Below are 56,348 nucleotides of genomic sequence, written 5' to 3' on the forward strand. Positions count from 1 at the left end.
GCGGCGGTCGTCCACGGCCCGCGCGGGCGCCTCGGCCGGGCGCCGGCCGGCAGCGCCCGCTTCCACCTGGCCCGCTGGCGGGTCGGCTTGGCCGTCGCCGGCGGCGAGCGCTCGCTGGAGCAGGCGCTGGCCGCCCGCCGGCCGCTGGTCCGCCGCGCGCCCGGAGCCTCGAGTCAGGACGCGCTCGACCGCGCCGCCGTCGCGCTCGGCCGGACGCTGCCGGACGGCCCGGTCGCGAACGACCACGCCAGCGCCGCGCTGCTGGCCGAGGCGACCGGCGGCAGCGCCGTCACCTACGAGCCGGCCGCCGTCGCCCGCGGGCTGCGGTTCCTGCCGCTCGAGGAGCACGCGGTCGAGCTGTGGGTGGCCGGCGAGCACCGCGGGCACCCCGCGATCGTCGCGCTGCTCGACGGGCTCGGCTCGCGGGCCTTCCGCGAGCGGGTCGCGTCGCGACCCGGCTACGACCTCCAGGACTGCGGCGCCGCGCGCGCCGCCTGACCGCCACCGGGATCCCGATGCGCCGACCGCTCGCCCTGCTGACCGCGATCGCCCTCGCCGCCCTGCCGCTGGCCGGCTGCGGCGGCGACGACGGGGGAGGGGGCGGCGGGAAGCCGAAGATCAAGGTCTCGGCCGCCGCCTCGCTGAAGCGGGCGCTGGAGGCCTACCAGGGCCGCTTCTCGGCCGCGGCGGTGGCGTTCTCCTTCGCCGGCTCCGACGAGCTGGCCGCGCAGATCGAGCAGGGGGTCCGGCCCGACGTCTTCGCCGCGGCCAACACCAAGCTGCCCGACGCGCTCTTCGCCAAGGGCCTGGTCGACCGTCCGGTCCGCTTCGCCACCAACCGGCTGGTCGTCGCGGTGCCGGCCGACGGGCGCTCCCGCGTGCGGAGCTTCGAGGACCTCGGCCGGGCCGGGGTGACGCTGGCGATCGGCTCGCCGACGGTTCCGGTCGGCTCGTACACCCGCACCGTCCTCGGCCGGCTGCCGGCCGCCCGCCGGCGGGCGATCGAGGCCAACGTCCGCTCGCAGGAGCCGGACGTGGCCGGCGTCGTCGGCAAGCTGACCCAGGGTGCGGTCGACGCCGGCGTCGTCTACCGCAGCGACGTCCGCGGCGCCGGCGGCCGGCTGCGCGAGATCGCGATCCCGGCGGCGCTGGAGCCGCAGGTGACCTACGGCGTCGCCGTCGTCCGCGGGGCCCCGCACCCGCGGCAGGCGCGGGCGTTCGTCGACGGGCTGGTCGGCCCGGACGGCCAGGCGGCGCTGCGGGCGGCGGGGCTCGGGCCGAAGCCGTGAGCGGGCGCGGCGCCGCGGGGGCGACGGGGTGAGCGCCCGTCGCATCGCCTTCGCCGGCGCCCTGGTCGCCGCGCTGACCGTCTGCGTCGCCTTCCTGACGATCCCGGTCGCGGCGATCTTCGTCCGCAGCTCGCCGGCGGCACTGGTCGACGGGCTCGGCGATCCGGCGGCCCGCGACGCGCTCTCCCTGAGCCTGCTCTGCACCACCCTGGCGGCGGCGATCATCGTCGTGGTCGGGACGCCGGCGGCCTGGCTGCTGGCCACCCGCCGCTTCCGCGGTCGGGCGCTGGTGGTGACCCTGGTCGAGCTGCCGCTGGTGCTGCCGCCGGCGGTCGCGGGGATCGGGCTGCTGGCCGCGTTCGGGCCGAAGGGCCTGCTCGGCGGGCCGCTCGGCGATCTGGGCCTGCAGCCGGTGCTGACCACCGGCGGGGTGGTCGTGGCGCTGGTCTTCGTCGCGGCGCCGTTCTACCTGCGCCAGGCCCAGGCGGCGTTCGAGGCGATCGACCGCGAGTGGCTGGACGCGTCGCGGACGCTCGGCGCGGGCGAGCTGCGGACCTGGCTGCGGGTGGCGATCCCGGTCGCCCGCGGCGGGCTGGTGACCGGGCTGGCGCTGGCCTGGGGGCGGGCGCTGGGCGAGTTCGGCGCGACGCTGATGTTCGCCGGCGCGTTCCGCGGGGTCACCCAGACGGTGCCGCTGGCGATCTACGAGCGGTTCGCCTCCGACTTCGACGCCGCGCTGGCGCTCTCGGCGGTGCTGGTCGCGGTCTCGGCCGCGGTGCTGCTGACGGTCAAGCTGCTGGGGCGGGACCCGGGCGGGGCCGAGCGGGAGGCGCTGCGGTGACCCTGGAGCTGGCCGTCCGCCACCCGCTGCGGTCGTTCGCGCTCGACGTCGAGCTGACGGTCGCGGACGGCGAGTGCCTGGCGCTGGCGGGGCCGTCGGGCGCCGGCAAGACGACGGTGCTGCGGATCGTCGCCGGCCTGCTGCGACCCGAGGCGGGGCGGGTCCGCTGCGGGGAGGACGTCTGGCTCGACCGCGAGCGGGGGGTGGCGCTGCCGCCCGAGCAGCGGGCCTGCGGCTACCTGTTCCAGCACTACGCGCTCTTCCCGCACCTCTCGGCGTGGCGCAACGTCGCCTATCCGCTGCGGGGCGGGGGACGGGCGGCGCGGCGGGCGGCGGCGCTGGAGGCGCTGGAGCGGTTCGGGGTGGCGGAGCTGGCCGACGCGCGGCCGCGCGAGCTGTCCGGCGGCGAGCGCCAGCGGGTGGCGCTGGCCCGGGCGCTGGTGCGGCGGCCGCGGGTGCTGCTGCTCGACGAGCCGCTGGCCGCGCTCGACGCCACCACCCGCGGCCGGGCGACGCGGACCCTGGCGACGCTGCTGCGCGAGCACCGGGTGCCGACGATCCTGGTCACCCACGACTTCGCCGAGGCGGCGACGCTGGCGACCACCGTGGCGATCGTCGACCGCGGCCGGATCGTCCAGCGGGGCGACGCGGCGACGGTGGCGGCGCGGCCGGCGACCCCGTTCGTGGCCGACCTGACCGGGGCGGTGGTGCTGACCGGCGTCGCCTCGGCGGGCGACCACGGCCTGACCCAGATCGCCCTCGACGGCGGGGGGACGGTCCTCAGCACCGATCCGGGGCGGGGCGCGGTGGCGGTCACCACCCAGCCCTGGGAGATCACCCTCCACCCGCCGGTGGCCGCCGACGCCGAGGGCTCGGCCCGCAACGCCCTGACCGCCACGGTGACCGCCATCACCCCGCTCGGCAACCGGGTCCGGGTCGGCCTCGACGCCGGCCAGCCGCTGGTGGCCGAGATCACCGCCGCCGCCCGCGACGGCCTCGGCCTGGCGGTCGGCCAGCGGGTGACGGCGGCCTGGAAGGCGTCGGCGACGCGGGTGCTGGCGGGGCCCTGAGGCGATCGGCGGGCCGCTTGGCGATTGGTATCGCCGGTGATACCGTCGAGCCATGGCCATGACCCTGCGACTGACCGACGACGAGGCGGAAGCGCTGCGCCTGCGGGCGGCGCACGAGGGCCGTTCGATGCAGGACGTCGCGCGGCAGGCGGTGCGGGAGTACGTCGACCGCCACAGCCGCACGGAGCTGCTCGACCAGGTGCTCGACGCCGAGCTGCCGCGCTACGCCGAGGCGCTCCACCGGCTCGGCCAGTGATCTACCTGACCCCGGCCGAGCTGCTGTACGTGGCCCGGCGCGCGATCGGCAGCGATCCGGTGGTCCGCGACCACGGCCTGATCGCCTCGGCGGCGGCGCGACCGGCGGCGACGGCGTTCGGCGAGGACGCCTATCCGGACCTCGAGCACAAGGCCGCCGCACTGCTGCAGTCGCTGGCCCGCAACCACCCGCTCGTCGACGGCAACAAGCGGCTGGCGCTGGCCGGCACGATCGCCTTCCTCGGCGTCAACGGCCGCCGGCTGACGCTGACCAACGACGAGGCCTACGACTTCGTGATCGAGGTCGCCACCGGCGCGCTCGACGACGTGGCCCGGATCGCCGACCGGCTCCGCGCCGGCTCCGCCCCAGCCTGACCCCTACCCCCGCCGCCACCCCTTCGACGCCAGCTCGCGGACCGGGAACTCGCCGATCACGCGCAGGCCGGGGGCGGCGTCGCGGAGCGGGCCGATCATGTTGACCACGGTCGCCGGGGTGGTCGAGAAGGAGTGGACGCCGTCGGGCGCGTCGAGGACGAAGCGCTGCTCGCTGCCGACGATCTGCCAGCGGTCGCCGTGGGGGACCGGGTCCTCGGGATCGACGAAGCCGAAGTGCTCGCGCAGCTCGATCAGGGGCCTGCCGCTCGCCATCGCCGTCGCCCGCTGCTCGACCACCGCCACCGTCCCCGGCGCCAGCACGGCGTGATCGCCTCGCCGCTCGTCGTCGGCGATCACGGCCACGCTCAGCGGCCGCTGGACCACGCCGTCGATCGGCAGGTCGAGCGCCGAGGCCAGCGCGTCGATGCTCTGGCGGAAGCCGACGTGGCCGTGGCGCGCCTCCTCCGGCTCGGCCGCGAACGCCTCGGGCGTCAACCCCAGCCCGAACCGCCGCAGCCGCGCCGGCCGGTGGATCCGGACGTCCATCGTGCGGCTGATCGCGATCGACGAGATCCGCTGGGTCGCCAGGCTCAGCACGGTCGGCAGGGTCTCCATCAGCAGCCCCGGGTTCGCGCCGACGCTCAGCAGGCTGGCCCCGCCGGCCCGCCCCGCCGCGTCCAGCCGCGCGCTCCACTCGGGGTGGCTGCGCCACGGGAACGTCAGCTCCTCGGCCGCCGTGATCACGTCGATCCCGCGCCCGAGCAGGTCGAGCGCCAGCGCCCCCACCTCCTCGACCCGCGACGTCGTCAGCAGCGCCACCACGTCGACCCCGGCGGCCGGCAACGCCGCCGCCACCGTCGCCCGCTCGCCGCCCTCCAGCTCGACCGTCGTCCCGTGCAGCGCCGGGTCGGCGTCGACCACGCCCGCCAGCACCAGATCGCGCCGCCGCGCCACCCCCGCCGCCACCGACCGCCCGAGCACGCCCAGGCCGACCACCGCCACCCGCACCGGTCCGCCCCGCGGCGCCCGCGACGGCGACCAGCCGGCGGCTTCGGGGACGGACGGGACCAGGGACGGGGACGACGCGGCACTCGGCATGCGCCGATCCTCATCGCCGCCCGACCGTCCAGCAATTGGCCCGGCCGTCGAAGCGCGCGCGGCCGTTGCTGCCCGCGCCCAGGCCCCGCCGCCGGCGGTTGCGCCACGGCCCAACCCCACCCGAGCGGTTGCATCGCCAGGCCAATTGAGCGACCCCCGGCCGCGGGCCTACCGTCGCCACGGCATGTTCATCACCGAGCTCCTCAGCCGCGCCGCGTGGCGGTGGCCCACCCGCACCGCCGTCCTCGACGACGAGGGCGCGCTGACCTTCGCCCAGCTGCGGGACGAGGTCTTCCGCCTGGCCAACGCGCTGCGCGGGCTCGGGCTGACCGCCGGCGAGCGGGTCCTCGACCTCCAGGCCAACGCCGTCGCCTACGTCGTCACCGACCTGGCGATCCCGAGCGCCGGCCTGGTGCGGGTGCCGCTCAACGCCCGCCTCGCGCTCCAGGACCTGGAGCACATCGCCCGCGACGCCGGCGCCCGCGCGATCGTCTACGGCCCCGAGCACCGCGAGCTGGCCGGCGAGCTGGTCGAGCGGGTGCCCGGGGTCGAGATCCGGATCGGCACCGGCGACGGCGAGCTCGGCCGGCGGCTCGGCGACCTGATCGCCGCCGGCGCCGCGACCCGCCCCGGCCACCGCGCGCAGGCCGGCGACCTGGTCAGCCTCAACTACTCCTCCGGCACCACCGGCCGCCCGAAGGGCTGCATGCGGACCGCCCGCAACCGCTACATCAGCGCCCAGGACGTGCTGCTGTCGCTCTTCGAGCAGGGCTTCGGGCCCGACGACGCCTACCTCCACGCCGGCCCGATCACCCACGCCTCCGGGCTGCTGGTGCTGCCCGCGATCGCCGCCGGCGCGACCCAGCGGATCCTCCGCCGCTTCGACCCCGAGCGGGTGCTCGCCGCGCTCGCCTCCGGCGACGCCACCGCCACCGTGCTCGTGCCGACGATGCTGGAGCGGGTGATGGCCGTCGCCGAGGCCCAGCCCGCGCCGCCCGCCTTCGACCGGCTCAACGCGGTGATCTACGCCGGCTCGCCGATGGCCCCGGCCCGGGTCCGCGTCGCCCGTGAGCTGTTCCACGGCAACCTGCTCCAGTTCTACGGCCTGGTCGAGGCGATCCCGCCGCTGACCGTGCTCGACCGCGCCGCCCACGCCGACGACGAGCTGCTCGGCTCGGCCGGCCGCCCCGCGCTCGGGGTCCAGGTCGACGTGGTCGACGACGACGGCCGCCGCGTGGCCCCCGGCGAGGTCGGCGAGGTGGCCGTCTCCGGCGACCACGTGATGGCCGGCTACTGGGGCAACCGCGGCGCCGACGGCAAGACCCTGCGCGGCGGCACGCTCCGCACCGGCGACATGGGCCGGCAGGACGAGCGCGGCTACGTCCACCTGATCGACCGCCGGGGCGACATGATCATCACCGGCGGCTACAACGTGTACCCCCGGGAGATCGAGGACGTGCTGCGCAGCGCGGCCGGCGTCGCCGACGTCGCCGTCGTCGGCGTGCCCCACGCCGACTGGGGCCAGGCGGTGACGGCCTACGTCGTCCCGCGGCCCGGCGCCGAGCTGACCGCCGAGCGGCTGCGGGCGCTCTGCGGCGAGCGGCTGGCCTCGTTCAAGAAGCCCAAGGACCTGCACTTCGTGGACGAGCTGCCGAAGACCGCGATCGGCAAGATCGACCGCAAGGCGCTGCGCTCGGGGGCGATCCGGTGACCGCGGCCGCCGGCTGGCGGACCCGCTCCGGGATCGCCCTCGACCCGGTCTACGACCCGGCCGCGCTGGCCGCCCGCGGAGCGGCCCCGACCGAGCCGCCGGGCACGCCGCCCTTCACCCGCGGGATCGACCCCGACGGCTACCGCGAGCAGCCGTGGATCATCGGCCAGTACCTGGGCTTCGGCGACGCCGAGGACGCCAACGAGCGGCTGCGGCTGCTGCTGGCCGAGGGCCAGACCGGGTTCTCGATCGCGCTCGACCTGCCGACCCAGATGGGGCTCGACTCCGACCACCAGCTGGCCCACGGCGAGGTCGGCAAGGTCGGCGTCGCGATCGACTCGCTGGCCGACGTCGAGGCGCTGTTCGACGGCGTCCCGCTCGAGCAGGTGCGCCAGATCCGGACCACCGCCAACGCGATCGGACCGATCTGGCTGGCGCTGGTCGTGGCCCTCGCCCGCCGCCGCGGGATCGACCCGAACGCGATCCGGATCCTGATCCAGAACGACGTGCTGAAGGAGTACGTCGCCCGCGGCACCTACATCTACCCCGCGCGGCCGGCGGTCGAGCTGGTCGCCGACACGATCGAGCACTGCGCCCGCCACCTGCCGAACTGGACCCCGCTGGCGATGAGCGGGTACCACATCCGCGAGGCCGGAGCCGACGCCGCCCAGGAGCTGGCCTTCACCTTCGCCAACGGGATCGCCTACTGCCAGGCCGCCCAGCGGCGCGGGGTCGCGGTCGAGCGGTTCGCGCCCTCGCTCTTCACCTTCCTCTCCGCCGGCACCGACCTGCTGGAGGAGGTGGCCAAGTTCCGCGCCGCCCGCCGGGTCTGGGCGCGGATGGTGGCCGAGCGGCTGGGCTGCGACGACCCCGCCAGCCAGGCGCTGCGGATCTTCGGCTTCTCGGCCGGGTCGAGCCTGACCGCCCAGCAGCCGCTCAACAACGTGGTGCGGGTGACGGTGGCGGCGCTGGCGGCGGTCCTCGGCGGCGTCCAGACGCTCCACACCGCCAGCTTCGACGAGGCGCTGGCGACGCCGACCGAGCGGGCGGCGACGCTCGCCGTCCGCACCCAGCAGATCCTCCGCGACGAGGTCGGGGTGCGCGGCACCGCCGACCCGCTCGGCGGCTCGTGGGCGGTCGAGAGCCTGACCCACGAGATCGAGCGGCGGGTCTGGGCGATCGTCGAGCGGATCGACGAGCTGGGCGGGGCGATCCAGTGCGTCACCAGCGGCTGGTTCGCCGGCGAGCTGGCCGACGGCGCCTACGAGGACCAGCTGGCCGTCGAGCGCGGCGAGCGGACGGTGATCGGCGTCAACGCCCACCGCGACGAGGACGAGCGGGTCGACGCCGAGGTCTTCGCCGTCGACCCGGCCGCCGAGCGGCGGCAGGTGGCGCGGCTGACCGCGGTCCGCGAGCGGCGCTCGGCCGACGCGGTCGAGGCGGCGCTGGCGCGGCTGGAGGAGACCGCCCGCGGCGGCGGCAACGTGGTCGAGCCGACGATCGCCGCGGTCGAGGCCTACGCGACCGTGGGCGAGATCTGCGAGCGGCTGCGGCGGGTCCACGGCGGCTTCACGAGCAGGGAGGCAGCAGCATGAGCAGCGCGCAGCGGCGAATCGCGATCGTCGGCGGCGGGGCCGCCGGCATGAGCACCGCGGTCCACGCGGCCCGGCTGGGCGCCCACGTGACCGTGATCGAGCGCCAGCACCCCGGCGCCGGCTCGACCGGGCTCTCGGCGGGCGTCTTCACCACCACCTACGGCGATCCGCTCGACGTCGCGCTGCGGGTCGAGGCGGCGGCCGAGCTGGAGCGGCTGGCCGCGCGCGGCCTGCCGGTGATCGTCAACGGCTTCCTGCGGCTGGCCCACGCCGACGACGAGGCCGAGCGGTTCGCGCGGGCGGTCGACGAGCAGGCCCGCCAGGGCGTCCGCGGCGCCGCGCTGCTCGACCCCGCCGACGTCGGCGCCCGCTTCCCCGAGCTGCGCAGCGACGACGTGGTCGCCGCGCTCTGGGCGCCCGGGGACGCCTACACCGACGGCCACGTGCTCTGCTCGGTCTGGGCCGACGAGCTGCGCGAGCGCGGCGGGCGGATCGTCCGCGGCAGCCTCGACGGCTTCCAGCCCGGCGCGCCGCACCGGCTGCGGAGCGGCGGGGTGGAGCTGCTGGCCGACGTCGTCGTCAACGCCGCCGGGGCCTGGGCGCCGGCCGTCGGCGCCCGCCTCGGCCACCGGGTGCCGATGGTGATCGAGCGCCACCAGCTCTGCTTCGCCCACCTCGACCGCGACCTCGGCTACCGGATGCCGACGGTGATGGACTACGCCCAGGGCAGCGGCCGGCTGGGGGTCTACTTCCGCCACGAGGGCGAGCGGCGGCTGCTGGCCGGGCTGCACTCGAACGACATCGGGTTCGACGTGATCGACGATCCCGACGACTTCCGCCGCAGCTGCGACGAGCCGTTCATGGAGGAGATGGCCGCGCAGCTGCTCGACCGCCTGCCGGGGCTGGAGCTGGGGCTGGAGGAGGGCTACGCCGGCCTCTACCCCTACAGCCCCGACGGCCGCCCGATCGTCGGCCCCGTCCCCGGCGACCCGACCGTGATCGTCGCCACCGGCGGCGGCGGGGTCGGGGTCAACCTGGCCCCGCCGATCGGCCGCCTGGCCGCCGAGTGGGCCGTCCTCGGCGCCGCCGCCGGCGAGCACGCCGCGGCGCTGCTGCCCGACCGCTTCGTCCCCCAGGAGACCGCATGAGCGCGCCCGCGACCACCCGCTTCGACGAGGGCCTGAGCGCGGCCCCGGTCTTCCGCGACGACGACGGCGTCGCGCGGCTGCTCGGATCGTCGTGCCCGAGCTGCGGCACGGTCGCATTCCCGCGGCGCCACGTCTGCCTGGCCTGCGGCGGCGCGCCGCAGCCGCGCGAGCTGCGCGGGGCAGGGGTCGTCCACGCCTTCGCCGACGTCGCCAACCCGCCGCACGGCTTCGCGGCCGGCTACCGCTACCTGTGCGTCGACCTCGACGAGGGCGGCCGGGTGCTCGCCCCCGCGACCGGCGACGGGGTTGCGATCGCGGTCGGCGCGCGGGTCCAGGCGCGGGTGGCGCCGGTCCGCGACGACCACCAGGGCTTCCGGTTCGCGGAGGTCGTCGATGCGTGACGTCTACGTCGCCGGCGCCGCGATGACGCCGTTCGGGCGCTTCGCCGACCGCCGGATCGAGGACCTCGGCCGCGAGGCGATCGTCGGCGCGCTGGCCGACGCGCAGCTGCCGCCGGCGGCGGTCCAGGTGGCCTACGCCGGCCACGCCCGCACCGGTCGCCTGCACCAGCGCGAGAACGGCGTCGGCCAGCTCTGCTGCTGGTCGGCCGGGATCCGCGAGATCCCCGTCACCGGCGTCGGCAACTTCTGCGCCTCCGGCTCGACGGCGCTGCGCGAGGCCTGGATCGCGGTCGGCTCCGGGCTCTACGACGTCGCGCTGGCGGTCGGGGTCGAGCAGCTGTCGCGGCGGGCCGAGCGCGGCCAGCCGCTGACCTCGGACGGGATGGAGATGGAGGGCCGGCTGGGCTTCTCGCCGCCGGCCTACTTCGCGCTCTCGGCCCAGCGCTACATGGCGGCGACCGGCGCCGACCGCCGGACGCTGGCCCAGGTGGCGGTCAAGAACCGGGCCCACGCGGCCCACAACCCGCACGCCCAGTACCGCACGCCGATCACCGTCGAGGAGGTGCTGGCGGCGCCGTCGGTGGTCGACCCCTTCACCCGCCTCTGCTGCTGCCCGACCAGCGACGGCGCGGCGGCGGTGGTGCTGGTCTCCGACCGCGCGCGGTCGGCGATCGGCGGCCGGCCGGCGGTCCGGATCGCCTCGTCGAGCCTGGCCTCCGGCGGCTACCGCGACGAGGACCTGGCGACCTTCGCGATCGACCGCCGGGCGGCGCGGACGGCCTACGAGATGGCCGGGATCGGACCCGAGGACCTGGACGTGGCCGAGGTCCACGACGCCTTCACCTACACCGAGATCGCCCACTACGAGGATCTCGGCTTCTGCGCCCCGGGCGACGGCGCGCGGATGGTGGCCGACGGCGAGACGGCGCTCGGCGGACGGCTGCCGGTGTCGACCTCGGGCGGGCTGCTCTCGCGCGGGCACCCGCTCGGCGCGACCGGCGTGGCGCAGGCGCTGGAGATCACCCAGCAGCTGCGGGGCGAGGCCGGCGGCCGCCAGGTCGAGGGCGCGCGGGTCGGGCTGGCGCACTGCGTCGGCGGCTTCCTCGACAACGACGCCGCGGCCAGCGCCGTCCATTTGTTCGTCCGCGAGTAGCGGGCCGCTCAGGCCCCGTCGCCGTCGGCGCCGGGGCCCTCCAACGGCGCCTCGCCGAGGACCTCGAGCGCCTTCAGCGCCATCCACAGCTCGGTCAGGTCCTGCATCCGGTTGAGGCTGCGGCCGCTGATCTCCTCGATCCGCCGCAGCCGGTACGAGAGCGTGTGCTTGTGGACGAACAGCGCCTCGGCCGCCGGCGCCAGCCGCCGCTCGTGGGCGAAGAAGACCCGCAGCGACTGGACCATCGTGCTCGCGTGCTGGACGTCGTAGTCGAGCAGCGGGCCGAGCGTGCGGTGGGCCAGCTCGCGCAGCGCGTTGATGTCGCTCGGCATCCACTGGGTCGCCGAGTCGCCCTCGGCGAAGCGCACGATCCGGCCGGTCGGGCCGCCGATCGCCCGCTGCAGCGCCCAGCTCGCCTCCTTGCGGGCGGTCGCCCACTCGGCCAGGCCGGCCCGCGGCTGGCTGATGCCGACGTGCGCCGCCAGGTCGTGGACGGCGGGCGAGAGGTCGTCCGGCTCGGCCGGCACCACCAGCAGCAGGTCGTCCTGGGCCAGCAGCAGGTGCGGCGCGCCGAGGTCGCAGAGCCGGTGGTGGAGGGCGTCGTCCAGGCCTGGCTCGTGGGCCCGGATCGCGGCCACCACGATCGGGGTCTGGGAGCTGAAGCCCAGCTCGCCCATCCGCCGCTCGGCGTCGGCCGACTCCAGCCGCCCGGCCAGCAGCTCGGAGAGCGTCTCGGCCCCGCGCCGGCGGTCGGTCTCCCGGTCGCGCATCAGGTTCGCCAGCTCGAGCGCGGCGATCGTCGCCACGTGGCGGACGGCGCCGAGGCCGGCGGTCGGCTCGTCGCGCCGTTCGAGCGCGACCAGGAACGCGGGGGTGGTGCTGCGGACGGGGATCTGGACCGCGTAGCCGCCGGGGATCGAGGGCGTCCGGTCGGCGACCCCGAGCAGGTGCTCGACCAGGTGCCCGGGCAGCTCCGGCATCCCCGCCGGCAGCGGCCGCCCGGTCGCCGTGACCACGAACAGGCTGTAGCCGGTCAGGCCCTCCAGGTAGCGGAACAGCTCCAGCGCGGTGAACTCCTCGGCCGCCCGCGGACGGAGCCCGTCGAAGATCCGCACGTGGGTCAGCAGCCGCCGGTGGGCGGCGTCCTGGTTGGCCGCGGCGACGAACCGCGAGACGGCCAGGAACGGCGTCTCGCGCGCGACCCGCAGCAGCGGGAAGGCCAGCTCGTCGGCGCGCCGCTGCAGCTCGGGGGTCAGCGGCGGGTTGCGGACGCCGATCGCCAGCCCGGCGGCGCGGGCCTCGGCCAGCCGCGACAGGTAGTGGACCTGGCCGGCGGCCGAGGCGGGCAGGCTGAGCCCGTTGGTGATCAGCAGCTCGCCGCCGTCGAGCCAGGCGGCCGGATCCTCCAGGTCGGAGACGTGGGTCCACGACACCCGTCGCCCCAGGCCCTCGGCCCCGGCGACGAACGAGAGCCCCAGGTGGGGGGCCTCCAGCAGGTCCTCGACGGTCAGGGCGCCGTTGCCCGCGCGGGTCTCCTCGGACGTCACGGTGATCGCCATGCCCGATGGTACGCCGGTCGCGGGCCGCGGCGCATTGGTCGCCGCGCAGCATCCGGCGGCGGCGCTTTGGGTCGCGACAGCATCGGGCGCGCCGGGGCGCCCGCGTAGAGTCGCTGCCGTGCCGACCCCCGTCCCGCGCCCACCGCGTCCCGCCGCCCCGCGGCGGGTGGCGATCGTCGGCACCGGCCGCGCCGGCCGCGAGATCGTCCGCGCCTGCGCGCTGGCGCCCGACGTCGCGCTGGCCGCCGCCGTCGTCCACGACCGCGGCAAGCTCGGCCGCGACCTGGCCCAGATCGCCGGGCTCGACGCGGCGACCGGGGTGCTCGCGACCGACGACCTCGACGCGGTCCTGGCCGACCCGGCGATCGACGTGGTCCTGCACTCCGGGCTCGGCGACCCGGCGGCGGTCGCGGCGGTGCTCGGCCGCTGCGCCGACCACGGCAAGGACGCGGTCACCGTCTCCGGCCTGGTCCATCCCGGCCGCGCGCTGGGCGAGGACGGCGCCGCGGCGCTGGCCGCCCGCGCGATCGCCGGCGGCGCGCGGCTGGTCGGGACCGGCGTCAACCCCGGCTTCGTGCTCGACGCGCTGCCGGTGATGTGGGGCAGCATGGTCGCCGCGCCGACCGCGGTCCACGCCCAGCGGGTCTCGGAGATCCGCAGCTGGGGGCGGGGGATCCTGAGCGAGATCGGGCTCGGGCGGCCTGTCGACGAGGTGGTCGACGTCAGCCCGCTGTCGGTCGCCGAGTCGCTGGCGGTGGTCGTCGACGGGCTCGGGCTGGCGGTCGACGAGATCGCCGAGACGGTCGCTCCGATCCCCGCGATCGGCCGCCGCAGCCACGGCGACCTGGTGGTCGAGGCGGGCCGCTCGGCCGGCTTCCGGCGGATCGCCTCGGCGGTCCGCGACGGCCACGCGGTGGCCTCGATCGAGTGGATCGCGCTCTTCTGCATCGCCCCCGAGGACGGCGTCGAGGAGCGGGCGCGGCTGCGGATCGTCGGCGAGACCGAGGTCGAGGCCGACGCCCGCGGGACCTTCTTCGGCGATCCCTACCCGTCGACCGCGGCCCGCGCCGTCCACGCCGCGATCGCGCTGCGCGACCTGCCGCCGGGCCTCTACCGTCCCGACCAGCTGCCCGTCGGACGAGGAGGAAGGGCGCGATGACCGACTGGTCGCTGCGGGTCCGTTACCACGAGTGCGATCCCCAGGGCGTGGTCTTCAACGCCCACTACATGGCCTGGGCGGACATGGGCTCGATGGAGCTGTGGCGCGAGGGCTTCGGCGGCTACGAGCAGCTGGTCGAGGCCGGCTGGGAGGCGGTCGTGGTGGCCGCCGAGCTGCGCTTCCTGCGGCCGGCCCGCTTCGACGAGCAGCTGGCCGCGACGACGCTGGTGCAGGCGGTCGGCCGGACCTCGTTCGCGCTCGACACGACCTTCGCCCGCGACGGCGAGCGGCTGGCGGCGGTGCGGGTCCGCTACGTCTTCGTCGGCGCCGACCTGGCCACGCCGACGCCGCCGCCGGACGACGTCCGGGCCGGGCTGCTGGCGCGGATGGCCGCGCCCGGCGACGACCCGTTCGCGCGCTGACCGGGGCGGTTGGGTCGCGGGACAAGCGGGCGCCGGCGGCGTGGTCCGCGGCAGCAGTGCGGGCCGCGCGCCGCGGGCGCAGAATCGGGCCATGCACCGCGACGGCCCGTCCACCCTCGACCGCGGACTGGGGGTGACGGCCGGGCTCGACCCGGGCCGCGCCCGCGAGCTGGCCGCGCAGGCGGCGGCGCTCGGCTACCGGGCGCTGTGGGCGAACGACGAGCCGACCGCGCCGGGGCTGGAGACGCTGGCCCGGTTCGCGGACGGCGATCCGACGCTCGAGCTGGGCGTCGGCGTGCTGCCGCTCGACCGCCACCCGCCGGAGCGGATCGCCGCCGACGTCGAGCGGCTGGGGCTCGACCCGGCGCGGCTCTGGGTCGGGGTCGGATCGGGTCCGCTGCGGCCGCCGCTGGCGGTCGTCGAGGAGGCGGTCGGGCGGCTCCGCGAGCTGCTGCCGCCCGGCACCCGGATCGTGGTCGCGGCGATGCGCCCGCGGCTCTGCCGGCTGGGCGGGGCGCTCGCCGACGGCGTGCTGCTGAACTGGATGCCGCCGACCCGGGCGGCGCAGGCCCGCGAGCTGGTCCGCGAGGGCGCGGCCGAGGTGGGCCGGCCGGCGCCGCTGGTGGCGTCCTACGTGCGGACCGCGGTCGGTCCCGGCCACCTGGCGCGGCTGCAGGAGGAGGAGGGCCGCTACCGGCTGATCAACGAGGGCCACCGCCGCCACTTCGCCGGGCTCGGGCTGGCGCTCGGCCGGGTCGGGGTCGGCGGCGACGACGGCGCCGCGGTCCAGGCCGGTCTGGCGCCGTACCACGACGCGCTCGACCTGCCGATCGTGCGGGTGCTGGCCGACGACGACGAGGCCCAGGTGCGGGCGGTGGCGGCGGCCGCGGCGCCGACCGCGGCGGTCGCGCCGCGCTGAGCGGCGGCGGTGGGCCGGGCGTCTCAGGCGCTCGGCACCAGCCCGGTCGGGGCCAGCCCGGCCAGTCGCCGCAGCAGCGGAGCGACCGGGCGGCCGGCGTCCTCGCGCGCCTCCTTGCGGCCGACGGCGCCGCGCACCAGCTGGCCGGCCGCCCACCGCAGCGGCTCGGGCGGCATCCCCCGCGGCGGCCGCCGGACCAGCCCGCTGCGCGACCAGTCGTCGTCGCGGTCGAGCGCCAGCGCGGTCAGGATCCGCGCCCCGAGCAGGGTGGTGACGACGCCGTTGCCGGAGAACCCGGCGCCGCAGAGCACGCCCGGCGCCAGCGTGGTGAAGAACGGCAGCCCGTCGACGGTGCGGTCGATCGGCCCGCTCCAGGCGGCGGCCAGCGGCAGCGCGGCGAGCTGCGGATAGGTGCGGCGCAGCCGTTCGCCGACCAGCGCGGCGCGGCGCGGGTCGGGCCGCGGTGGCCGCGCGCCGCGGCCCAGCGCCAGGCCGCCCTTGCCGAAGACCAGCCGGTCGTCGACCGTCCGCCGGTGGTACTCGACCATCAGCCGCGAGTCGGAGACGGCCAGCCCGGTCGGGATCCCGGCGGCGTCGAGCGCGGCGGTCGCCGGCTCGCTGACGACGACGTCGCTGCCGACCACGGCCAGCGCCCGCCCCAGGCCCGGCAGCCCGACCGTCCAGGCGTTCAGGCACAGCACGACCCGGCCGGCGGCGATCCGCCCGCGCGGGGTGACGACGACCGGCCCGGCGCCGTCGCGGTCGAGCCGCGTCATCGGGGTCCGCTCGTGGATCCGGACGCCGCGCTCGATCGCCACCCGCCGCAGCCCGCGCGCCAGCGCCGCCGGCTGGAGGGTCGCCGCGACCGCCTCGTGGACCGCGGCCACGTAGCGCGGCGAGCCGGTGCGCGTGGCCGCCTCGGCGTCGGGCAACGCGGCGAAGGGCGTCTGGCCGTGGCGGGCGGCGACGGCGACGGTGCTCGCCCAGGCGTCGCGCTGGGCCTCGTTGCCGGCCGCCCACAGCCAGCCGCGGCGGCGGACGTCGGCGGCGATCGCGTGGTCGGCGCAGAAGCGCTCGATCTCGCCGACCGCCCGCTCCGACTCGTGGCAGAGCCGGAGCGCCTCCTCGGCCCCGCAGACCGCCTCGAGGCCGCCGACGTGGTGCCAGAGGGTCAGCGCGAAGCCGGCGTTGCGGCCGCTGGCGCCGTCGCCGCAGCGGTGGCGCTCGACCAGCGCCACCTCCAGCTCGGGCCGCTCCTCGCGCAGCCGCAGCGCGGTCCACAGCCCCAGGTAGCCGCCGCCGACGACGCAGACGTCGGCCCGCCGCTCGCCGACCAGCGGGGCGGCGTCGCGCCCGTCGCCGTCCTCGCCCGCCGTGGCCAGCCACCAGCACTGCTCCATGCCGGCAGTCTCGCGGCGGCGGTCGGCGAGCGCCCTTGGTCCGCGGGCCAACGCGCGGCGGGCGGTTTGCCGCGTGGGAGCATTGGTCGCGGTCCGGGGCGCGGCCAGGCTCCCCGCTCGGGAGGCGACCGCAGTGGGCGGCTGCCCGTGCCGAGAGGGAGAGCGCCGGATGAGCAGCGAGACAGGGACGGCGACGGAGGCCGGGGGCCTCGAACGGACGATGACGTGGCGCGACGCGTTCTCGCTCGCGGCCACGCTGCCGGGGTCGGCGCTGGCGATCATCGGCTACTCGACCGGGATCCTCGGCGCCTGGTCGGCGCTGGCGGTCTGGGGGATCGCGTCGCTGATCGCCTTCGTCCAGAACTTCCTCTACGCCGAGCTGGCCTCGGCCTTCCCGGACAAGGCCGGCGGGATCTCGCTCTACGCCCACGAGGTCTGGAAGCGCCACTGCTCGCCGATCGGCGCCGTCGCCTCGGTCGGCTACTGGGCCGGCTGGGCGTTCGCGCTCGCCTTCAACGGCCTCGCCGTCGGCAGCCTGGTCAAGGCCCAGTGGTTCGCCGACGCCGACTGGAGCTTCTCGACCGGCACCGTCGACGTCGGCCTCGAGCACCTGATCGCCGCCGGCGCGATCGTCGGCGTCTGGCTGCTGAACGTGCTCGGGATCCGGCTCGCGGTCCGCGTCAGCTACGCGATCAACCTGCTGGCGCTGGCCGTGCTGCTGATCGTGATCGTCCTCCCGGTGGTCACCGGCGACCTCGACCTCGGGCGGCTGAGCTGGGGGATCGACGACCAGGGCAGCTCGTGGCTGGTGGTCGGCGCCGTCTGGCTGTTCCTGGCCGGCTGGACCGTCTACGGGACGGAGATCGCCGCCACCTTCTCGCCCGAGTACCGCGACCCCCGCCGCGACACGCCGCGGGCGCTGATCAGCTCCGGCGCCTTCTCGCTGGTGATCTTCGCGCTGGTGCCGGTGGTGACCGCCGGCGTGGTCGGCGAGCGGGCGATGGCCGAGAACCCGGTCGGCTTCAACGTCGGGCTCTTCGAGCAGCTGCTCGGCGGGGCCGGCTGGATCGTCGTCGTGGTCCTCTGCCTGGCGCTCTTCAACCTGATGTCGGTGGCGACCGCCGACAGCGGGCGGGCGCTCTACGGGATGGCCCGCGACGGGCTGACCGTGCGCGGCCTCGACCGCCTGAACCGGCGGCGGATGCCGGCGCGGGCGATGACCGTCGGCCTGGTCCTCAACCTGGGGCTGGTGTTCTTCGTCGGCAACCAGCTGGGGATCGTCTTCGCCGCCAACCTCGGCTACATGCTGGCCGTCGTCGCGGCCACCAGCGGCTACGTGCTGCTGCGCCGCGAGCGCGACCAGCGGCCCCGCAGCTACCGGCTGCCGCGGCCGTGGACGGCGGTCGCCGCCGCCGTCGCGCTGCTCAACCTGGCGCTGCTGGTGACCGCCGCGCTGAACCCGGGACTGGCCGGCTACGGCGGGGTCAAGGAGGAGCTGATCGGGTTCGGCGTGCTGGCCGTCGGCGTGCTGCTGTTCGCGTACCGGCGGGTGGTCCAGGACGGCGCCGGCCTGCGGCTGCGCGAGCCCCCGACCGTCCCCGCCCCGTCCCCCGTCACCGCGACCGAAGGAGCCCCCGAATGAGTCCGTCGATCTCCGCCCTGCTGGCCCAGCTGGCCCCGCGCCCCGGCGACCGGGCGGCCAACCTCGCCGCCCTCGCCGCCGCGCTCGAGGCCCACCCCGAAGTCGAGCTGGCCGTCCTGCCCGAGCTGTTCCTGAGCGGCTACGGGCCGGACGCGGTCGCCGCTGCCGGCTGCGGCGCCGACGAGCTGACGCCGGTCCGCGAGCTGGCCGCCCGCCACGCCACGGCGGTCGTGGTGGGCTTCGCCGAGCGCGCCGACGGCGTGGTCTACGACGCGATGGCCTGCGTCGACCGCGACGGCGCGCTGGCCGGCGTCTACCGCAAGACCCACCTCTTCGACGGCGAGCGCGACGTCTTCGCGGCCGGCGACGAGCTGCTGCTGTGCGAGCTGGCCGGCCGCCGGGTCGGGATCCTCAACTGCATGGACATCGAGTTCCCGGAGCCGGCGCGGGCGCTGGCGCGGGCCGGGGCCGAGCTGCTGGTGACCGCCTCGGCCAACATGTCCCCCTACTGGGACTGCCACGACCTGCACGCGCGGGCACGGGCGCTCGACAACCGCCTGGCCCACCTGTACAGCAACCGCCCGGGGGCCGAGGCGGGGCTGCGGTTCGTCGGCGGCAGCCGCGCGATCACCTCCGACGGGGCGGTGGTCGCCGAGTGCGGTCGCGACGAGGACGAGCTGCTGGCGGTCGATCTCGACCTCGACCGCGGGGAGCCGCGGCTGGACTACGTGGCGCTGGCGCGGGGACCGCTGCCGGTGGCCAGCGGCCACGGCCGCAGCGCCTCGACGGCGGCGCCGAGCGCGAACGGCGTCGCGTCGTCGTAGGGCCGCCCGACCAGCTGGACGCCCGTCGGGACGCCGTTGCCGGCGACGCCCGACGGGACGGCCAGCACCGGGCAGGCGGCGAGCTGGTTGAAGGGCAGCGTCAGCGCGGCCTCCAGGTGGAAGCCGACCGTGCGGCCGTCGACCTCCGGCCCGCCCTCCGGGTAGCCCTCGCCGGCCCGGAAGCCGCGGGTGCCGAGGGTCGGGCAGAGCAGCGCGTGGTGGCGCTCCAGGACCGTCGCCAGCGGCCGGTGCAGCTGCGACTCCAGCGCCAGCCCGTCGAGCAGCGAGGCGCCGTCGGCGGTCGTCCGCGCCCAGTCGGCGAAGCGGCGGGCGTCGTCGGTCACCCGCTCGGGGTGGGCGGCGCAGAAGTCCGCGATCGCCGCCCCGAAGCCGTGGGCGAAGTGGATCGCCGCGGCCCGGATCACGGTCGCGCGCGGCAGCGCCAGGTCGACCTCCTCGACGATCGCCCCGGCCTCGCGCAGCACGTCGGCGACGGCCCGGGCGCCGGCCGCGACCTCGGGGTCGACGTCCCAGTCGCCGAGCCGCGGCGAGAACGCCACCCGCAGCCCGCGGACGGCCGGCCGCGGGATCCCCAGCACCACCTGCTCGCGGAGGCCGGCGAGGTCGTCGCCGTCGGGTCCGGCCAGCACGTCCTGGAGCAGCGCCGCGTCGGCCACCGTCCGCGCCAGCGGCCCGCCGTGGACGTAGCGGTCCAGGTGGTACGGCGCGACCACCGGCACCCGCCCGCGCGGCGGCTTGAAGCCGACGACGCCGCAGGCCGAGGCGGGGATCCGGATCGATCCCGCGGTGTCGGAGCCGGTCGCGAGGGTCGTCGTGCCGGCGGCCAGCGCGGCGCCCGACCCGCCCGAGGAGCCGCCCGGCGACCACTCGCGGCTCCACGGGTTGCGGGTCACGCCCCACAGCCGCGAGTGGGTGTACCCGGCCGCGGCCAGCTCCGGGGCGGTCGTGCGGGCGTGGACGATCGCGCCCGCGCCGAGCACTCGCCGGGCCAGCGCCGAGCTGCGCTCGGCGACCGCGTCGCGCAGCACCAGCGAGCCCTCGGTCAGCGGCTGGCCGGCGATCGGCTCGTCCTCCTTGACCGCCACCGGCAGGCCCTCCAGCGGCCCGGGCGCGGCGCTCCCGCGGCCGCGGTAGCGGCGCTCGGCCTCGCGCGCCCGGGCCCGTGCCGCGTCGTCGAAGCGGTGGCAGAGCGCGTTGACCGTCGGTTCGACCGCGTCGGCGCGGGCGAGCACGGCGTCGAGCAGCTCGACGGGGGAGAGATCGCGGCGGCGGAAGCGGTCGAGGGCCTCGGTGGCGGACAGCAGGTGGAGCGGGGTCATGGCGACGACCGATGATCGGGCGCACCGCCGCCGGCGACGTTTGGTGCGCGACCCAGAGCGCGGCCGGCGGTTCGTGGCCGGGCGGCATGGCGGGCCGCCGGGGCCGCGGCCCAGACTCCGCGCGTGAGCACGTCCGACCCCGTCCCGACCCTCCGACCCGGCGCCGACGCCGCGCCGCCGGTCGACGTCCTGCCGGGCGGGTTCGGCCGCTCGACCCTCGCCGTCGGGCCGTGGTCGCCGTCGGCGGTCCGCGGCGCCGGCTGCCGGGTCTGGGACCAGGACGGCCGCGAGCTGCTGGACGCCAACGGCAACTTCACGACGCTGGTGCTCGGCCACGCCGAGCCGGCGGTGGTCGCCGCGGCGGGCGAGGCGCTGGCCGCCGGCGCCTCGTTCGGCCTGCCGCACGCGGCCGAGCGCCGCCACGCCGAGCTGCTGCGCGAGCGGATCCCCGGCGTCGAGCAGGTCCGCTACGCCAACTCCGGCACCGAGGCGGTGATGCTGGCGCTGCGGATCGCCCGCGCCCACCGCGGCCGCGACGCGGTGCTGGTGGTCCGCGGCGCCTACCACGGGACCGCCGACCCGGTGCTGCCGGCCGGCGGCCCGCGCTCGTCGCGCGGGGTGCCGGCGGCGGTCCGCGAGCAGACGCTGGTGGTCGACGCCGACGACCTCGACGCGATCGCCGCCGCGGTCGAGCGCCACGGCGAGCGGCTGGCCGCGATCCTCGTCGACCTGCTGCCGAACCGCGCCGGCCTGCGCCCGATCGGCGACGAGGCGCTGGCGCTGCTGGAGCGGGCGCGGGCGGCGACCGGGGCGTTGCTGGTGGTCGACGAGGTGGTCAGCTTCCGGCTCGGCCCCGGCGGCCTGGCGCCGCTGCGGGGCGTCCGGCCCGACCTCGTCACGCTCGGCAAGGCGATCGGCGGCGGGCTCCCGGTCGGCGCGGTCGCCGGCCCGGCGGCGGTGATGGGCGAGCTCGACCCGCGGCGGCCGGACGGCCTCGAGCACGGCGGCACGATGACCGCCAACCCGGTCACGATGGCGGCCGGGATCGCCACCCTCGAACGCTTCGACGCGGCCGCGATCGCGCGCCTCGACCGGCTCGGCGAGCGCGCGCGGACGGCGCTGGCGGCGGCGATCGCGCCCCACGGCTGGAGCGTCCGTGGAGCCGGCTCGCTGCTGCGGCCGTTCGCGCCCGCGGGCGAGGACCAGCGCGCGCGGCAGCTGGCGGTCTGGTGGGCGGCCTACGAGCGCGGGGCGCTGCTGACCCCGAACGCGCTGCTGGCGCTCTCGACCCCGATGGACGAGGCGGTGGTCGACGCGCTGGTCGAGCGGGTCGCCGCCGCCGTCGCCGCGGTCGCTACGGTCGGCCCGTGCTGAGCGACCGTGACGCCGAGCCGGCCGGGGCCGCGCCGCACGCCGAGCTGGCGGGCGCGACGCTCGCCGATCTCGGCGCGCGGCTGGCCGCCGGCGCGCTCTCCTCGCGCGAGCTGGTCGACGGCTACCTCGACCGGATCCGGGCGCTCGACGACCTCGGCGCCTACGCCGTGGTCGACGACGAGCGGGCCCGCGAGCAGGCCGAGCGGCTCGACCGCGAGCGCCGCCGCGACGGTCCCCGCGGGCCGCTGCACGGGCTGCCGGTGGCGATCAAGGACAACGTCGAGGTCGCCGGGCTGCCGCTGGTCGCCGGCTCGGCGGCGCTGGCCGCGAGCGGCTGGCGGGCGCCGGCCGACGCGCCCGCGGTCGCGCGGCTGCGGGCGGCCGGGGCGATCGTGCTCGGCACCACCCGGATGCACGAGCTGGCCTTCGGCGCGACCACCACCGGCGGGCCGCTGGCGACGGTCCGCAACCCCCACGACCGCGAGCGGATCGCCGGCGGGTCGAGCGGCGGCAGCGCGGTGGCGGTCGCGGCCGGCCTCTGCGCGGCGGCGCTCGGCACCGACACCGGCGGCTCGATCCGGGTACCGGCGGCGCTCTGCGGCGTGGCCGGGCTGAAGCCGACCTTCGGCGCGGTGGCGACCGCCGGCGTGCTGCCGCTGGCCCGCGCGCTCGACACGGTCGGGCCGATCGCCGCCGCGGTCGCCGACCTGGAGCCGCTGCTGGAGACGCTGGCGGCGCGGTCGTTCCGGCCGCCGCCCGCGCGCGCCTGGCGGGTGGCGGTGGCGGCGCCGCGCGGCGACGAGCACCCGGCGGTGGTCGCGGCGGTCGAGCGGACCGCGGCGGCGCTGCGGGCCGCCGGGGCGACGGTCCGCCGGGTGGCGCCGGTCGCGACCGAGGAGGCCGCCGCCGCCGAGCTGGCGCTGGTGACCGTCGACGCCCACGCGGCGCTGGTCGCCGAGCTGGCGCGCCAGGGCGGCCCGCCGATCGACGAGGCGATCGGCCTGCTCGGCGCCGACGTCGCGCCCTACTACGCGGCCCAGCAGGCCGGCGGCGGGGTCACGGCGGAGGCCTACGCGGCGGCGCTGACCGCGGGCCGCGCGGCCGCCCGCCGGGCCTTCGCGGCGGCCCTCGCCGGGGTCGACGCGCTGCTGACGCCGACGGTCCCGATGCCGGCGGTTCCGCGGGCCGAGGACGGCTGGACGACGCTCGGCGGCGCGCCGGTCGCGACGGTCGCCGCGCTGCTGCGGGAGACGGTCGCGGTCAACGTCGCGGGCCTGCCGGCGGTGACGGTCCCCGCCGGCGCCGACGAGCGCGGGCTGCCGGTCGCCGTCCAGCTGATCGGCCGCCGCGGGGCCGACCGGCGGCTGCTGGCGCTGGCCGCCACCGTCGCCGGCTGACGGCGCTGCCCTCGCGACACAACCGCCGCCGGCGGGTTGGGAACCGGGACCAATTGCCGCGGCCCGGGCCCGCGGGCAGAGTGGCCGCGACCCCGTTTCCCCGCCTGCGAAGGAGCGCCTCCGGTGCCCGCCATCACCTACGCCACCGTCTACAGCGAGAGCGGCAGCGACGCCGACGGCCTCGCGTTCGAGGAGGCCCTGCGCGGCCTCCGCCAGCGCGATCCGCTGACCCTCGCCCACCGGATCGGCGGGGTCGAGGTCGGCGACGGCGTCCGCTTCGAGCGGACCGACCCGGTCGACCCGGCGCGGGTCGTGGCCAGTGCTCCAGCCGCCGATGCCGCGACCGTCGCCCGCGCCGTCGCCGCGGCCCGCGCCGCCCAGCCGGCGTGGGGCCGGCGCGACTACGTCGAGCGCGCCCGGCTGCTGCAGCGGGTCCGCGAGGCGATCGCCGACCAGCGGATCCCGCTCGCGGCGCTGGCCTCGCTGGAGACCGGCAAGACCCGCGCCGACGCGCTGGCCGAGGTCGACGAGTGCGTGGCGATCGTCGACCTCTTCGCCCGCCAGGCGGAGCAGTCGCACGGCTACGCGGTCCCGCACGTGGCGCCATCGGCCGGTTCGCGGGCCGAGGTGGTGCTGCGGCCGTTCGGCGTCTTCGGCGTGATCGCGCCCTTCAACTTCCCGCTGGCGATCCCGTTCGCGATGGTCGCCGCGGCGCTCGCGGCCGGCAACGCGGTGGTCTTCAAGCCGTCGGCCCTGACCCCCGCCTGCGGGGCCGCGTTCGTCGCCCTCTTCGACCGCCTGGAGCTGCCCGAGGGGCTGCTGAACCTGGTCCACGGCGACGGCGAGACCGGCGCCGCGCTGAGCGAGGCCGAGATCGACGGGCTGGCCTTCACCGGCTCGGCCGCGGTCGGCCTCGACCTGCTGGCGCGGCTGCACCGGCCGCCCTACGCGCGGCCGGTGATCGCCGAGATGGGCGGCAAGAACCCGGGGATCGTGACCGCCAGCGCCGACCTCGCCGTGGCCGCGAAGGCGGTCGCGCGGTCGGCCTTCGGGATGTCGGGCCAGAAGTGCAACGCCTGCTCGCGGGCGGTGGTGGTCGACGCGGTCCACGACGAGTTCGTCGAGCGGCTGCGGGCCGAGGCCGAGGCGCTGGTCGTCGGCGACCCGCTCGACCGCGCCGCCTTCACCGGCCCGGTCGTCGGCCGGCCGTCGGTCGAGCGCTTCTCGCGCGCGGTCGCGGCGGCCCGCGCCGACGGCCGGGTGGTGACCGGCGGCGGCACCGGCGAGGGCGGCCACTTCGTCGACCTGACCGTCGTCGACGGGCTGCCGGCCGGCCACGAGCTGACCCGCGAGGAGCTGTTCCTGCCGGTCCTGTCGGTGGTGCGGGTGCCCGACCTGGACGCCGCCCTGCGGGAAGCGAACGCGGTCCGCTACGGCCTGGCCGCCGGCGTCTTCAGCGAGGACGAGGGCGAGCGGGCGCGGTTCCTGGACGAGATCGAGGCCGGGATCGTCTTCGTCAACAACCCCGGTGGCGCGACCACCGGCGTCTGGCCCGGCAGCCAGACGATGTCGGGCTGGAAGGCGAGCGGCTCGACCGGGAAGGGCGGCTTCGGCCCCTGGTACCTGCAGCAGTTCTCGCGCGAGCAGAGCCGCACGGTCTTCGCGTGAGCAGCGCCGAGGCGACCCCGGCGGCGATCCGCGTGGTCGTCGCCAAGCCCGGGCTCGACGGCCACGACCGCGGGGCGAAGGTGATCGCCCGCGCGCTGCGCGACGCCGGGATGGAGGTGATCTACACCGGGCTCCACCAGACCCCGGAGCAGATCGTCGCGACCGTCGTCCAGGAGGACGCCCAGGCGGTCGGCCTCTCGATCCTCTCCGGCGCCCACATGACGCTGGTCCCGCGGGTGGTCGAGCTGCTGGCCGCCGAGGGCGCCGACGACGTGCTGGTCGCCGTCGGCGGCACGATCCCCGAGCGCGACGTGGCGCCGCTGCGGGCGCTCGGGGTCGACGCGGTCTTCGGTCCCGGGACCGCGGTCGCCGAGATCGTCGAGGTCGTGCGCGGCGGGGTCCGGCGGCGCTAGTACTCCCCGAGCGCCGGCGGCGCGCTGCGGTAGCTGGCCGGAGTGGCGGAGAGCCAGATCGGGTTGCGGACCAGCTCGACCGTCGAGCCGTCGGAGCGGGGCAGGGCGACCGTCGGGTCCATGCCGAGCGAGCGGGCCAGGTCGATCGCGCCGGCGATGTCGTTGACCTCGCCGGCCGGGACCCCGGCGTCGAGCAGCTCGCGGGCCCAGGCCGCCGGCGTGCGGTCGGCGAGCGCGGCCACCAGCGCCTCGCGCAGCCGCTCGCGGTTGGCCACCCGCGCGGTGTTGGTGGCGAAGTCGGGGTCCTCGGCCAGCCGCTCGAGCCCGCAGACACGGCAGAGGGCGGCGAACTGGCGGTCGTTGCCGCAGGCGATCACCAGCTCGCCGCCCTGGGCCGGGTACAGCTCGTAGGGCGAGATCGAGGGGTGGGCGTTGCCCATCCGCTGCGGGGTCGCGCCGCCGGCGGTCACCGCCGAGGCCTGGTTGACCAGCGCCGCCAGCAGCGAGGAGAGCAGGTCGACCTCGACCCGCTGGCCCTCGCCGGTCCGCTCGCGGTGGCGCAGCGCGGCGAGCACGCCGGTCGCCGCGAAGAGGCCGCAGATCACGTCGACCAGCGCGACGCCGACCTTCTGCGGCTCGCCGTCGGGGCTGCCGGTGACGCTCATCAGGCCCCCGACCGCCTGCACCAGCAGGTCGTAGCCGGGCATCGCGGCGCCGCCGCCGCGGCCGAAGCCGGTGATCGAGCAGTAGACGAGCCCCGGGTGCTCGGCGGCCAGCTGCGCGTAGCCCAGGCCCAGCCGCTCCATCACGCCGGGGCGGAAGTTCTCGACCACGGCGTCGGCGCTCGCCACCAGCGCCTTGGCCCGCGCCAGGTCGCGCGGATCGCGCAGGTCGAGCACCACGCTGCGCTTGTTGCGGTTGACCGAGAGGAAGTAGGTGGCGACCCCGTCGGCGTCGTGCGGCGGGCCCCAGGAGCGGGTGTCGTCGCCGCCCGGATCGCCCTCGCCCTTCGGCGGACGCTCGACCTTGATCACGGTCGCGCCGAGGTCGGCGAGGACCATCGTCGCCAGCGGCCCGGCGAGCACGCGGGAGAAGTCGAGGATCACCAGGTCGTCGAGCGCGGCCGGCATGATGATCGATTATAGATCTTCGAAGAAAATCGGGTACGGTTGGGACGAACGTGCGGACCGGCAGCCCGGAGGAGCGAGCGATGAGCACCACCACCGCGCAGGGAGCGACCCTGCTGATCGACGGCCAGTGGCGGGACGCGGCCGAGCATTACGAGCGGGTCGACCCGGCCGATCCGTCGCGCTCGACCGGCCGCTACGCCCGCGCGACCGCGGCCGACGTCGCCGACGCCTACGCCGCGGCCGCCCGCGCCCAGGCCGACTGGGCCGGCCGCGCCGCGACCGAGCGCGAGGCGATCCTGCGCCGCGCCGCCGAGCTGCTGGAGGAGCGCGTCGACGAGGCGACCGCGGCCCTGATCGGCGACATCGGCAAGGCCCACCGCGACGCCCGCGGCGAGGTCCTGCGCGGGGCGGCGATCCTCCGCTTCCACGCCGGCGCGGTGCTGCAGGCCTCGGGCGAGACCTACGACGGCGCCGATCCCGCGACGCTGCTGCTGACCCTCGCCGAGCCGGTCGGCGTGGTCGGCGCGATCACGCCCTGGAACTTCCCGGTCGCGATCCCGCTCTGGAAGATCGCCCCGGCGCTGGCCTACGGCAACGCGGTGGTCTGGAAGCCGGCCGAGGCGGCCTCCGGCTCGGCCGTGCTGCTGGCCCGGCTGCTGGCCGACGCCGGCCTGCCGGACGGCGTCCTCAACCTCGTCACCGGCTCCGGCCGTGAGCTGTCGGAGCCGCTGACCAAGGACCCGGCGCTGGCCGCGCTGACCTTCACCGGCTCGGTCGGGGTCGGCCTGCGGCTGCGGGCGGCGCTGGCCGACCGGACGACGAAGCTGCAGCTGGAGCTGGGCGGCAAGAACCCGGCGATCGTGCTCGCCGACGCCGACCTGCCGGACGCGATCGAGCAGATCGCCCGCGGCGCGATGCTCCAGACCGGCCAGCGCTGCACCGCCACCAGCCGGGTCTACGTCGAGCGCGGTATCCACGATGCGTTCGTCGCCGGGCTGGTCGAGCGGGTGCGGGCGTTCGCCGTCGGCGACCCCCGCGACCCGGCGACCGACATCGGCCCGCTGGCCTCGCAGGAGCAGCGCGAGACGGTCGGCGGCTACCTGGCCCTGGCCCGCGAGGGCGGTGCCACGATCGCCTGCGGCGGCGACCTGATCGGTGACGGCGACGGCGGCGCCTGGAAGGGCGAGGGTCGCGCCGACGGCGGCCACTGGGTCCAGCCGACGGTCCTCACCGACGTCGCCGACGACCACCCGCTGGTCCGGGAGGAGATCTTCGGCCCGGTCGTCTGCGTGACTCCGGTCGACGGCTTCGACGACGCCCTGGCCCGCGCCAACGACACCGAGTTCGGGCTCTCGTCGGCGGTCTTCACCCGCGACCTGGCGACGGCGCTGCGGTTCGCCCGCGGCACCCGCTCGGGGCTGGTCCACGTCAACCGCGAGACGGCCGGCGTCGAGCCGCACCTGCCCTTCGGCGGCGTCAAGGGCTCCAGCTCGATGAACCGCGAGCAGGGGATGGCCGCGCGCGAGTTCTTCACCGTCACGAAGACCGTCTACGTCCGTCCGCGCTGACCGCCGACGCTTGCGCCGACCGTCCTGAACGCCTAACCTTCGATCTTCGAAGATTTCTTGAGGAGCTCCCCGATGACCGCCAGCACGACCGCCCTGCCCGCTCTCCAGCCGACCGACTACCTGAACGTCGACGCGCTGCTGTCCGACGAGGAGCGGGCGATCCGCGACGCCGTTCGCGCCTTCGTCGGCGACAAGGTCGTTCCCGAGGTCGGCGACTGGTTCGAGCGGGGCACCGCGCCCAAGGAGCTGTTCCCGGAGCTGGGCAAGCTCGGCGTGCTCGGCATGCACCTGGAGGGCTACGGCTGCGCCGGCACCAGCGCGACCGCCTACGGCATCGCCTGCCTGGAGCTGGAGGCCGGCGACAGCGGCATCCGCTCGATGGTCTCGGTCCAGGGCTCGCTGGCGATGTTCGCGATCTGGCGCTGGGGCTCCGAGGAGCAGAAGCAGGAGTGGCTGCCGCGGATGGCCGCCGGCGAGGCGATCGGCTGCTTCGGCCTGACCGAGCCCGACTCCGGCTCCGACCCCGGCTCGATGCGGACCACCGCCCGCCGCGACGGCGACGACTGGATCCTCCACGGCCAGAAGATGTGGATCACCAACGGCACGATCGCCGACGTCGCCGTGGTCTGGGCCCGCTGCACCGACGACGACCGGATCCGCGGCTTCGTCGTCCCGACCGACACCCCCGGCTTCAGCGCGCCGGAGATCCACAAGAAGCTCTCGCTGCGGGCCTCGGTCACCAGCGAGCTGGTGATGGACGACGTCCGCCTGCCGGCCGACGCGGTGCTGCCCGAGGTCGCCTCGCTGCGCGGCCCGCTCTCGTGCCTCAACGAGGCCCGCTACGGGATCGTCTGGGGCGCGATCGGCGCCGCCCGCGCCTGCTTCGAGGCCGCGCTCGACTACGCCGGCAGCCGGATCCAGTTCGACAAGCCGATCGCCTCGTTCCAGATCCAGCAGCAGAAGCTGGCCAACATGGCGCTCGAGGTCAACCGCGGCACGCTGCTGGCGCTGCACCTGGGCCGGATGAAGGACGCCGGCACGCTGCGCTCGGAGCACGTCTCGATGGGCAAGCTCGGCAACGTCAACGCCGCGCTCGACGTCGCCCGCACCGCCCGCCAGGTGCTCGGCGGCAACGGCATCACGCTCGAGTACCCGGTGATCCGGCACATGAACAACCTCGAGTCGGTCGTCACCTACGAGGGCACGGCCGACGTCCACTCGCTGGTGATCGGCCACGCGCTGACCGGGATCCCGGCCTTCCGCTGATCGGCGCGATCGTCCGCCGCGGGACTTTCGGACTTCCGACGACCGGGGGGAACGTGTCGCCGTCACACGCTCCCCGGCCCGTCGGCGGGCGATGATCGAACCGACCCCTGCCTACCGAGGAGCCCCCGACAGATGAGCGAGACCACCCACCCCAGCCGGATCGGCGTCGTCGGCGGCGGCCAGATGGGCACCGGCATCGCCGAGGTCGCCGCGCGCAACGGCTGCGACGTCGTGATCGTCGAGGTCGACGACGCGCGGGCCACGGCGGCCCGCACGCGGATCGAGAGCTCGATCGCCCGCGGGGTCAAGCGCGGCAAGGTCAGCGAGGAGGACGCCGCCGCCGCGCTCGGACGGCTGCGGGCGACCGCCACCTTCGACGACCTGGCCGACCGCCAGCTGGTGGTCGAGGCCGTCGTCGAGCGCAAGGACGCGAAGATCGACGTCGTCCAGCGGCTGGCCGAGGTGGTCGAGGACCGCGACGCGATCCTGGCCTCGAACACCTCCTCGATCCCGATCGTCGAGCTGGGGGCGGCGGTCGGCGACCGCAGCGGCAACGTCCTCGGGCTGCACTTCTTCAACCCGGTGCCGGTGCTGTCGCTGGTCGAGGTCGTGCCCTCGCTGCTGACCGACCAGGCGGTCGTCGACCGCACCTGGCAGTTCGCGGTCGACGTGCTGAAGAAGGACCCGATCCGCGCCCCCGACCGGGCCGGGTTCACCGTCAACACGCTGCTGATCCCGTACCTGCTGTCGGCGATCCGGATGCTGGAGCAGGGCCTGGCCAGCGCCAAGGACATCGACGAGGGCATGGTCAAGGGCTGCGCCCATCCGATGGGTCCGCTGGCCCTGGCCGACCTGATCGGCCTCGACACGGTGATCGGGATCGCCGAGACGCTCTACGCCGAGCAGCGCGAGCAGCTGTTCGCGCCGCCGGCGCTGCTCCAGCGGCTGGTGGCCGCCGGGCGGCTGGGCCGCAAGACGGGCCACGGCCTCTACGACTACCAGTAGCCGGCGGCGGCCGGTCGACGCCGCCGTCCCGAATACCCTGCCTGCCAGATGACGCCGCCGACGATCCCCGGGACCACGCAGGAGCACGCCGTCGCGTGGCTGCGGCTGGCGATCGTCACCGGCGGCCTGCGGCCGGGGCAGCGGGTCAACCAGGAGGACGTCGCGGCCGAGATCGGGGTCTCGGTGGCGCCGGTCCGCGAGGCGCTGCGGGTGCTGGAGCAGGAGGGGCAGGTGACCTACCTGCCCCGCCGCGGCTACTTCGTGACCGAGCTGCGGATCGCCGACCTGGAGGAGATCTACGCCCTCCGCGGCCTGCTCGAGGAGCGGGCCGCCCGCCACGCGCTGCCGGGCCTCGACGGCGACGACCTGGTCCGGATCCGGGCGGCGGCGGCCGATTGCGTCAACGCCGCCGCGGCCGGCGACATCGCGGCCGAGCTGGAGGCCAACCGCCGCTTCCACTTCGGGCTGCTCGACGCGCCCGACCAGCCGCACACGCTGCGGGTGCTGGCGCTGCTCTGGGACCGGACCGAGGCCTACCGGGCGCTCTACTACAACGACCCGGCCGAGCGCGACCGCTCGGTCGACGCCCACGACCGGATCGTGGCGGCGATCGAGGCCCGCGACGGCGACCGGCTGGTGGCCGAGCTGCACGCGCACCGCGACCGCGCGCTCGAGGTCCTGCGCGGGATCCTTCGCGAGCCGCCGGCCGACGGCTGAGCGCGGTCCGCCAGAATGGCGGCGATGAGCGAGGAGCGGATCCGGGTCGAGGTGCGGCTGTTCGCGGCGCTGCGCGAGGCGGCCGGGGTCGACCGGGTGGCGGTGACGCTGCCGGTCGGCGCGACGGCGGGCGACGCGTGGGACGCGGTCTGGGCGGCGCGCGGGGTGGCGGCGCCGGCGGAGACCGACCAGGTGGCGCTGGCGGTCAACCGCGAGTACGCGGCGACGGCGACGCGGCTGGCGGACGGGGACGAGGTGGCGCTGATCCCGCCGGTCAGCGGCGGCGCGCCCGTGGTCGATCCCGATCCCGACCGGCACGTGGCGGTGCGGGCCGAGCCGCTGGACCAGGCGGGCCTGTACGCGCGGGTGGCGCGGCCGGCGGCGGGCGCGATCGTGACCTTCGCCGGGACCCCGCGCGACGTCCCGCAGCTGGACTACGAGGCCCACGAGCGGATGGCCGAGGAGCGGATGGCGGCGATCGTGGCCGAGGTCGCGGCCGCCCACGGGGTCTGCGCGATCGCGGCCGAGCACCGGGTCGGCGCGGTGCCGTGGCCGGAGGCGGCGGTGGTGGTGGCGGTCTCGGCCCCGCATCGCGGCGAGGCGTTCGCGGCGGCGCGTCAGGCGCTGGACCGGATCAAGGCCGAGGCGCCGATCTGGAAGCAGGAGGTCGCCGGCGAGCAGCGGACGTGGGTGGCGGGGACGCTGCCGACGGCCGAGCCGGTGGCGCCCGCCGAGCCGGCGCTCGACGACGCGGCCGCTGCGGCGCTGCACGCCGACGCGCCGGCCCCGCGCGAGCCGCTGGGACTGCTGCCGCACCTGCGCGAGGACGGCGGCGCGACGATGGTCGACGTCGGCGAGAAGCAGGTGACCGCGCGGCGGGCGGTGGCGGCGGCGCTGGTGACGATGAGCCCGGAGACGGCCGAGCTGGTCCGCCGCGGCGACCTGCCGAAGGGCGACGTGCTCGGGACGGCGCGGCTGGCGGGCACGATGGCGGCCAAGCGGGTGCCGGACCTGGTGCCGCTGGCCCATCCGCTGCCGCTGACGAAGGTCGACGTCCAGGCCCGGGTGGTGCCGGCGGCGGGCCAGGTCCGGATCGAGGCCGAGGCCCGCACGGTCGGCCGGACCGGGGTCGAGATCGAGGCGATGACCGCCGCCCTGATCGCCGCGGTCAACGTCTACGACATGGTCAAGGGCGTCGAGCGCGGCGTCGCCGTCGGCCCGGTCACGCTGGTCCACAAGAGCGGTGGCCGCAGCGGTGACTTCGACGGGCCGGCGCCGTGGGGTCCCGAGGAGGCCCCGGCGACCGGCCCCGCCGCCGGCCCCCGCGACGCCCCGCGGCCGCTCGATCCGCCGGTGCGGGCGGCGCTGCTGACCGTCAGCAGCTCGCGCGCCGACGGCCCGGCCGACGACCCGGGCAGCGTCGCCCTGCGGGAGCTGGCGGCGGCGCTCGGGGTCCAGGTCGCGGTCGCCGAGCGGGTCGCCGACGACCGCGAGGCGATCGCCGCCCGCCTGGTCGCCTTCGCCGACGAGCTAGCCGTCGACCTGGTCCTGACCGCCGGCGGCACCGGGATGACGGTCGACGACGTGACGCCCGAGGCGACGCTCCAGGCCTGCGAGCGGATCGCGCCCGGGATCGCCGAGGCGCTGCGGCTGGCCTCGCGCGAGCACACCCACGCCTGGCCACTCTCGCGCGCGGTCGCCGCGGTCCGCGGCCGGACGCTGGTGGTCAACCTGCCCGGGACCCCGAAGGCGGCGGCCGAGGCGCGGCCGGTCCTGGAGCCGATCCTGACCCACGCGATCCGGCTGCTGCGCCGCTGAGACGCGGGCCGCACAGGCCCGCGGATGAGAACGGGGACGCGCCGGAAGCGCGCCGACGCGGCGCGATCGGCGGCGGCGCGCCAGCGAACGAGCGGGGGAACGCCAGCGTCCGCCAAAGTTCGGGTACCCGTACTACAGTGCCCCGGCCCTCGATCCGGAGCCCCTGTCGTGACGTTCGCCCACACCTCGCTGCTCGGCGCCGTCGCCGGCGGCACGATCTTCCTCGGCCTGCCGCTGGGACGCGCCCCGCGGGTCGCGCCGGCCCTCCGCGTCGGCCTCTCGATGCTGGCCGCCGGGATCCTGGCCTTCATCTTCATGGACGTCGGCGCCGGGGCGCTCGAGCTGCTGGAGGCGCGGCTCGACGCGTTCAAGGACGACGGCGCCTCGCTGTGGCCGGTGATCGGGCTCTTCGCGCTGCTGGCGGTCGGGGTCCTGGCCGGCACCGGCGGCATCGCCACCCTCCAGCGCTGGCGGGGGCGCCGGCCCTCGCTGCCGCCGCTCGCGGGCGCGCAGCCGGTGGCGCGGGCCGAGGCCGGCGCGGCGGCGACGGCGCCCGAGCCGGGACGGGCGGCGGCCGAGCGGCAGGCGCTGGCGACCGCGATGACGATCGCCGTCGCGATCGGGATCCACAACTTCGCCGAGGGGCTGGCGATCGGCGTCTCGGCCCGCGCCGGCGAGGTGGCGCTGGCGACCGTCCTGATCGTCGGCTTCGCGCTCCACAACGCCACCGAGGGCCTGGGGATCGTCGGCCCGCTCGGCGGCGTCCGCCCGAGCTGGCGCTGGCTGGGGCTGGCCGGCCTGGTCGGCGGCGGCCCGACCCTGCTCGGCACGATGCTCGGGTACCAGGTCCACAGCGACGCGCTCGAGCTGCTGTTCCTGGCCGTCGCCGGCGGCGCGATCCTCTACGTGATCGGCGAGATCTGGGCCGGGGTCCGGCGGCTCGGCCACGCCGAGCTGGGGCTCTACCTGCTGGGCGTCGGCTTCCTGGCCGGGATCGCCACCGACCTGGTGGTCGCCTACGGCGGCGCCTGAGCCCGCCGGCCGCGCCTCAGCCAGGCTCAGCCGGCGAGCCGCACGTAGAGCAGCCCGTCCCGCTCCGCCACCTGGTGGACGGCGACCGCGTGGTCGTGGCCGGTGGTCGGCTCGCCGCTGTCCAGGTCGACCTGCCAGCCGTGGACCGGGCAGACCGCCCGCCGGTCGGCGACGAGGCCGGCGTAGCCGGGGCTGTGCGGGTGGGGGCAGGAGCCCTCGATCGCGGCGAACCCGTGCCGCAGCCGGTAGACCGAGACCGCGCGGCCGTCGACGATCGCCCGCCGCCCCTCGAGCAGCGGCACGTCGGCGGCGGCGCCGACGATCCGGTAGCCGGCGTGGAGCAGCGCGGCCCCGGCCCCGGGGGCCAGGTCGTGTTCGTCGCGCATCTCGATCGTGCGCGGAGCTTCGGGGATCGGCGTCAGCGTGTCGAGCATCCTCCCCGTCCAGGGTAGGCCAGACGGGCCGGTTCGATGTTGGCCCGATGTTGCAACGAGGTGTCGACGGGTTGGCCGTCCCGGCAGCGGCGCGACCCGCTCGACGTTCGTTCGATGTCCGGCGGGGCGCCGATCGCGGCCGCTATTCCTGGCTTCCCGAAGCACCGCGCCGCGACCCCCGCGGCGCACCACCCGGAGGAGCGAGGACAGTGGTACTGCATGAGGAGCGGCCGTCGGTCGACGGCCGCCTGCTGCGACGAGCGATCGCGGCGTTGATGGTGACCCTGGTGGTCGCCCTGGGCATGGTGGCGGACGCGCGGGCGGTGCCGCCGCCCGCCGAGGACCCGTTCTACGTCTACGACGGCGCCAAGCCGTTGGCCGAGATCGAGCCCGGGACGGTCCTGCGGACGCGCACCGTCCCGTACCACGTCTTCGGGCTGCCGCTCCCGCTAACGGCGGTCCAGGTGCTGTACCGGTCGACCGGGCAGCTCGGCCAGCCGACGGTCGACGCGACCTCGATCGTGCGCGGCTATTCGCACCCGCGCGACACGCTGGTCTCCTTCCAGTCGGCCTACGACTCGCTCAACCCGAACGACCAGCCGTCCTACGCGATCGCCGGCGGCCGCACCTGGGGCGGGTCGATCGCGAACCTGGAGGCGGGGATGGTGGCGCCGTTCCTGCTCGCCGGCTTCACGGTGGCGATCCCGGACACCGAGGGCCAGGCGGCCAACTTCGCGGCCGGACCCGAGTACGGCAAGCACACGCTCGACGGCATCCGGGCGGCGTTCAACGCCGAGGAGGTGGGCCTCGATCCCGAGGCCAAGGTCGGCCTGTTCGGCTACTCGGGCGGGGCGATCGCCAGCGAGTGGGCGGCCGAGCTGGCGCCGACCTACGCCCCCGACGTCAACCGGCGACTGGCCGGCGCGGCGATCGGCGGCGTCTTCGTCAACCCGGCGCGCAACCTGCGGTACGTCGACGGCAGCCTGGGGTGGGCGGGCGTGATCCCGATGGCGATCATCGGCATCGCGCGCTCGTTCCAGGTCGACCTGGCGCCCTACCTGAGCGACGAGGGCCGTCGCCTCTACGAGAAGCTGAAGGACGCCTCGATCGTCAACGTGCTCGCCCAGTACCCGGGCCTGAGCTGGAAGACCCTCGCCAAGCCGGAGTACGCGAACCCCGAATCGGTGCCGGTCTTCGTCGAGGTCGTCAACAAGCTGATCATGGGGACGGGCGGCACCCCGACGATCCCGCTGTTCATCGGCCAGGCGGCGAACGGCGGCCTCGAGGGCACGCCGGGCGGCAAGCCGGGGATCGGAGCCGGCGACGGCGTCATGGTCGCGGGCGACGTCCGCAGCCTCGCCCGGCGCTACTGCGAGAAGGGCCTGCCGATCGAGTACCAGCAGTACGACAGCCTCAGCCACCTCAGCGCGATGCCGCTCTGGTGGAAGGAAGCGAGCCGGTGGATGGCGGACCGCCTCGAGGGCAAGCGGCCGCCGGACACCTGCTCGACGATCGAGCCCGGCAACCCGCTGGACCCGGTCGTGGCCGCGAAGCCCTGACCGCGTGGCGGGGGGACGCCGACCGGCTCAGCCCCCCGCCGCCACCGCCGCCCGGCGCGCCTCCAGCAGCGCCCCGACCCGGCTGGCGCAGCCGCCGCAGCCGCCGGTCGCGCCGGTCCGGGCGCGGATCGCCTCGACGCTCTCGGCGCCGTCGTCGATCGCGCCCCGTATCGCCCCCGCCCGCACCTGGTTGCAGGCGCAGACCAGCTGCTCGTCGGGCACCGGGCGGGGGGCGCCGGGACCGCCGACGAGGGCGTCGAGCAGGTCGTCGGGGACCGCCGCGCCGCCGTCGGCCAGCTCGGTCAGCGGCGCCGCCAGGTCGAGGTCGCCGAGCAGCACCGCACCGGCCAGCCGCCCTTCGCGCAGCGCCAGCCGCCGGTAGAGGCCGCGGCGGGTGTCGATCGACATCAGCTCCTCGATCTCGTCGTCGTCGCTGTTCGACCACGGCTTGCCGCAGGCGAAGAGGTCGATCCCGACGATCTTCAGCGTCGTCGCCAGCGGGCTGCCCTGGTAGCCCGCCGGCACCCCGGCCAGGGTCGCCCCGGCCGTCCGCGCCTGGGCGGCGATCGGCGGCCAGAGGCCGTAGACGATCCCGCGGTGCTGGGCGCACTCGCCGACCGCCCAGACCCCGGGCGCGCTGGTCCGCAGCTCGTCGTCGACCAGGATCGCGTGGTCGCAGCGCAGCCCCGAGCGGAGCCCGACGCCGATCTCCGGTCGGATCCCGGTCGCCACCACCACCAGGTCGGTCGCCAGCTCGTCGCCGTCGGCGAAGCGGACGCCCGTGACCGCGGTCGTGCCCACGATCCGCTCGGTCTGCTTGGCGAACAGCAGCTGGATCCCGAGGTCGCGGATCCGCCGCTCCAGCAGCCGTGCCGCGCCGCGGTCGAGCTGCCGTTCCATCAGCCGGTCGGCGATGTGGACGATCGTCACCGAGGCCCCGTGCGCGGCCAGGCCGGCCGCCGCCTCCAGCCCCAGCAGCCCGCCGCCGATCACCGTCACCATCGCCCCGCGGCGGACCAGCCGGTTCAGCTGGGCGGCGTCGTCGCGGGTCCGGAACGGCACCACGCCGGGCAGGTCGAGCCCCAGGATCGGCGGCATCGCCGGCTTCGACCCGGTCGCGATCACCGCCTGGTCGTAGCCGATCCGCTCGCCGCCGCGCAGCACCACCTCGCGCGCCTGCGGGTCGAGCCGGTCGACCCAGGTCCCCAGCCGCAGGTCGACGTCGTGGGCGGCGTACCACTCGCGCGGGCGCAGCACGACGTCCTCGCGCGGATCGGGATGGACGAGCGTCGAGACCTTCACCCGGTCGTAGGGCAGGTCGGGCTCGCCGACGATCAGCGTCGTGTCCCAGGCGGAGGAGTCGCGGTGGGCGAACGCCGCCTCGAGCGTCGCCACCGACGCCATCCCGCCGCCGATCACCACCAGCCGCTCGCGCCGCGGGCGGTCGCGGCGGACGGCGGTCGCGGCCACCAGCGGCTCGACCCGCGCGGCCATCGCCTTCAGCTCCGGCTGGCGCGAGACCGGGTCGGTCGCGTCGTGGGCCAGGTCGTTCAGCTGGCCGCTGCCGGGCGCGCCGTGGAGCGCGCCCCAGTGGAAGGGCGCGAACGCCACCCCCGGCGCGATCGTCGGCCGGCCGTCCGCGCTGGCCGCGATCCGCGCGCGCACGATCGCGCTGCCGCGCCGCGACACCAGCCGCACCCGCTCGCCCTCGCCGACGCCGGCCCGGCGGGCGTCCCGCGGGTGCAGCTCGACGAACGGCTCGGGATCGGCGGCCAGCAGCTCCGGCGACTTGCCGGTGCGGGTCATCGTGTGCCACTGCCCGCCGACCCGGCCGCTGGTCAGCAGCAGCGGGTGGTCGTCGTCGGGGTCCTCGTGGACGCCCCCGACGTCGAGCCGCCCGAGCCGTGCGCGGCCGCTGGCGGTCGCGAACCGCTGGTCGGGATAGAGCTGCCCGCCGCCGCTGGCCTGCCCGTCGCCGCCGTCGAGCAGCGCGGCCAGCGTCGCCTCGTCGTCGGCGGTCGAGTACGGCCACTGGATCGTGCCGCCGAGCCGGCCCAGCCGCCCGTGGCTGATCCCGCTCTGGTCGCAGACCCGGCCCGCGGTCAGGCCGACGAACTCGGCGTGGACCGCGGCGGCGTCGCGCCACGCGAACTGCTCCGGCCAGCCGAGCGCGCGCCCCAGCCGGGCGATGATCTGCCAGTCGGGCAGCGCCTCGCCGTGGGGCGGCAGCGCCGGGCGCATCAGGGTCACCCGCCGCTCGCTGCTCGTCATCGTCCCGGCCTTCTCCGGCCAGGCGGCGGCCGGCAGCACCAGGTCGGCCAGGTGGCTGGTCTCGGTGGGGTGGTACGCGTCCTGGACGACCAGCAGCTCGGCCTTCGCGAGCGCCTCGCGGGCCTTGCTCCCGTCGGGCAGGCTGACCGCCGGGTTGGTGGCGATCACCCAGACCGCCTTGACCGTCCCCTCGTGGAGGGCGTCGATCAGGTCGGTCGCCACCAGCCCCGGCGCGGCCGAGATCCCGGCCGCGTCCTCCGGCAGCTGCCAGTAGGCCTCGACCGCTGCCCGGTCCCGCGGGTCGAGCGCCGTCCGGTAGCCGGGCAGCAGCGAGGCCAGCCCGCCGACCTCGCGCCCGCCCATCGCGTTCGGCTGGCCGGTCAGCGAGAGCGGCCCCGCGCCCGGCCGGCCGATCTGGCCGGTCGCCAGGCAGAGCGCGTGGAGCGCCCGGTTCTTGTCGGTGCCGGTCCGCGACTGGTTGGCGCCCATCGTCCACAGCGCCATCGCCGCCCCGGCCCCGGCGAAGCGGTGGGCGGCGTCGACCAGCAGCTCGACCGCCACGCCGCTGCGCTCGGCCGCGCGCTCCGGCGGCCACTCGGCGACCTGTGCCCGCAGCTCCTCCCAGCCCTCGGTGTGGGCCTCCAGGTAGGTGTCGTCGAGCAGCCCGTCGCGCTCGATCGCGTGCAGCATCCCGAGCAGCAGCGGGACGTCGCCGCCGGGCCGGACCGGCAGGTGCAGGTCGGCCTCGGCGGCGGTGGTGGTCGTGCGCGGGTCGATCACGATCACCTGGGCGCCGGACCGCCGGCGGTCCTGGATCCGCTGCCAGACGATCGGATGGCAGGCGGCGGTGTTCGACCCGAGCAGCAGCAGGCAGTCGCTGCGGTCGATGTCGGCGTAGGTCGGCAACGGGCCGTCGCTGCCGAACGTCTCCTTGTAGCCGGCCACCGCCGAGCTCATGCAGAGCCGCGAGTTGGAGTCGACGGTGTTGGTGCCGAGGAAGCCCTTGGCCAGCTTGTTGACCGCGTAGTAGTCCTCGGTCAGCAGCTGGCCGGAGACGTAGAAGGCGACCGCCCCGGGACCGTGCTCGTCGACGATCGCCCGCAGCCGGCCGGCCGCCCAGCCGATCGCGTCGTCCCACGAGAGCGGCGACCACGGGCCGTCGCGGTGCTCGCGCCGCAGCGGCGTCGACGCGCGATCGCGGGCGTGGACCGCCGCCGGCAGGGCCAGCGGCTTGGCGCAGGTGCGGCCGCGGTTGACCGGGTGCTCGGGGTCGCCCTCGACCGCCAGCAGCCGCCCGTCGGCGACGGTCGCCCGCAGCCCGCAGCCGACCCCGCAGTACGGGCAGCCGGTGCGGACGACCTGCTCGCCGCGGCCGCTCACGCGCGCGCCACCGCCGTCCCGTCGAGCGCCGGCTCGTGGTCGCAGTCCGCGCCGCACGACCGCTCCGGCGCCGCCGCCAGCCGCACGTAGAGCAGCCCGTCGCGCTCGGTGACCTCGTGGACGGCGACGGCCTCCCGCGGCTGGCCGGCGATCGCGCCGCTGGCCAGGTCGATCCGCCAGCCGTGCAGCGGGCAGGTGACGCAGCCGTCGGCCACCAGCCCGTCGTGCAGCGGACCGCCGCGGTGGGGGCAGGCGGCGTCGATCGCCGCGAACCCGGCCGGCAGCCGGAAGACGGCGATCCGGTGGCCGTCGACGGTCGCCCGCCGGCCCTCGAGCAGCGGCACGTCGGCCGCCGCGCCGACCGGCAGGAAGCCGGCGTCGAGCAGCACGCGGTCGGCGTCGGCGGGGCGCAGGCGGTCATGCATCGGTCGGCTCCTCGGCCGGGCGGCCGCTGACGTGGGTGATGGCGAGCGCGGGGTGGCGCAGCGCGGTCGCGGTCGCCGCCGCCCGCTCGGCCTCGATCTCCCCGCCCTCGGGCGGGCCGATCGGCGCCGCGTCGCTGTCCAGCTCGGCGAACTGCTTCGGGTGGACCGGCGCCCGCCGCTCCTTCCAGGGATCGGGGTCGCAGGCCGCCTTGGCGATCCGGAACCGCTCCAGCAGCCGCGCCGGCTCACCGGAGGCCTCGTCGAGGACCGTGGCCTGGATCGTCTCCAGCCCGACCCGCTCGACGAACGGCATCGTCCGCTCCAGGTACTCGGCGTGCTCGCGGTAGTACTGGAGGAAGATCACCGCCAGCCGCAGCACCTCGTCCTTGCTGTCGACGCGGGCCAGCAGCTCGCCCTTCTTGATCGTGCCGGCCCCGCCGCCGCCGACGTAGATCTCCCAGCCGCCCTCGATCGCGACGATCCCGATGTCCTTGATCAGCGACTCGGCGCAGTTGCGCGGGCAGCCGGAGACGGCCAGCTTCACCTTGTGCGGGGTGTAGAGGCCCTCGACCAGCTCCTCCAGCTCGATCCCCGCCTGCATCGACGGGCCGAGGCCGAAGCGGCAGAACTCCTGGCCGACGCAGGTCTTGACCGTCCGCACCGCCTTCGCGTAGGCGTAGCCGGAGGGCATGTCGAGCGCCTCCCAGACCGCCGGCAGGTCCTCCTTCCGGATCCCCAGCAGGTCGATCCGCTGGCCGCCGGTGACCTTCACGCAGGGCACGTCGAAGCGGTCGGCCACGTCGGCGATCCGCCGCAGCTCGTCGGCCGTCGTGACCCCGCCGCGCATCCGCGGGACGACCGAGAAGGTGCCGTCCTTCTGGATGTTGCCGTGGACGCGGTCGTTGATGAAGCGGGCGTGGCGCTCCTCGCGGTGCTGGTTGTCGTGGACCTCGGAGACCAGGTACGCCAGCCCCGGCTTGCAGGCGCCGCAGTCGCGGCCGGCCCCGCAGGCGGCGCTCAGCTCGCTGACCGACGCGCAGCCCTGCTCGCGGGCGACGGCGGCCAGCTGCTCGCGGGTCTGCTTGCGGCAGGGGCAGAGGTAGGTCGCCTCCTCGACCTGGCCGCCGCGGACCACCCGCAGCAGCTCGGTCACCGCCGGCTTGCAGGAGCCGCAGCCGGCGCCGGCGCGGGTGGTCGCCACCACCTCCTGGGTCGACCCGAGGCCGTGCTCGCCGATCGCGCGGACGATCTCGCCCTTGCAGACCCCGTTGCAGTTGCAGATCTGGGCGCTGTCGGGCAGGTCGGCGGGGGAGGCCTGCGACGCCTCGGCCAGCAGCTCCAGCGGGTCGTCGACCGCGCGCCCGTTCTTGACCCCGTCGAGCAGCAGCTCGTGGCCGCGGACGTCGCCCATCAGCACCGCGCCGACCAGCCGCCCCTCGCGGACCACGAGCTTGCGGTAGACGCCCTCGACCCGGTCGTGGACGGCGGCCGAGGTGGCGTGGACCGGTGCCGGCGACGTCGGACCCGCCCCACCGCGCGCGCCGGGCGCGTCGGCGTCGCCGATCGAGACCACGTCGACCCCGAGCACCTTCAGCTTCGCCGACAGGATCGAGCCCTCGTAGGGCCGCGGATGCCCCTCGACGATCGCGTCCGGCCCGGCCGCGTCGAGCGCCAGCAGCGTCTCCGCCGCCACCTCGGCCTGCTCGTGGATCGGGGCCACGATCCCGTAGACGGTGCCGCGGTGCTGGGCGCACTCGCCGACGGCCAGGATCCGCGGGTGCGAGGTGGTCATCGCGTCGTCGACCACGATCCCGCGCTCGCAGACCAGCCCCGCCGCCTGGGCCAGGTCGGTCCGCGAGCGGATCCCGATCGCGACCACGACCAGGCCGCAGTCCAGCTGCTCGCCGTCGGCGAAGCGGAGGCCGCGGGCGCGGTCGGGACCGAGGATCAGCCGCGTCTGCCGCTCCAGCAGCACGGTCACGCCGAGCTGCTGCAGGGCCGGCTCCAGCAGCTCGGCCGCCGGCTCGTCGAGCTGCCGCTCCATCAGCCGGTCCAGCAGGTGGACGACGGTCACGGGGGCGCCCTGCGAGGCGACGCCGTAGGCCGCCTCCAGCCCCAGCAGCCCGCCGCCGATCACCGCCACCGCGGTCCCGTCGGCGGCGGCGCGGCGGATCGTCTGGCAGTCCTCCGGCCCGCGGAAGGCGATCACGCCCGGCAGGTCGATCCCCGGCAGCGGCGGCATCAACGGCTCGCTGCCGGTGCAGAGCACGGCCCGCTGGAACCGCAGCTCGCCGCCCGAGCGCAGCGTGGCGACGCCGGCGTCGGGGTCGAGCCGCGCGATCGGGTCGCCGACGATCGTCGTCACCCGCTGGTCGGCGTACCACTCGTCGGGCCGCAGCCGCAGCTCTTCCGGGTCCTTCCCGTCGACCAGCAGGTGGGAGAGCGAGACGCGGTCGAAGGGCAGTCGCGGCTCCTCGCAGACGATCGCGATCGTCAGCTCGGGGTCGCGCTCGCGGACGGCCTCGCAGACCGCCTGGCCGGCGATCCCGCCGCCGACGACGAGGATGTCGATGGTGGTGGTCATGTCGCTCCCGGGGGTCAGACCGAGGCCTCGGCGAGGCTCGGCACGCGGCCGGTCGCCGAGGCGCGGCGGAGGTAGAAGGCCCAGGTCATCAGGGCCATGACGGCGTAGGCGGCGAGGAAGACCCAGAGCGCGGGGATCGACCAGTCGCTGTTCTGGGCGGCGATCTGGGCCTTGGCGGCGGCCAGCTCGGCCTTGTCGCTGATCGCCTTGGTGGCGGCGCTCATCTCCTGGACGGTCCCGAGGCTGGCCTGGCGGAAGACGACCTGGATCAGGAAGCCGCCGAAGGCCCCGACCGCGCCGGCGATCCCGATCACCGCCGCCGCCTGGCGCTTGAAGCTCAGGCGGGTCCGCTCGTCGTCGCCCTCGCGGCGGCCGAGGGTGGCGAAGATCGCCGGGATCATCCGGTAGGTCGAGCCGTTGCCCGCTCCGGAGAGAGCGAAGATCACGCAGAAGGCGCCGAAGAAGAGCGGGAACGAGTGCTGCTGGACCCCGACGATCGCCAGCAGCGTGCAGGCGCCCATCCCGACGAAGCAGACGAGGGTGACCTTCGCGCCGCCGATCCGGTCGGCGAGGACGCCGCCGAGCGGCCGCGCGATCGAGCCGATCAGCGCCCCGAGGAAGCCGAGCCCGGCCAGGTAGGTGGCGATGAACGGGTGCCGGGCCAGGAACTCCGGGAAGGTGTTCTTGATCACCAGCGGCAGCGCGAACGAGTAGCCGATGAAGCTGCCGAAGGTCCCGATGTAGAGGACCGACATGATCCACGCGTGCGGCTGGCGGGCGGCCCGCACGTAGGACCGGCGGTCGGAGCGGGCCTGGCTGAGGCTGTCCATCCGGAACCAGGCGCCGAGCATCGCGATCACGATCAGCGGGATCCACATCAGCCCGGCGTAGGCCAGGTGGACCTCGTGCTCGGCCGCCTTGACCGCGGCGGCGGGGACGCCGATCACGATCACCAGCGGCACCACCAGCTGCGAGACGGCGACGCCGAGGTTGCCGCCGGCGGCGTTCAGCCCCAGCGCCTTGCCCTTGTGCTTCTCGGGGTAGAAGTACGAGATGTTGGCCATCGACGAGCTGAAGTTGCCGCCGCCGACGCCGGCCGTCGCGGCGCAGGCCAGCAGGACCCAGAACTGGGTGTCGTGGGACTGCTCGGCGAGCCAGCCGCTGGGGACGACGATCGCCAGCAGCAGCGCCGGGATCAGCAGCAGCGCGGCGCTGAAGAGCGTCCAGGCGCGGCCACCGAAGCGGGGAACGGCGAAGGTGTAGGGGATCCGCAGGAACGACCCGACCAGGTTCGGGATCGCCGTCAGCCAGAACAGCTCCGACAGCGACATCGCGATCCCGACGTTGCCGAGGTTGATCGCGATCACCGCCCACAGCACCCAGATCGAGAAGCCGATGTGCTCGGCGAAGATCGAGAAGGCCAGGTTACGGCGCGCGATCCGGCGGCCGGAGCTCTCCCAGAAGCGCTCGTCGTCCGGGTCCCACTGGTCGATCCAGCGGCCGCGGGCCCGGGGGGAGGCGGCGGCTGGAGCGGTCGGCTGGTCGATGGTGACGCTCATGCCGGACCGACGGTAGGTGCGGCCTGGCGGCCCGCCGTGCGCCCGCTGGCGGAGAACGGCGGGGGGTCGCTTGTCCGGCCGCTGTTGGCCCGCTGGACAGCCGCCGTTGGCCCGCTGTCGAAGCGCGGCCCGGGTCGCGCGCGGGGACGGGGGATCGCGGGGCCGGCGGACGGACGGGTGGGGAGGAGGCCGCCGCCGCGGCCTGTGAGACGGCGGTCACAGAGCGGGGGTTGGCCGTTCGTCGAACCGGGCGGACGGGCGCGCGGCCGCGCGCGTAGGATGTACGCATGCGTGGTCCCGGGTCGTCGTTGCTCGCCGCGGTCGTCGCGGCCCTGCTGCTGATCGGCGGCGTCGGCGCGGCGCCGGCGGCGGCCAGCGACGAGGGGCTGCGGCAGCTGGTGAAGCGCGCCGACCGGATCGGCGACCGGTTCGAGAAGCGGATCACCATCCTGGCGCGGCGAAAGGCGACCAGCCGGGCGGCGGGCGTCCGGACCATGCGGACGATGCAGGCGACGGTCCGCGACACCCGTCAGCGGTACCGCGGGGAGCGCCGCAAGGCGGTCGCCGAACTGCCGGAGACGGCCCAGGCCACGGAGGGCCGCGTGCTGCTGCTGGCCGGCCTGAAGGGCCTCAGCCAGTCGCTCGATCGGCTCCACGGCACGATCGATCGCTACCTGGTCGCCGTCCGACGCGCCGGTGATCGTGACGTCTCGCGCCGGGCCCTGCGGCGCTTCCAGCGCAACCTCGACGCGACGGAGCGAACGATGAAGCGCGCCGGCCGGCAGATGGAACGGGCGAGCAAGTTGATCCGCGCCGCCCCGCCGGTCACCGCTCCGGCGCCGGCCGGCTGACCGGCCGCCCCACCGTGTGACGTTCGTCCCGCAGCGTCGGGGCGCCGGCGGCGGGCGGCTAGGCTCGGCGCATGTCCACCCGCGAACCGCTCGCGCCCGCCCCGCCGGTGGCCGACGAGCCGGAGGAGCGCTTCTGCACCGTCGGCGACGTCGAGATCTGCTTCTCGACCTTCGGCGATCCGGACGCTCCGCCGCTGCTGCTGGTGATGGGCCTGGGCTTCCAGATGATCGCCTGGCCGGCGGCCTTCTGCCACGCCCTCGCCGCCGCCGGCTTCCACGTGATCCGGTTCGACAACCGCGACGCCGGCCGCTCGACCCACCTCTCCGGCGCGCCGACGCCGAGCCTCCGCGAGCTGGCGCTGCGGCGGATCGCCGCCCCGGCCTACACGCTCGAGACGATGGCCGACGACGCGATCGGCGTGCTCGACCACCTGGGCGTCGAGCAGGCCCACGTGGTCGGGGCCTCGATGGGCGGGATGATCGCCCAGACGATCGCGATCCGCCGGCCGCAGCGGGTCCGTTCGCTGGTCTCGATCATGAGCAACACCGGCAGCTCGCGCGACGGGCAGCCGCACCCGACGCTGCTGCCGCTGCTGCTGGCCAAGCCGGCCCGCGACCGCGACGCCTACGTCGCGTCCGGCCTGCGGGTCGGGGCGCGGACCGCGTCGCCGGGCTTCCCGAGCGGCGTCGACGAGCTGCGGACGATGCTCGGCCGCAACTGGGACCGCGGCGTCGAGCCGGCGGGGGTCGCGCGCCAGCTGGGGGCGATCATCGCCTCGGGCAGCCGTCGCGAGCGGCTGGCCGGACTGCGGACGCCGACGCTGGTCGTCCACGGCACCGCCGACCGGCTGGTGGCGCCGTCGGGCGGGCGGGCGACGGCGCGGGCGATCCCGGGGGCCGACCTGCTGCTGGTGGCGGGCATGGGTCACGACCTTCCGGCGGGGGTCTGGCCGCGGCTGGTCTCGGCGATCGCGGCCAACGCCGGCCGCGCCGACGGCTGAGCCCCCGCGCGGTCGCGACCGCCGGTAGGCTCGGCCGCCATGGGGGAGCGCAGGGAGGGGTCGAGGGCCCGGCGGCGCGTGGTCGCGCTGCTGGCCGCGGCGGCGGCGATCGGACCGGGAGCGGCGGTGGCGCGGGCCGCGCCGCGCTGTCCCGGGGTGACGGGGCCGGCGGTGCCGGTGGCCCGCGGCGGGACGGGCGCGTCGATCGAGGCGCTGGCCGTCGACGACCAGGGCCGGCTCTACCTGAGCGACAACGGCCGCGGGGCGGTGCTGCGGATCGACCGTCCCGGCGCGCTGCCGCGGGCGCTGGCCCGGGTCGACGCGCCGGGCGGGATCGTCGTCCAGCCCGACGGCACGCTGCTGGTCGGCACCGGCAACGGCCAGACCGCGCTGCTGGCGGCGCTCTTCCCGCAGGCCGGCGTGGTGCGGGTCGACCCCGCGACCGGTGCGGTGACCCCGCTGGCGCGCGGGCTGGGGATGGCCAACGGCGTCACCCAGGACGACCACGGCAACGTCTACGCCACCAGCCTCTACGACGGCGCGATCGACCGGATCGCGCCCGACGGCCGGGTCCGCCGCGCGTGGGCGAGCGTGCCGACGGCGAACGGGATCGCCGTCGACGCGGCCCGCCGCCAGCTGTTCGTCTCGCGGAGCGTGCTGGGGGCGGGGATCTCGCGCGTCAGCCTCGACCCGCCCTACACGGTCCGGCCCTACGCGACGGCCGGCCTGCTCGACCTGCTGGCCTTCCCCGACGGCCTCACGATGGACGACCAGGGCCGGCCGGTGGTGGCCACCTTCATCGGCGGCGAGGTCTGGCGCGTCGGCCCCGGCGGCTCGATCTGCGCGCTGGCCTCGGGCCTGCCCCAGTCGACCTCGGTCGTCTTCGGCCGCGGCAGCGACGGCTTCGCGGCCGGGCACCTGTACCGGGCCGGCTACGACGGGACGGTCTACGAGATCCCGGTCGGGTAGGGCGGTCGGGTCGGGTCGGGTCGCGTGGCGTCCGGCTGGCCAGCCTGGTTGGGAGGGTCTGCGGGTGGCGCGGTCGGTGGAGCGATCGTCCGGCCGGTCGGCGTCACCGTTGCGGGTCGGCCGCCCGCGGTTCGCGGCTCCGGCTCGCCGATTCCGAAGTCCAACGAGGCAGTGAGGGGAGGGTGGCGTCGGGCGTTGGGGCGTCCGGAGGGGTACGGGCGGCCAGCCGCCCGGCCGGGAGGGGCGAATGTCACACGCCCGCGGTCCGGGGCGAGGCCTGCGACGTTGGTCCCCGCCGGCGAGGGCCAACGTCGCATGGCGGTGCGGACGGCCAGAGCATGTGACGTTCGCCCCCCGCCGCCCCGAACTGGCGTCATCTCGTCCCCGCCCCGCTGAACTGGCGTCATTCCGCCCTGCATACCGGCGCGGAATGACGCCACTTCGTGGGGGGAGGGGTCGAGTGACGCCAGTTCGCGGGACGGGAGCGCCCGCTCGGATCTCCGGCCGCGCGGTCGGCCGCCCGATCCCGCTGGCAGCTCCGCGGCCCAGGCCACCTTCCCTCACCGCCTCGCCGGAACCCCGACTTGGTCCGTCGGCGGCGCGACCCGCGATCCGCCACCCCGCGACGGTGACGCCGACCGGCCGGACGACCGCACCACCGGCCGCGCCACCCGCGGGCCATCCCGACCCGGCCCCACCGATCAGCCGACCAGCCACGCCGGCCGGCCGCGCCACCGATCAACTGACCCGCTCCACCAGCCGGGCCGCCCCGCGTCGACCGGCCCAACCGCCTACGCCCCACCCAGGAACGCCCGCACGCCCTCCGCGATCGCGTCGCCGGCGCGGCGGCGCCAGGCGGGGTCGCTCATCCGGCGGGCGTCGGCGGGGTTGCGCATGTTGCCCGACTCGAGCATCACCGCCGGGACGGTCGCCAGGTTGAGTCCGCCGAGATCGCTGCGGACGTCCAGGCCCCGGCGCCCGAGGTACGTGGAGTAGCCGGTCCCGGTGCCGCGGCGGAAGGCCGATCGCAGCGCCCGGCCCATGCGGGCCGAGCGGCCGACGATCCGGTCGTGGCCCGCCACCCGGGGCACCGGTCCCGGCAGGATCACGTGGAACCCGCGTCCACCCGGCGGCCCGCCGTCGGCGTGGATCGAGACCGCCGCGTCGGCCCGGTGGCGGTTGGCGATCCGGGCCCGGCGGTCGACGCACGGTCCGACCCCGCGGTCGTCGTGGCGGGTCAGGACCACCGTCGCCCCCAGCTCCCGCAGGGCCCGCCGTGCCTCCACCGCCACCAGCCAGTTGAACCGCGACTCGGCCAGGCCGAGGACGCTCTCGGTCCCGGTCGTGTTGCACGGCTTGCGCCCGTTCCCGACCGCCACCAGCCGGTTGATCGTCGCCGGATGGGCCCCGTTCGCGCCGTTGTGGCCCGGATCGAGCACCACCGTCCGCCCCGCCAGCGGCCGCGACGACGGCTCCGCCTCGCTGGTCACCGTCGCGGCGACCGTCGTCGTCGACCGCGGCGCCGCCCCCTCGGTCACCGACGGCGGCACCGTCACCGAGGCCGCCGCGACCGCCGGGCTCGTCGTCCCCGCCGTCCCGCCATCACGGCCGCTCCCGCAGCCGGCGACCGCACCCGCCGCCAGCGCCGCGACGAGCACGACCAACGCCGTCCGCTCACCCATGCCGCACCCGCCGGTCGACCAGCACCCCGGCCGCGACCGCGAACAGCAACCCGAACGCGACCAGGATCGCCACCGCCGCTCCCGGCGCCAGCGCGAAGAAGTCCGACCCGTAGCGGCTGGCCCGCGCGAAGACCGGGTCGCGCGCGATCCGGTCGTTCATGTCGATCGCCGACCCGACCCCGGCGAACGACCACTGGGCGAACGCCAGCCCCGAGATCGGCTTCAGGACTGCCGTCATCTGCGCCACCGACACCAGCGCGCCGCTGAACAGCAGCTGCGGCACCAGGATCAGCGGGATGAAGCTCGACGCCTGGTCCTCGCTGCGCGCCAGCGCCGAGACCACCAGGCCCATCGTCACCGCCGTCAGGCCCGAGACCACCAGCAGCCCGACCACCGTCGCGACCGTCGCCGCGCCCTCGTCGAGCGGCCGCAGCCCGAAGACGATCGCCGCCAGCGCCACCACCTGCAGCGCCACGACCACGCCCTGGACCGCCAGCTTCGACAGCACGTAGGCCGGGACCCGTGCTCCGACCGCCAGCTCGCGCCGCAGCACCGCCCGCTCCTTGACGATCTCGCGCGCGGCGCCGATCGCCCCGAACCAGATCGAGATCGTCACCACCAGGAACAGCAGCTGGGTCGAGGCCGACGCCTCCATCGCCGCCGGCGGTCCGTCGCGGCCGAAGACGTCGCCGTGGAAGAGCACCGCCGTCAGCAGCGCCAGCACCGGCACCTGGGCCGCGTTGGTGATCAGCGTCCGCCGGTCGCGCAGCGTCAGCGCCACGTAGCGGCGGGTCAGCATCGACCACTGCGGCAGCAAGCGCGGCCGCGGCCGTCGCGCCGCCCCGGCGTCCCAGCCGCCCGCCACCGGCCCGTCCCACGAGGCCCGCGCGTGGACCGACTCCAGGAACCGCCGGTGCCACTCGTCGGCCGGCGTCCGGTCGAGCGCGTCGTAGATCTCGTCGGCGTCGGTCACGCCGAAGAAGGCCAGCGCCTCGCCGGGCGGCCCCAGGTAGCAGAGGACCCCGCCCCGCCCCATCACGCAGAGCTTGTCGCAGAGGTGCAGCGAGCGGGTCGCGTGGGTCACCAGCATCACCCCGCGGCCGGCGTCGGCCAGCTCGCGCAGCAGCGTCATCAGCCGCCGCTCCAGCCCGGCGTCGAGCCCGGTCGTCGGCTCGTCGAGGAACAGCAGCCCCGGCCGGCTGACCAGCTCGGTCGCCACCCCGACCCGCTTCCGCTGCCCGCCCGACAGCGCCCCGATCCGCTGGTCGGCGTGGGCGCTCAGGCCGACCTCCTCCAGCACCTGCGCGACCGCGGCGTCGCGCTGCCCGCGCGAGGCGTCCTGGGGCAGCCGCAGCTCGGCCGCGTAGCCGAGCGCCTCGCTCACCGTCAGGTCGCGGTGGACGATGTCGTCCTGGGGCACGAAGCCGATGTCGCCGAGCCGCGTCTCGAGCGGCTCGCCGTTGACCGTCACCCGGCCGCCGCTCGCCCGCCGGACCCCGCAGAGCGCCGTCATCAGCGTCGACTTGCCGGCCCCCGACTCGCCGATGATCGCCACCAGCTCGCCGGGCCGCACGCTCAGCCAGGTCGGCTGCAGGATCGTCCGCTCGCCGGCCGTCACGCTGACGCCCTCGGCGTCGAGGCGCAGCGCGCCGGCGTCGGCCCGCGCGTGCAGCAGCGCGCCGTCGTAGATCAGCCGGTAGGGGCCGATCGCGATCTCGTCGCCGATCCGCAGGTCGGCCGCCCGCACCAGCGCCCCGTTGACCCGCAGCGCCGCGCCCGAGCCCGAGCGGTCGCGGATCACGGCCGCCCCCGGCCGGCCGGGGCTGGCCCGGATCTCGGCGTGCAGCGGCGAGACCGTCGGGTGGGCGAGGACGACGTCGCAGCCCGGGTCGCTGCCCAGCCGCAGCACGTCGCGGTCGAGCGCCAGGTTGGCGCTGACCAGCTCGGCCGGCGGCTCGGCTCCCGGGACCGCGATCGTGTCGCCGGCGTCGTGGCCGCCGACGAAGAAGCAGCCGTGGCCGCCGACCTCGAGCCGCTCGCCGTCGGCCAGCCAGCGCTCGTCGGCCGCCAGCCGCTCGCCGCCGAGGACCACGCCGGTGCGGGCGTCGAGGCTCCGCAGCCGCACCCGCGGCCCCTCGCGGTCGAGCACCAGCGCCGGCTCGTGAACGTCGCCCGCGGCGTGGCCCAGGGCCAGCGCCCCGGCCGGGTCGGTGCCGACCACCAGGCCCCCGGCGGGGATCGCGATCCGGCGGCCGTCGATCAGCAGCGCCGGGTCGCTCGGATCGCCGGCGAGACGGCCCCGGGGCCGCAGCACGACCTCGATCTCGTCCTCCCCGCCGGGCATGAGGGGATTCAACCACGGGCCATCCTCGCGCCCGATCGCCGCCCCGACATCCCCCGCGCGGGGGAACCGGTCGCCTCTGGTGCGACCCCCGGCGATCTGGTGTGATCCCCGTCGTGGAGGACCGATCCGCGATCAACCCGCGCGACCGCCGGCTGCTGGCCGACCAGCGCGACCTGGCCGAGCTGGCACGGCAGGATCCGCGACTGCGGATCGAGGCCGAGGGCCACCCGGCCGAGCGCTACGCGATCACCATCGCCTGCGACGGCCTGGCCCGCGGGGCCGCCGGCCGGCCGGTGCTGCGGGTCGGCCACCGGGCGACGATCGAGCTCCACCGCGACTACCCGCGGCTGCCGCCGGTCGTCCGCTGGACCACGCCGATCCTGCACCCGAACATCCTGCCGCCGCGGCGCCACGGCGGCGTCTGCCTGGGCCCGTGGAGCGCGGGCGAGAGCCTGGCCGACGTCGTCCGGCGGCTGGTCCGGCTGGCGGCCTGGGACGACTTCAACCTCGACGATCCGCTCGACCACGAGGCCGCCGCCTGGGCCCGGGCCGCCGGCGCCCGCCCCGGCGACGACCTGGCCGCGCTGGTCGCGCTCGCCGTGGCGGTCCCGACCGCCGACGCCGTCGCGCTCGCCGTCTGACCCTCCCGGAACCGAACGGCCCGCACGTGGACATCACCGTCATCGACGCCACCGGCAACAAGACCGAGGACGCGACCGTCCCGGCCGACGCCTCCGCCGGCCGGATCATCGCCCGCCTGGTCGAGCTGATGGAGCTGCCGGCGGTCGGCCCCGACGGGGTGCCGCTCTCCTACAAGTTCCACCACAAGGCCACCGGCCGCCAGGTCGCCGACGACGAGACGCTGCCCGCCGCCGGCGTCCGCGACGGCGACGTGCTGCGGCTGGTGGCCGAGATCACCGCGGGCGGGGCGTGAGCGACGGCGACCCCGAGCCCGGCGGCCGCCTGACCGCCGACCCGGACGCCCGCGACGGCCGCTACCACCGCCAGGCGCTGATCTCGTGGTGGGAGCAGGAGCGGCTGGCCGCCGCCACCGTGCTGGTGGTCGGGGCCGGCGCGCTCGGCAACGAGCTGGTCAAGAGCTGCGTGCTGATGGGGGTCGGGACGGTCGCGGTCGTCGACGGCGACGTGGTCGAGGACTCCAACCTGTCGCGCTGCGTGCTCTTCCGCGGCGAGGACGAGGGCCGGCCGAAGGCGACCGTCGCCGCCCGCGCCGCCGCGGCCCTGAACCCCGACGTGACCGTGGTCGGGATCGTCGGCGACGTCCGCTCGACCGTCGGCCTGGGGATCGTCCGCGACGTCGACCTGGTGCTCGGCGGGGTCGACAACCGCGAGGCGCGGATGCACGTCAACCAGGCCTGCTGGAAGAGCGGCACCCCCTACGTCGACGGTGCGATCGAGGGGCTGCAGGGCGTGGTCCGGGCGTTCGTCGCCCCCGACGGCCCCTGCTACGAGTGCACGATGAACGAGCGCGACCACCAGCTGGTCGCCGCCCGCCGCTCGTGCGCGCTGCTGACCCGCGACGAGTTGCTGACCGGCAAGGTCCCGACCACCGCCACCACCGCCGCGGTCGTCGCCGGGATCCAGGTCCAGGAGGCGATCAAGCTGCTGCACGGGATGCCGGCCGACGCCACCCTGGCCGGCCGCGGCTTCGCCTTCAACGGCCTGACCCACGACTCCTACGTGGTCGGCTATCCGCGCCGCGAGCAGTGCCTGGCCCACGACCGCTACGACCCGCGGCGGACCAGCGCGGTGCCGGCGACGGCGTCGTTCGCCGCGCTGCTGGCCGCCGGGCGCGAGCGGCTGGGCCACGACGAGGTCGAGCTGGAGACCGAGGTCGAGCTGGTCCTCGGGGCCGACTGCGGGGCCTGCGGCGCGGCGCTCGCGATCGCCCGCCCGCTCCACGAGCTGGGTCCGGACGACGTCCGCTGCCGCGCCTGCGGGAGCGAGACGACGCCGCGCCTGCGGCACCGGATCGGCCCCGCCGACGGGCCGCTGCTGGAGCGGCGCCCGGCCGACGTCGGGCTGCCGCCGGGCGACACGATCACCGCCCGCCACGGGCTCGAGCGGTGGCACCTGACCCTCGACGGCGACCGCCCGCTGGGCGAGCGGCTGCGGACGGCGGCCGCGGCATGAGCGGCGGCCACCGCCCGCGCTTCACCCGCACGGCCCACCGGGCGGTGATCGAGCACGTCTTCGGCGACCTCGACCACGAGGTCGGCGGGGTGCTCGTCGGCGGGATCCACGACGACGCCGGCGAGACCCACGTGCTGGGGGCGATCGCCGCGCTCGAGGCGACCTCGGCCCGCGCCAGCGTCACCTTCACCCACGACGCCTGGGCCCGCGTCCACGCCGCGCTCGACCGCGACCACCCCGGCCGCGAGATCGTCGGCTGGTACCACTCGCACCCCGGATTCGGGATCTTCCTGAGCGAGCACGACCGCTTCATCCAGCGCCACTTCTTCGCCCGCGCCGGCCAGATCGCCCACGTCGTCGACCCGCACGCCGGCCACGAGGGGGTCTTCGGCTGGCGGGACGACGAGATCGCGCTGCTGGCGCAGCGGCCGACCGCGCGGCCGGCCGCCGTCCCGTCCCCGAGGAACCACCGATGAGCACCACACCCGTCGGGGCCGCGTGCCCCTTCTGCCACTTCACCGTCAAGACCGGCGCCGCCGTCCACGCCTGCCCCTCCTGCGGCGCCGTCCACCACGAGGAGTGCTGGGTCGAGAACGGCGGCTGCGCGGTGACCGGCTGCGCGGCGGCCCCGGGCACCGGTCCGGGGGCGGCCGCGGCCTACGCCCCGCCGACCGGGTCGGACGCGCCGACCGATCCCCACGGCCAGCCGGCGGCCGCGCCGGCGCCCGACCCACCGCCCGCCGACGCCCCGACCGCGGTCGCCCCGCGCCAGCCGCGCCCGGCCGGTGGCGGACCGGGCTGGCCGGCGACGCCGCCCCCGGCTCCCACGGGCGGCGGCGACGGCCGCGGGCGCTGGATCGCGATCGGCGCGATCGTGCCGACGGTGCTGGTGGTGGCCGGCCTCGGCGGCTACCTGATCGCCAACGGCGGCGGCGACGATCCGCCCAAGGAGCGCCCGGCGACGACCGCGACCAAGGACGGTTCCGCGACCACCACCGGCGGCGACGGGCCCTCGACCACCGGCACCACGACGCCGGCGGGCGGTGACGGCGGCGAGCGGCCGGCCGGCGGCGGCAGTCAGCGGCAGGCGGCGGCGCGGCAGATGGTCGAGGCGATGAACCTCTCGGCCGAGGGCCGGCGGCTGTCCGCCGCCCGCGACCTGGCCGGCGCCCGCGCCAACCGCGAGCGGGTGCTGGCGCGGCTGGGCCGGATCACCCCGGGCAGCGACCGCCAGGCCCAGGCGCTCGACGCGTTCCGGCGCGCGATCGTCGCCTCGCGCGACGCGATCCACGAGCGGCAGGTGAACCCGAGCGCCGGCGCCAACGCCTACGACATCCAGGCGACCCGGGCCAAGCAGGAGTTCTGCCGCCTGTGGGGTGCCGCCGGCCTCAGCCAGCTGACCAGCCACGGCTGCGACCCGAACGCGATCTGAGCGGGGCCGCTGCCGCGCGCGCGGCCCCGCTCGCGCTGTAATCCCTCGCCGGGGTCCGGCAGAGAGCCAGTGTGAGCACGCGCGAACGACGATGGCCCCGGCGCGACGACGGGGCGGGGGGACGGTGGGCGGTCTACGACGACCACCACGCGGCCGTCCGCCGCTACGTCGCGCGGCGGGTCGAACCCGGGGCGGTCGACGACCTGACCGCCGAGACCTTCGCGGTCGCCTGGCGGCGGCTGCCCCGCCACATGGAGGACCCGCTGCCGTGGCTCTACGGCGTCGCCCGGCGGGTCGTCCACGGCCACCGGCGCAGCCACGCCCGCCGCACGGCACTGGTCCGCAAGCTCGGGGCCGCCGGCGACGACCGGACCACCACCGGCGATCCGCAGGAGCGGCTGACCGGCGACGCGGTCCTGGCGCCGGCCTTCGCGGCGCTCTCGGAGCGCGACCGCGAGACGCTGGCGCTGGTCGCCTGGGAGGGCCTCGACAACCACCGCGCCGCCCGCGCCGCCGGCTGCTCGCCGGGCACCTTCGCCGTCCGCCTGACCCGGGCGAAGGCGCGGCTCCAGCTGGCCCTCGACGCCGCCGACCCGGCCCGTCCGTCCCCGCCCGAAGCGCCGCCGGCGCGCACGGGCACCCCCGCCGCGGTCCGCGCCGCGGCCCTCACCACCAGGGAGCGATGACCATGAAGAACGACCACGACGACCTGCTCGCCCGCCTGCGCGCCGCCGACCCGGTCGCCGGTCAGGCCGACCCGCCGCCGGCCCGGGCCCGCGTTCGTGCCCGCCGTGCCGCGCTCCAGCGCCGCCGCGGCGTCCTCGCCGCCCCGATCGTGGCCGCCCCGGCGCTCGCGATGGGCACGGCGGTGGTGCTGGCGGTCGCCCCGGCCGGCAGTCCTGGCCTCGACCAGATCCTCGACCGGGCCGCCGCCGCGACCGACCTTCCGGCCAACCGGATCGTGATGATCCGCTCGCAGATCGACGTACGCACGTGGCACGCCGACGACGGCGGCGGCGAGCTGCACCAGGACGCGACCGGCTGGGTGCGCCTGAACCCGGCCGGCAAGCCGCTGAACGTCCGCGAGCGGACGAACAGCGCCTCCTACCGCGGCGGGTCCGGAGTCGACTCGGCGACCGAGTACGCGACCGCCGGCGAGGTCAAGGGCGCGGTCTCCCAGGACTTCGACCCGAAGACCGGCCGGACGACCACCGAGCGCAACTCCGCGATCCAGCCGCGGCTGGTCTTCACCGCCCACGAGCTGCTGGAGGCGGCCCGCCGCGGCGAGCGCGACGTGCGGCTGGACGGCGAGGCGACGGTCGACGGCCGCCGCACCTACCGCTTGGTGATCGCCAACCTCGACGGTGAGTCGGCGGTGCCGGGGATCGAGGACCGGACCGAGCTGTACGTCGACGCCAAGACCTACGACGCGGTCCAGTACCGGACGGTCTCCAAGGGCCTGACGAGCGTTCCCGGCAAGCCGCGGGTGCGGTTCAGCAACGAGACCACCCAGCGGGTGACGGAGTGGCGCGAGCTGCCCGACACCGCGGCCAACCGGCGGCTGCTGCGGGTCGGCGGCCCGCTCGAGCCGGCCGCCTGACCCCCGAGCGCGCGCTGCTTGCGACCGCAGCGGTCACGAACGGCGCGCGCTCAGCGCAGTCGGCCGGTCACGTCCATCCGCACGGACTGACCGGCCGCGCTGCTGCGGACCCCGTCGATCCACAGCCGCGGGTTCTCGAACACGGTCAGCCGGAAGACCGCGCCGAGCGCGTTGTCCGGCGCGACCTCGATCTTGCCCTCGGTCGCCCGCACGACGACCGGGATCTGCTGCTGGCTGCCGAAGACGCTGACCGCGACCTGGAACCGCGGGGTGCCGTCGGCGCCGGCCGGCAGCGCCGTCAGGGTCGCCCCGCCGGGGGCCATCTGCTGCAGGTCGGCCAGCGTCACCTGGGCCGAGGCGGTCACCCGGCCGTCCTCCAGGTGGGTGCGGACGTCGCGCAGGTGGAAGTCGCCGACGTCCATCGCCGCGATCGTGGCGTCGATCCGGCCGACCTCCTTGGCCCGCTCCAGCAGGTCGGCCAGCTGGTTGTCCGAGCGCTTGACGGTGCCGGCGC

General features: G+C 76.5%; 50 protein-coding genes (1 of these 50 running past the window's edge). 37 read left to right on the plus strand and 13 right to left on the minus strand.

The features are described 5' to 3' along the window. The 6 genes from SH587_RS10150 to SH587_RS10175 all read left to right on the plus strand — a co-directional run. Window positions 1-498 (plus strand): substrate-binding domain-containing protein (locus SH587_RS10150; protein WP_320670487.1); only part of this gene is annotated, 498 nt, incomplete at its 5' end. 17 nt (window positions 499-515) lie between these two features. Further along, on the plus strand, window positions 516-1,289 hold the full coding sequence (gene modA / locus SH587_RS10155) for a molybdate ABC transporter substrate-binding protein (RefSeq protein ID WP_320670488.1): 774 nt from the start codon (window positions 516-518) through the stop codon (window positions 1,287-1,289). A gap of 28 nt (window positions 1,290-1,317) precedes the next feature. Then, window positions 1,318-2,130 (plus strand): ABC transporter permease, encoded by an 813-nt coding sequence (locus SH587_RS10160; RefSeq protein WP_320670489.1) that lies wholly within the window; start codon window positions 1,318-1,320, stop codon window positions 2,128-2,130. After that, window positions 2,127-3,200 (plus strand): ABC transporter ATP-binding protein, encoded by a 1,074-nt coding sequence (locus SH587_RS10165; protein ID WP_320670490.1) that lies wholly within the window; start codon window positions 2,127-2,129, stop codon window positions 3,198-3,200. The genes SH587_RS10160 and SH587_RS10165 overlap by 4 nt, the downstream gene beginning before the upstream one ends. 52 nt (window positions 3,201-3,252) lie before the next feature. Continuing rightward, window positions 3,253-3,456 (plus strand): FitA-like ribbon-helix-helix domain-containing protein, encoded by a 204-nt coding sequence (locus SH587_RS10170; RefSeq protein ID WP_320670491.1) that lies wholly within the window; start codon window positions 3,253-3,255, stop codon window positions 3,454-3,456. Continuing rightward, a complete protein-coding gene (locus SH587_RS10175) occupies window positions 3,453-3,830 on the plus strand; it encodes a type II toxin-antitoxin system death-on-curing family toxin (protein WP_320670492.1) in 378 nt (125 codons plus the stop codon). The genes SH587_RS10170 and SH587_RS10175 overlap by 4 nt, the downstream gene beginning before the upstream one ends. A 3-nt stretch (window positions 3,831-3,833) precedes the next feature. Here the strand turns inward: SH587_RS10175 and SH587_RS10180 are convergent, their stop codons facing one another. After that, window positions 3,834-4,928 carry a hypothetical protein gene (locus SH587_RS10180; protein WP_320670493.1) on the minus strand — a complete coding sequence of 365 codons (1,095 nt, stop codon included), beginning with the start codon at window positions 4,926-4,928 and terminating at the stop codon, window positions 3,834-3,836. Window positions 4,929-5,112: 184 nt separating this feature from the next. On the opposite strand from SH587_RS10180, the gene SH587_RS10185 reads away from it, so the two are divergent. Genes SH587_RS10185 through SH587_RS10205 form a run of 5 tightly spaced genes read left to right on the plus strand, consistent with a single transcriptional unit; the run spans window position 5,113 to window position 10,936 of the window. Beyond that, on the plus strand, window positions 5,113-6,639 hold the full coding sequence (locus SH587_RS10185; protein WP_320670494.1) for a class I adenylate-forming enzyme family protein: 1,527 nt from the start codon (window positions 5,113-5,115) through the stop codon (window positions 6,637-6,639). Beyond that, window positions 6,636-8,234: an acyl-CoA mutase large subunit family protein gene (locus SH587_RS10190; RefSeq protein ID WP_320670495.1), complete on the plus strand. Its 1,599-nt coding sequence runs from the start codon at window positions 6,636-6,638 to the stop codon at window positions 8,232-8,234. Before SH587_RS10185 ends, SH587_RS10190 begins: the two co-directional genes overlap by 4 nt. Then, entirely contained in the window at window positions 8,231-9,382 is a 1,152-nt protein-coding gene (locus SH587_RS10195; RefSeq protein WP_320670496.1) for an NAD(P)/FAD-dependent oxidoreductase, read from the plus strand. Before SH587_RS10190 ends, SH587_RS10195 begins: the two co-directional genes overlap by 4 nt. Beyond that, window positions 9,379-9,783 carry a Zn-ribbon domain-containing OB-fold protein gene (locus SH587_RS10200; protein ID WP_320670497.1) on the plus strand — a complete coding sequence of 135 codons (405 nt, stop codon included), beginning with the start codon at window positions 9,379-9,381 and terminating at the stop codon, window positions 9,781-9,783. Before SH587_RS10195 ends, SH587_RS10200 begins: the two co-directional genes overlap by 4 nt. After that, on the plus strand, window positions 9,776-10,936 hold the full coding sequence (locus tag SH587_RS10205) for a thiolase family protein (protein ID WP_320670498.1): 1,161 nt from the start codon (window positions 9,776-9,778) through the stop codon (window positions 10,934-10,936). Before SH587_RS10200 ends, SH587_RS10205 begins: the two co-directional genes overlap by 8 nt. An 8-nt stretch (window positions 10,937-10,944) precedes the next feature. On the opposite strand, the gene SH587_RS10210 is transcribed toward SH587_RS10205, so the two are convergent. Next, window positions 10,945-12,495, minus strand: coding sequence for a PucR family transcriptional regulator (locus SH587_RS10210; RefSeq protein ID WP_320670499.1), 1,551 nt, complete (start codon window positions 12,493-12,495; stop codon window positions 10,945-10,947). Window positions 12,496-12,613: 118 nt separating this feature from the next. Here SH587_RS10210 and SH587_RS10215 point away from each other — a divergent pair, with 118 nt between their 5' ends. The 3 genes from SH587_RS10215 (at window position 12,614) to SH587_RS10225 (ending at window position 14,995) form a co-directional block, all read left to right on the plus strand. Further along, window positions 12,614-13,654, plus strand: coding sequence for a hypothetical protein (locus SH587_RS10215; RefSeq protein ID WP_320670500.1), 1,041 nt, complete (start codon window positions 12,614-12,616; stop codon window positions 13,652-13,654). Then, the gene (locus tag SH587_RS10220) at window positions 13,651-14,076 is read left to right on the plus strand and encodes an acyl-CoA thioesterase (protein WP_320670501.1); all 426 of its coding nucleotides are present in this window, start codon (window positions 13,651-13,653) and stop codon (window positions 14,074-14,076) included. The genes SH587_RS10215 and SH587_RS10220 overlap by 4 nt, the downstream gene beginning before the upstream one ends. 91 nt (window positions 14,077-14,167) lie before the next feature. Continuing rightward, window positions 14,168-14,995, plus strand: a complete 828-nt coding sequence (locus tag SH587_RS10225) for an LLM class flavin-dependent oxidoreductase (protein WP_320670502.1) — start codon at window positions 14,168-14,170, stop codon at window positions 14,993-14,995. A 23-nt stretch (window positions 14,996-15,018) separates the two neighbouring features. Here the strand turns inward: SH587_RS10225 and SH587_RS10230 are convergent, their stop codons facing one another. Then, window positions 15,019-16,395: an NAD(P)/FAD-dependent oxidoreductase gene (locus SH587_RS10230; protein ID WP_320670503.1), complete on the minus strand. Its 1,377-nt coding sequence runs from the start codon at window positions 16,393-16,395 to the stop codon at window positions 15,019-15,021. A 169-nt stretch (window positions 16,396-16,564) separates the two neighbouring features. On the opposite strand from SH587_RS10230, the gene SH587_RS10235 reads away from it, so the two are divergent. Both SH587_RS10235 and SH587_RS10240 read left to right on the plus strand, forming a co-directional pair. Further along, entirely contained in the window at window positions 16,565-18,037 is a 1,473-nt protein-coding gene (locus tag SH587_RS10235) for an APC family permease (protein ID WP_320670504.1), read from the plus strand. Beyond that, complete coding sequence (locus tag SH587_RS10240) at window positions 18,034-18,861, plus strand: nitrilase-related carbon-nitrogen hydrolase (RefSeq protein WP_320670505.1); 828 nt, start codon at window positions 18,034-18,036, stop codon at window positions 18,859-18,861. The genes SH587_RS10235 and SH587_RS10240 overlap by 4 nt, the downstream gene beginning before the upstream one ends. Here the strand turns inward: SH587_RS10240 and SH587_RS10245 are convergent. After that, on the minus strand, window positions 18,762-20,201 hold the full coding sequence (locus tag SH587_RS10245; protein ID WP_320670506.1) for an amidase: 1,440 nt from the start codon (window positions 20,199-20,201) through the stop codon (window positions 18,762-18,764). The two genes, SH587_RS10240 and SH587_RS10245, sit on opposite strands and share 100 nt — an antisense overlap. Window positions 20,202-20,324: 123 nt before the next feature. On the opposite strand from SH587_RS10245, the gene SH587_RS10250 reads away from it, so the two are divergent. The 4 genes from SH587_RS10250 (at window position 20,325) to icmB (ending at window position 25,053) form a co-directional block, all read left to right on the plus strand. Next, window positions 20,325-21,575: an aminotransferase class III-fold pyridoxal phosphate-dependent enzyme gene (locus tag SH587_RS10250; RefSeq protein WP_320670507.1), complete on the plus strand. Its 1,251-nt coding sequence runs from the start codon at window positions 20,325-20,327 to the stop codon at window positions 21,573-21,575. Continuing rightward, entirely contained in the window at window positions 21,569-22,972 is a 1,404-nt protein-coding gene (locus SH587_RS10255; protein ID WP_320670508.1) for an amidase, read from the plus strand. The genes SH587_RS10250 and SH587_RS10255 overlap by 7 nt, the downstream gene beginning before the upstream one ends. A gap of 123 nt (window positions 22,973-23,095) precedes the next feature. Further along, window positions 23,096-24,640 carry an aldehyde dehydrogenase family protein gene (locus SH587_RS10260; RefSeq protein WP_320670509.1) on the plus strand — a complete coding sequence of 515 codons (1,545 nt, stop codon included), beginning with the start codon at window positions 23,096-23,098 and terminating at the stop codon, window positions 24,638-24,640. Then, on the plus strand, window positions 24,637-25,053 hold the full coding sequence (gene icmB / locus SH587_RS10265) for a coenzyme B12-dependent isobutyryl CoA mutase small subunit (RefSeq protein WP_320670510.1): 417 nt from the start codon (window positions 24,637-24,639) through the stop codon (window positions 25,051-25,053). The genes SH587_RS10260 and icmB overlap by 4 nt, the downstream gene beginning before the upstream one ends. On the opposite strand, the gene SH587_RS10270 is transcribed toward icmB, so the two are convergent. After that, window positions 25,050-26,183, minus strand: a complete 1,134-nt coding sequence (locus SH587_RS10270; RefSeq protein WP_320670511.1) for a CaiB/BaiF CoA transferase family protein — start codon at window positions 26,181-26,183, stop codon at window positions 25,050-25,052. The genes icmB and SH587_RS10270 overlap by 4 nt on opposite strands. Before the next feature lie 80 nt (window positions 26,184-26,263). Here SH587_RS10270 and SH587_RS10275 point away from each other — a divergent pair, with 80 nt between their 5' ends. The 6 genes from SH587_RS10275 (at window position 26,264) to SH587_RS10300 (ending at window position 33,589) form a co-directional block, all read left to right on the plus strand. Further along, on the plus strand, window positions 26,264-27,751 hold the full coding sequence (locus SH587_RS10275; protein ID WP_320670512.1) for an aldehyde dehydrogenase family protein: 1,488 nt from the start codon (window positions 26,264-26,266) through the stop codon (window positions 27,749-27,751). A 72-nt stretch (window positions 27,752-27,823) separates the two neighbouring features. Beyond that, a complete protein-coding gene (locus SH587_RS10280) occupies window positions 27,824-29,017 on the plus strand; it encodes an acyl-CoA dehydrogenase family protein (RefSeq protein WP_320670513.1) in 1,194 nt (397 codons plus the stop codon). Window positions 29,018-29,149: 132 nt separating this feature from the next. Further along, complete coding sequence (locus tag SH587_RS10285; protein ID WP_320670514.1) at window positions 29,150-30,022, plus strand: 3-hydroxybutyryl-CoA dehydrogenase; 873 nt, start codon at window positions 29,150-29,152, stop codon at window positions 30,020-30,022. A gap of 48 nt (window positions 30,023-30,070) precedes the next feature. Then, on the plus strand, window positions 30,071-30,739 hold the full coding sequence (locus SH587_RS10290; RefSeq protein WP_320670515.1) for a GntR family transcriptional regulator: 669 nt from the start codon (window positions 30,071-30,073) through the stop codon (window positions 30,737-30,739). 24 nt (window positions 30,740-30,763) lie between these two features. Next, entirely contained in the window at window positions 30,764-32,557 is a 1,794-nt protein-coding gene (gene moaC, locus SH587_RS10295) for a cyclic pyranopterin monophosphate synthase MoaC (RefSeq protein ID WP_320670516.1), read from the plus strand. Window positions 32,558-32,725: 168 nt separating this feature from the next. Further along, entirely contained in the window at window positions 32,726-33,589 is an 864-nt protein-coding gene (locus tag SH587_RS10300) for a ZIP family metal transporter (RefSeq protein WP_320670517.1), read from the plus strand. Between the two features lie 26 nt (window positions 33,590-33,615). Here SH587_RS10300 and SH587_RS10305 read toward each other — a convergent pair whose 3' ends face one another. Then, window positions 33,616-34,023 carry a Rieske (2Fe-2S) protein gene (locus SH587_RS10305; protein ID WP_320670518.1) on the minus strand — a complete coding sequence of 136 codons (408 nt, stop codon included), beginning with the start codon at window positions 34,021-34,023 and terminating at the stop codon, window positions 33,616-33,618. Between the two features lie 209 nt (window positions 34,024-34,232). On the opposite strand from SH587_RS10305, the gene SH587_RS10310 reads away from it, so the two are divergent. Continuing rightward, the gene (locus SH587_RS10310) at window positions 34,233-35,582 is read left to right on the plus strand and encodes a lipase family protein (protein WP_320670519.1); all 1,350 of its coding nucleotides are present in this window, start codon (window positions 34,233-34,235) and stop codon (window positions 35,580-35,582) included. A 27-nt stretch (window positions 35,583-35,609) separates the two neighbouring features. Here the strand turns inward: SH587_RS10310 and SH587_RS10315 are convergent, their stop codons facing one another. From SH587_RS10315 to SH587_RS10330, 4 genes are read right to left on the minus strand one after another with little or no spacing between them, the layout of a single operon-like run. Continuing rightward, window positions 35,610-39,233, minus strand: a complete 3,624-nt coding sequence (locus SH587_RS10315; protein WP_320670520.1) for a molybdopterin-dependent oxidoreductase — start codon at window positions 39,231-39,233, stop codon at window positions 35,610-35,612. Continuing rightward, window positions 39,230-39,658: a Rieske (2Fe-2S) protein gene (locus tag SH587_RS10320; RefSeq protein WP_320670521.1), complete on the minus strand. Its 429-nt coding sequence runs from the start codon at window positions 39,656-39,658 to the stop codon at window positions 39,230-39,232. The genes SH587_RS10315 and SH587_RS10320 overlap by 4 nt, the downstream gene beginning before the upstream one ends. Continuing rightward, the gene (gene nirB / locus SH587_RS10325; RefSeq protein WP_320670522.1) at window positions 39,651-42,242 is read right to left on the minus strand and encodes a nitrite reductase large subunit NirB; all 2,592 of its coding nucleotides are present in this window, start codon (window positions 42,240-42,242) and stop codon (window positions 39,651-39,653) included. The genes SH587_RS10320 and nirB overlap by 8 nt, the downstream gene beginning before the upstream one ends. A gap of 14 nt (window positions 42,243-42,256) precedes the next feature. Beyond that, entirely contained in the window at window positions 42,257-43,801 is a 1,545-nt protein-coding gene (locus tag SH587_RS10330; protein ID WP_320670523.1) for an MFS transporter, read from the minus strand. Window positions 43,802-44,088: 287 nt separating this feature from the next. On the opposite strand from SH587_RS10330, the gene SH587_RS10335 reads away from it, so the two are divergent. From SH587_RS10335 to SH587_RS10345, 3 genes are all read left to right on the plus strand, one after another. Continuing rightward, the gene (locus SH587_RS10335) at window positions 44,089-44,652 is read left to right on the plus strand and encodes a hypothetical protein (protein ID WP_320670524.1); all 564 of its coding nucleotides are present in this window, start codon (window positions 44,089-44,091) and stop codon (window positions 44,650-44,652) included. 71 nt (window positions 44,653-44,723) lie between these two features. Further along, window positions 44,724-45,653: an alpha/beta fold hydrolase gene (locus tag SH587_RS10340; protein WP_320670525.1), complete on the plus strand. Its 930-nt coding sequence runs from the start codon at window positions 44,724-44,726 to the stop codon at window positions 45,651-45,653. 39 nt (window positions 45,654-45,692) lie between these two features. Next, window positions 45,693-46,622 (plus strand): SMP-30/gluconolactonase/LRE family protein, encoded by a 930-nt coding sequence (locus SH587_RS10345; protein WP_320670526.1) that lies wholly within the window; start codon window positions 45,693-45,695, stop codon window positions 46,620-46,622. Between the two features lie 791 nt (window positions 46,623-47,413). Here SH587_RS10345 and SH587_RS10350 read toward each other — a convergent pair. Both SH587_RS10350 and SH587_RS10355 read right to left on the minus strand, forming a co-directional pair. Further along, the gene (locus SH587_RS10350; RefSeq protein WP_320670527.1) at window positions 47,414-48,304 is read right to left on the minus strand and encodes an N-acetylmuramoyl-L-alanine amidase; all 891 of its coding nucleotides are present in this window, start codon (window positions 48,302-48,304) and stop codon (window positions 47,414-47,416) included. Then, entirely contained in the window at window positions 48,297-50,648 is a 2,352-nt protein-coding gene (locus tag SH587_RS10355) for an ATP-binding cassette domain-containing protein (RefSeq protein WP_320670528.1), read from the minus strand. Before SH587_RS10355 ends, SH587_RS10350 begins: the two co-directional genes overlap by 8 nt. Window positions 50,649-50,761: 113 nt before the next feature. Here SH587_RS10355 and SH587_RS10360 point away from each other — a divergent pair, with 113 nt between their 5' ends. The 7 genes from SH587_RS10360 to SH587_RS10390 all read left to right on the plus strand — a co-directional run bounded on the left by SH587_RS10360 (window position 50,762) and on the right by SH587_RS10390 (window position 55,834). After that, on the plus strand, window positions 50,762-51,289 hold the full coding sequence (locus SH587_RS10360; protein ID WP_320670529.1) for a ubiquitin-conjugating enzyme E2: 528 nt from the start codon (window positions 50,762-50,764) through the stop codon (window positions 51,287-51,289). 26 nt (window positions 51,290-51,315) lie between these two features. Beyond that, complete coding sequence (locus SH587_RS10365; RefSeq protein WP_320670530.1) at window positions 51,316-51,582, plus strand: EsaB/YukD family protein; 267 nt, start codon at window positions 51,316-51,318, stop codon at window positions 51,580-51,582. Beyond that, complete coding sequence (locus SH587_RS10370; protein ID WP_320670531.1) at window positions 51,579-52,802, plus strand: HesA/MoeB/ThiF family protein; 1,224 nt, start codon at window positions 51,579-51,581, stop codon at window positions 52,800-52,802. Before SH587_RS10365 ends, SH587_RS10370 begins: the two co-directional genes overlap by 4 nt. Further along, window positions 52,799-53,278 (plus strand): M67 family metallopeptidase, encoded by a 480-nt coding sequence (locus tag SH587_RS10375; protein WP_320670532.1) that lies wholly within the window; start codon window positions 52,799-52,801, stop codon window positions 53,276-53,278. Before SH587_RS10370 ends, SH587_RS10375 begins: the two co-directional genes overlap by 4 nt. Continuing rightward, window positions 53,275-54,234, plus strand: a complete 960-nt coding sequence (locus tag SH587_RS10380; RefSeq protein WP_320670533.1) for an RING finger protein — start codon at window positions 53,275-53,277, stop codon at window positions 54,232-54,234. The genes SH587_RS10375 and SH587_RS10380 overlap by 4 nt, the downstream gene beginning before the upstream one ends. A gap of 71 nt (window positions 54,235-54,305) precedes the next feature. Further along, window positions 54,306-54,920, plus strand: coding sequence for an RNA polymerase sigma factor (locus SH587_RS10385; RefSeq protein ID WP_320670534.1), 615 nt, complete (start codon window positions 54,306-54,308; stop codon window positions 54,918-54,920). Window positions 54,921-54,922: 2 nt separating this feature from the next. Then, window positions 54,923-55,834, plus strand: a complete 912-nt coding sequence (locus SH587_RS10390) for a hypothetical protein (protein ID WP_320670535.1) — start codon at window positions 54,923-54,925, stop codon at window positions 55,832-55,834. 50 nt (window positions 55,835-55,884) lie between these two features. Here the strand turns inward: SH587_RS10390 and SH587_RS10395 are convergent, their stop codons facing one another. Continuing rightward, window positions 55,885-56,348 carry the 3' portion of an LmeA family phospholipid-binding protein gene (locus tag SH587_RS10395; RefSeq protein ID WP_320670536.1) on the minus strand. Its footprint extends 217 nt past the window's final position, so the window shows 464 of its 681 coding nt (coding positions 218-681); the start codon falls outside the window, past its right edge; the stop codon is at window positions 55,885-55,887.

This window comes from Patulibacter defluvii, from assembly GCF_034096925.1.
Classification (GTDB): domain Bacteria; phylum Actinomycetota; class Thermoleophilia; order Solirubrobacterales; family Solirubrobacteraceae; genus Patulibacter; species Patulibacter defluvii.

Excerpts from the sequence above, each read along its gene's own strand:
- SH587_RS10330 (WP_320670523.1), bottom strand. The coding sequence starts at position 43,801 with ATGAGCGTCACCATCGACCAGCCGACCGCTCCAGCCGCCGCCTCCCCC.
- SH587_RS10225 (WP_320670502.1), top strand. The coding sequence starts at position 14,168 with ATGCACCGCGACGGCCCGTCCACCCTCGACCGCGGACTGGGGGTGACG.
- SH587_RS10355 (WP_320670528.1), bottom strand. The coding sequence starts at position 50,648 with ATGCCCGGCGGGGAGGACGAGATCGAGGTCGTGCTGCGGCCCCGGGGC.
- SH587_RS10390 (WP_320670535.1), top strand. The coding sequence starts at position 54,923 with ATGAAGAACGACCACGACGACCTGCTCGCCCGCCTGCGCGCCGCCGAC.
- SH587_RS10205 (WP_320670498.1), top strand. The coding sequence starts at position 9,776 with ATGCGTGACGTCTACGTCGCCGGCGCCGCGATGACGCCGTTCGGGCGC.
- SH587_RS10340 (WP_320670525.1), top strand. The coding sequence starts at position 44,724 with ATGTCCACCCGCGAACCGCTCGCGCCCGCCCCGCCGGTGGCCGACGAG.
- SH587_RS10245 (WP_320670506.1), bottom strand. The coding sequence starts at position 20,201 with ATGACCCCGCTCCACCTGCTGTCCGCCACCGAGGCCCTCGACCGCTTC.
- SH587_RS10270 (WP_320670511.1), bottom strand. The coding sequence starts at position 26,183 with ATGCCGGCCGCGCTCGACGACCTGGTGATCCTCGACTTCTCCCGCGTG.
- SH587_RS10305 (WP_320670518.1), bottom strand. The coding sequence starts at position 34,023 with ATGCTCGACACGCTGACGCCGATCCCCGAAGCTCCGCGCACGATCGAG.
- SH587_RS10185 (WP_320670494.1), top strand. The coding sequence starts at position 5,113 with ATGTTCATCACCGAGCTCCTCAGCCGCGCCGCGTGGCGGTGGCCCACC.
- SH587_RS10210 (WP_320670499.1), bottom strand. The coding sequence starts at position 12,495 with ATGGCGATCACCGTGACGTCCGAGGAGACCCGCGCGGGCAACGGCGCC.
- SH587_RS10280 (WP_320670513.1), top strand. The coding sequence starts at position 27,824 with ATGACCGCCAGCACGACCGCCCTGCCCGCTCTCCAGCCGACCGACTAC.
- moaC (WP_320670516.1), top strand. The coding sequence starts at position 30,764 with ATGAGCGAGGAGCGGATCCGGGTCGAGGTGCGGCTGTTCGCGGCGCTG.
- SH587_RS10350 (WP_320670527.1), bottom strand. The coding sequence starts at position 48,304 with ATGGGTGAGCGGACGGCGTTGGTCGTGCTCGTCGCGGCGCTGGCGGCG.
- SH587_RS10290 (WP_320670515.1), top strand. The coding sequence starts at position 30,071 with ATGACGCCGCCGACGATCCCCGGGACCACGCAGGAGCACGCCGTCGCG.
- SH587_RS10275 (WP_320670512.1), top strand. The coding sequence starts at position 26,264 with ATGAGCACCACCACCGCGCAGGGAGCGACCCTGCTGATCGACGGCCAG.
- SH587_RS10375 (WP_320670532.1), top strand. The coding sequence starts at position 52,799 with ATGAGCGGCGGCCACCGCCCGCGCTTCACCCGCACGGCCCACCGGGCG.
- SH587_RS10200 (WP_320670497.1), top strand. The coding sequence starts at position 9,379 with ATGAGCGCGCCCGCGACCACCCGCTTCGACGAGGGCCTGAGCGCGGCC.
- SH587_RS10285 (WP_320670514.1), top strand. The coding sequence starts at position 29,150 with ATGAGCGAGACCACCCACCCCAGCCGGATCGGCGTCGTCGGCGGCGGC.
- modA (WP_320670488.1), top strand. The coding sequence starts at position 516 with ATGCGCCGACCGCTCGCCCTGCTGACCGCGATCGCCCTCGCCGCCCTG.
- SH587_RS10335 (WP_320670524.1), top strand. The coding sequence starts at position 44,089 with ATGCGTGGTCCCGGGTCGTCGTTGCTCGCCGCGGTCGTCGCGGCCCTG.
- SH587_RS10345 (WP_320670526.1), top strand. The coding sequence starts at position 45,693 with ATGGGGGAGCGCAGGGAGGGGTCGAGGGCCCGGCGGCGCGTGGTCGCG.
- SH587_RS10320 (WP_320670521.1), bottom strand. The coding sequence starts at position 39,658 with ATGCATGACCGCCTGCGCCCCGCCGACGCCGACCGCGTGCTGCTCGAC.
- SH587_RS10180 (WP_320670493.1), bottom strand. The coding sequence starts at position 4,928 with ATGCCGAGTGCCGCGTCGTCCCCGTCCCTGGTCCCGTCCGTCCCCGAA.
- SH587_RS10230 (WP_320670503.1), bottom strand. The coding sequence starts at position 16,395 with ATGGAGCAGTGCTGGTGGCTGGCCACGGCGGGCGAGGACGGCGACGGG.
- nirB (WP_320670522.1), bottom strand. The coding sequence starts at position 42,242 with ATGACCACCACCATCGACATCCTCGTCGTCGGCGGCGGGATCGCCGGC.
- SH587_RS10170 (WP_320670491.1), top strand. The coding sequence starts at position 3,253 with ATGGCCATGACCCTGCGACTGACCGACGACGAGGCGGAAGCGCTGCGC.
- SH587_RS10195 (WP_320670496.1), top strand. The coding sequence starts at position 8,231 with ATGAGCAGCGCGCAGCGGCGAATCGCGATCGTCGGCGGCGGGGCCGCC.
- SH587_RS10235 (WP_320670504.1), top strand. The coding sequence starts at position 16,565 with ATGAGCAGCGAGACAGGGACGGCGACGGAGGCCGGGGGCCTCGAACGG.
- SH587_RS10380 (WP_320670533.1), top strand. The coding sequence starts at position 53,275 with ATGAGCACCACACCCGTCGGGGCCGCGTGCCCCTTCTGCCACTTCACC.
- SH587_RS10220 (WP_320670501.1), top strand. The coding sequence starts at position 13,651 with ATGACCGACTGGTCGCTGCGGGTCCGTTACCACGAGTGCGATCCCCAG.
- SH587_RS10240 (WP_320670505.1), top strand. The coding sequence starts at position 18,034 with ATGAGTCCGTCGATCTCCGCCCTGCTGGCCCAGCTGGCCCCGCGCCCC.